The organism is Syntrophales bacterium (genome assembly GCA_023228425.1).
Classification (GTDB): domain Bacteria; phylum Desulfobacterota; class Syntrophia; order Syntrophales; family UBA2210; genus MLS-D.
Map to the genome: position 1 here is coordinate 1 of JALOBE010000006.1, position 57,671 is coordinate 57,671.

A 57,671-nucleotide genomic window follows, 5' to 3' on the forward strand; every position below is an offset into this window, starting at 1 on the left:
GAAGGAAACGAGCCTGGTTTTGCGGATTGTGGACCAATGCCTCAGGCTTGCCACGTGGAGCAACGTAAACCGACAAATTGGCTAATGGAAAATCTGGGTTTATTACAATTGGCATGAAGCTGTCCGATGTGGTATCACATCACCATGGTATTGCTGAAAGAAGCGTGCGCGGATCCTCTTTTTTCCGTGTAAATCACGACCGGGGATGTCAATGAAGTGAAGTATGTGTGTGCTCTGCTTTTCATTCCAATAGTACTTCTGTTTCCGCGGATGCCGGCCATGGGTGAGTCCCTCAGAGTCGAAGATATGTACCCTGCACAATACGAATGCCCCGGTCCCGTTGAGGACAGCGAAGATGCCGCGCGCTGTTTTACTGACTATTTTAAATCGAGACTGGAGCTTCTCCGGGCGCAACGGGGGACCATGCCTTCCGGTATTGAGGAACTCTACCAGCCCGTGACGCGAGAAGATGTATATACCGGTCGGGGAAGCTATTACATCGACCGTGACGGTTGTGGCTCACCGTACTTCATCAACGGAGGAGTCATCTATATCGACCTTGACTGACGCCGTGCCCCGATTCTTGGGGGATAAGCGGCTTTCTGAAGGAGGGGGTATACATCATGGGTGACCATTCGACGGCGGATAATCGAACGGCCGAGGTCTTTGGAATCAGAGAATTGGTTCACTATCAGGAAGGAGCTGTCGTAAGCCGGGAGATCGTAAAAAAACCGACCGGGACGGTGACGTTTTTTGCCTTTGCCGAGGGACAGGGGTTAAGCGAGCACACCGTTCCTTTTGACGCCCTGGTGCAGGTAACTGACGGTACCGCCGAGATATCCATCGACGGAATTCCCTATCAGGTGGAGGAGGGGGAGATGATCATCATGCCCGCCAATGTGCCCCACGCCGTGGCGGCCGTGACCGGGTTCAAGATGATATTGGTGATGATCAAATAGAACTGCGTATTTAACGAGACAAAGGAGGAGTCCAATGAAGATTCAGATTACACCGGCAGTACACTGGATTGGCAAGACTGACTGGGAACTGCGGAAATTTCACGGAGAGGAATACTCAACCCACCGGGGTTCATCCTATAACTCATACCTTGTTCAAGATGAAAAGACCGCTGTCATCGATACGGTATGGCTCCCTTTCGACAAGGAGTATGTACGGAATCTGGCGGCAGTGGTTGACCTGAAGTCAATTGACTATATTATCGCCAACCACGCGGAAATTGACCATTCAGGGGCGTTGCCGGAGTTGATGAGGCATATCCCTGAAACGCCTGTATACTGTACCGCCAACGGGGTGAAGTCCCTTCGGGGACATTACCGCCGGGACTGGAATTTTCAAGTTGTAAAAACCGGTGACACGCTCAGCCTGGGGACGAAGGAACTGGTTTTTATCGAAGCCCCCATGCTCCATTGGCCCGACACGATGATGTCCTATCTGACAGGAGACGCTGTCCTGTTTTCCAATGATGCCTTCGGGCAGCATATCGCCGACGAGCATCTCTTCAATGACCTTGTTGTCCAGTCAGAGCTCTATGACGAAGCAATAAAATATTATGCTAATATTCTAACGCCCTTCTCGCCGATGGTGACAAAGAAAATTGAGGAAATCCTCGCGCTGAAACTTCCCGTCAATGTCATCTGCCCCAGCCACGGTGTCGTATGGAGGGATAATCCACTGCAGATTGTCCAAAAATATCTCGAGTGGGCGGCGGACTACCAGGAAAACCAGATTACCATCATCTATGACACTATGTGGGACGGAACGCGAAAACTGGCGGAGGCCATCGCAGCGGGTATCAGGGAAAAGGATTCGGCGGTTACCGTCAAGCTCTACAATGCGGCCCGTCGTGATATCAACGACAATATGACAGAGGTGTTTAAATCAAAAGCGATCCTGCTGGGGTCACCGACCATCAACCGGGGGATTCTTGCAGCCATGGCGGCCCTGATCGAAATGATGAAGGGTCTCAAGTTCAAAAACAAGAAAGCCGCAGCCTTCGGCTGTTACGGTTGGAGCGGAGAGTCCGTCAAAATTCTTGAAGACAGGCTCGGCGAAGCGGGATTTACCGTCATAACCGGCGGTTTGAAAAGCTACTGGGAGCCCGGAGACAACGAACTGGAGCAGGCGCGGGAATTTGGCGGGATGTTCGCCTGACGGTTTGTTACATGAGCCCCGGCAGCCACAGAGCAATCCCCGGGAAGGGAATCAACAGCAGGACGGTTATGATCAGGGCCAGGAGGAACGGGAGTACTCCCCTGAATATTGTCTGAAGGGGCACGTCCCTGGCGACGCCGCTGACAACGTACACGTTGATTCCTACCGGGGGTGTGATGACGCCGATCTGCGTCATCAGCACGATGACGACGCCGAACCAGACAGGGTCGTACTGGAACAGGATTATGACGGGGTAAAAGATCGGCACGGTCAGCATGATCAGGGCGAGGGAATCGATAAAGCACCCGCCGACGAAAAAAACCACGAGTATAAGCATGATAATTGCCCAGGACGGCAGGTTGACCGAGGATATCCAGGTTGCTATATCGAAGGGAATCCGGGTGACTGCCAGGAAATGACCGAACACGGTAGCTCCCGCGACGATAAGGAGTATCATGCAGGATATTCTCGTGGTCTCCATGAGCGATTCAACGAAACTCTTCCAGGTCAGCCGCCGCCGTATCAGGGACAGCACGATTGTTCCCAGCGCCCCCACGGCCCCCGCTTCGGTGGGCGTGAAAATACCCGCAAAAAGCCCGCCCATGACCATGGCGAAAAGAATGATCGTTTCCACAATGCCCGGCAGGGCGGCACATTTTTCCCGGAATGAGGTTGCCGGTCCCGCCGGTCCGAGATCCGGCCTGAGGCGTGTCCATATGGCGATTGTGACGATAAACAGGCCCGTCAAAAGTACACCGGGTATGATGCCGGCCACGAAGAGTTTGCCGATGGACTGCTGGGTCATGACTCCGTAGACGATGAATATAACGCTGGGAGGGATGAGAATCCCCAGACTGCCCCCGGCGGCGACAACACCCGTGGCAAGTTCGGGCTTGTAATCAAACCGCTTCATCTCCGGAAGGGTAACCGCCCCCATGGTTGCCGCAGTGGCGTTCGTGGAACCGCAGATGGCCGAAAATCCCGCGCAGGCACCGATAGTGGCCATGGCGAGTCCCCCGGGCTGGTTGCCCAGGAACACGTAGGCGGCATCGAAAAGACGCTTGCTTATACCTGAATGAAAGGCAACCTGCCCCATGAGGACAAACAGCGGAACCACGGTAAGGCTCTGTGAACCGAAGACGGTATAGAAATCTTTGACCACGAGGTTCATGGAGGCGTTGAAGGTGATCACGTATCCGAAGCCCACAAAACCGATAATGGTCATGATGAAGGCCACAGGCATCCGCGAAAAGATAAGGACAAAAAGGGCGATGATGCCGATTATGCCGACAGTGGTGGGAGTCATAGCCGCGCGACCCTCCTGATTGACAGGTAGCATTGAAAGGCGAGGATCACACAAAGAAACCCGCATCCGGCGGTTATCCCGAACACAAAGGGATATACGGGCAGTTTGAGTGTCAACGACACCTCGCCCGTGGTTCTCATGTGCAGGCCGTAGAGGGCTGTCTGCCAGGTTATCATCGCGAAGAGCGTGAAGGACAGCAGGGCATTGATCGCGTCGATACCGTGCCTGACTTTCCTGGGCAGTTTTTCTACAAGTAGTTCAACGGCGATGTGGCTTTTTGTAATCGTCGTGTAAGACAGGGAAAGAGAGACGGCCAGCATGGCCAGGAATCCCACGAGATCGTAGGCGCCGGGGATGGGTGACCGGAAAAAAAACCGCATCGTCACATCGGCGCATACAAGGAGCATCATGGCTGTCACTGCCGCCGCCGCCGCCCAGTTGACTGCCTCGGCGGCCTTGAACAGTGTTTGTCCCCGGCTCGTCACAGATCGATCCTCACGGGGGGAGTCGGCATACCGATTCCCCCCATCTCGTTTATTTACTGTTCCCGGCGATGTTGCTCAATGAGCTTTTTCAGCTCCGCGAGCGCCGCTTCCCCGTCTATTCCCTGGCTCCGGACAGTATCGGCATACTCGTCAAGGACGGGCCTGACCGCTTCAGTCCATTGGCCGCTTTCCTCCTGTGAGAGAGGAATGATCTCGTTTCCCAGTCCCAGTGTGTAGGATCGTCCTTCCTCATCCTCCCTGTCCCAGACGGCTCCATGCCGCTCTATCCATTCGGCGCTCACATCATCGAATATCTGCCGGATGTCCGGTGAGAGAGCGTTCCATTTTTTCAGGTTCATGACCACGAACATGGCCGTCGTGTATCCGATGGCCGTTGTTTCCGTCGTGTACTTGATAACCTCGGCCTGTTTCCAGCCCTTCAGCGTTTCAATGGGAGCGAATGTCCCTTCCACCACTCCTTTCTGGAGGGCTTCGTAGGTTTCTCCTTGCGGCATTCCCACGGGCACGGCTCCCAGGGCCCGCGTTACTTTTTCACTGAGGCCCGTCGACCGGATTTTCAGTCCCTTGAGTTCATTGAGGGTTCGCACGGGTTTCTTCGTGTGAAGAAGTCCCGGCCCATGGGCATGAATCAGCAGCACCTTGACATCGGCAAGTTCCCGCGGGTTCATGGAGCGGAAAAATTCATTGGCCACACGGGTTGCCGTCATGCCGTCAGGGTAACCCATGGGGAGATCAAGGGCCTCCATAACGGGGAACCTGCCCGGTGTGTATGCAAAACAGGACATTCCAAGATCTGAAATTCCCTGGACGACACCGTCATAGGTCTGCCCGGCCGGTGTCAGAGTTCCTCCGGGAAACAGGTTTATCCTGATTGCTCCTTCTGAACGTTTTTCGATTTCCTTTGCCCAGTCCGCGGCGGCGAGCGCCTGTCCGTGGGTGGGCGGGAAAAAAACACTGTAGTTCAGGGTCTGTGTCCTGGCTTCCCCTGTTCCGGTGAAGGCCAGGAACAGCAGTACCGCCCCGAAGACGGCAATGAGTCTGCCTGCAGGTCTGTCTTGTTTCATGGGTTGTCCCTCCTTGGTGCCGGGTAGTATGTTATTGCCCTGGCCTTCAAAGACGGAGCCCGCCTCTGAAGGATCGCTGCCTGTTGATATAAATAGGAATTAAAGGGGAGAGCCTGCTTCCCCGCATCAGCCGCACGAGGAGCAGGCATCAATACATGTACTGTACGATGTGACGTGGTGAGATACACTCTAAAAAGAAAGGATGTGGGGTGTTCATTTCTGTTTCTTTCACTTTTTTCGTTGTGCGGAAAACACATCAGGTGCTACCGGGGAGAAAGAAAGGGTGTTTTCGCGGCACACCGGAGGGGATCGGGGCACGCCCTGTTTCCGCCGGAATGCCGGGACATTCTTTCTGTCCCTTTCGGTTTTACCCGCACGATCGGAGCCGGTTGATGAATTATTTTTTCTCCGCCCCGGCGGCCGGGCCTTTTGTTTTTGCCTTTTCCAGTTCTTCCTTGTATTTTTCCGCGGCAGCCCTCGCTTTTTCCAGTTCCTGCTTCGCTTTTTCCAGCTCTTCTGACTGGGCCCTCGCTTTTTCCAGTTCCTGCTTTGTCTTTTCCAGTTCGTCGGACTGAACTTTTGCTTCCTTTTTCTCTCTCATCTGGTCGCGCACTTCATCGTAACCGACGTAAATGGCAAGGGCTCCACCAAGAAGGAGGGCGATCGGTATTCCACCCGCGAGTATAGTCAAAAATGGTTTCCACCAGATAATGATTCCCAAGAACCCAACTACCGCCGCTATGACGCCACCGATCAACACCTGCATTATCCTTCATCCTCCTTTTATGAGATTGCTGACATGACGCGGCAGAACAATGACGCATCCGTGCCGAGCCTCCTCGACTAGCACAAAAATAATGACTGGGCAAGACGAAAAATAAAAAATGACTTGCCAAACGGCAAAGTTTCCTTTAGCTTTACACATTCTCACTGTAAAATGCTTTTAAAATCGGTGAATTTAAACCGCATAAACCGGTGAAAAAGGAGAGCGGGAATGACAGCACCTGATTTTGAAAAGGCGGGTGGACTAGTGCCCGTCATTGTTCAGGACGTCGCGACACAGGAAGTGCTGATGCTTGCCTACATGAATCGCGATGCCTGGGAAAAAACGGTGGAAACCGGAAAGGCCACCTACTGGAGCCGGTCCCGAAAGCAGTTATGGGTCAAGGGAGAAACATCGGGAAATGTCCAGCAGGTGAGAGAAATACGCATTGACTGTGATTCCGACGCCGTCCTGCTGCTTGTTGATCAGCAGGGAGCAGCCTGTCACAAGGGGTACCGGACCTGTTTTTTCAGCCGGCTCGCGGAAGGACGGATTGATATTATCGGAGAACGTCTCTTTGATCCGGAGGTTGTGTACAAGAAATGAATATTCTGAAGCTGGGCATTCCGAAAGGAAGCCTCGAGGCAAACACGGTTGAACTTTTCAAGAGGGCGGGCTGGAAGATATCCTACAGCGAACGGAGCTATTTCCCCTCCGTCGATGATGACGAGATCGCCTGCTTTCTTGTGCGGGCCCAAGAAATGGCGCGATACGTGGAGGACGGAACACTCGATCTCGGCCTTACCGGCAGAGACTGGATCATGGAAAACAATGCCGACGTGACGGTTGTTCAGGATCTGGTCTATTCCAAAGCGTCCCGAAGGCAGGCGCGATGGGTGCTCGCCGTCAGGGAAGACTCCACCATCACCAAGCCTGAGGATCTCGAGGGCAAACGGATATCGACGGAACTGGTGAATTTTACCACCCGTTACTTCCGGGAACAGGGCATTTCCGTTGACGTCGAGTTTTCCTGGGGGGCCACAGAAGCTAAGGTGGTTGAAGGACTCGTCGACGCCATTGTGGAGGTTACCGAAACGGGCAGTACTCTGAAGGCCAACAAGCTCAAGATAATTCATGAGCTGATGAATACCAATACACAGCTCATCGCGAACAACAATTCCTGGAACGATCCATGGAAGCGAAGAAAGATAGATCAGATAAGTCTTCTGCTTAAGGGATCATTCATGGCCATGACCAAGGTGGGATTGAAGATGAACGTGTCAAAGGAAAATCTCGGCAGAACCGTTCTCCTCCTGCCGTCGATAACGGCGCCCACCATATCGGAACTCTTCAAGGATGAATGGTGCGCCGTTGAGACCATCGTCGACAAAGACTCCGTGCGGGAATTGATCCCCCTGTTGCGGGAAGCGGGCGCCGAGGGGATTATCGAGTATCCCCTGCACAAGGTTCTGTAGGGAGGTGTCTTCATGGAGAGAATCGCTGTCGTAGCGAGGAATACCACTGAAACGGATGTGTCCGTCGAAATCAATCTCGACGGGGAGGGAGCGGCGGTCATTGATACTACCCTGCCCTTTTTGGACCACATGCTTGTTCTTCTGGCACGGCACAGTCTCATCGATATTTCCGTGACAGGCCGGGGAGACACCCCCGTCGATGATCACCACCTCGTTGAGGACATAGGCCTGTGCCTGGGAGAGGCTCTCAAAACGGCCCTGGGTGACAAAACGGGGATCGGGCGATACGGAACCGCTTTCATACCCATGGACGAGAGCCTCGGCCATGTTTCCATCGATCTCTCCGGGAGACCGTGCCTGGTCTACAACGTCGAGTTTGAACATGAAAAGATCAAAGATTTCGATCTGTTGCATGTAAGAGAGTTTTTTAAGGCACTGGCCGACGAGGGGGGAATAACCTTGCATATTAATGCCATATATGGTAGGAATCCCCACCACATAGCGGAGGCGCTGTTCAAATCGTTCGCCCGCGCGTTGGGTGTGGCGGTATCGATTGACAGTCGAATCAAGGGGGTCCTTTCCACCAAAGGGAGCCTTTGACGGCGTCTTCCCCCGAAAATCCGGACACAATCCGGCACCTGTCGGGGGATTGCCGGGGCGAGGAGGTAGTTTTCCATTAACGCTCTTTTTTTCAGAACATTGAGGCCGTCGGCCCTCTATTTCCTTTTCCTCGCGGCCTGCTTTTGTATGTATGGCTGCGCCGGTGTGAGCGGCGTAAAGACAACCTCCGCCTACCAGGAGGGCACGATGGAATTGGAAAAGATCGCCCTCCTGCCTGTCCAGAGAATTCTGCCCGAATCTCCCGAGCAGACCTTTGCCCGCTGTCCGCTGTCAGGGGCGTTCCTCCGGACCTGTGGTGTTCCCGGTGACGGGGCGGAAGTGGAGGTGGAATCTCTCTTTGTCAATGCACTCCGGTCCTCCAGGAAGTATGTGCTGATTCCGTCCGGCAGAACAGAGGGCCTCTATAAAAGGATCCGGACAGGCTCGTTCAAGGAGCCGGTGGGAGAGGAGCTGAAAAAAGTCGGTGAAGAACTGGGTGCCGACGCTGTCATCGCCGGGTATGTTTTCTGCTACCGGGAGCGAATGGGCTATACCTATGCCGTCGAGCAACCGGCTTCGGCCGTATTCATTTTTCACCTGGTCAGAGTGAGTGACGGTGACGTTGTATGGAGCGGGACGTTTGACAAAACGCAGGGTTCGCTGATGACCAATATTCTGGATATACGAACCTTTTTCAAGGGTGGCGGTAAGTGGATTACTGTTCGTGAACTCTCGGAACAGGGTGTCGGAGAGCTTTTAAAATCGTTCCCGGAACGTGAATAGTGCCGTGTCCCATCCGGATGTTTGCCCGGACAGCGTGACCCGGCGCGCCACGCGGCAGGTCCTGCTCCGAAGAATCAGTTGTTGCGCGGCACCGGAGTACAGTTCCTGATCACCCATCTCCCTTCCCGTTTTTTGTTGTGCCGGCGGGCGACGCGATCACGTCGCCGCTATCGGCCCATACTTCGGCAGGACCACAGCCCCATTGAAAGGACATGAAGAGCGGCATGATTGTAATTCCGGCAATCGATATCAGGGGTGGGAAGTGCGTACGACTTCTCCAGGGCGACTTTACCCGCGTGACCGTCTACGGGGATGATCCCGTCGCAGTGGCTGATAAATGGCGGAGCGAGGGAGCAACGAGGATTCATGTTGTCGACCTGGACGGGTCGAAGGATGGAAAGCCCGTCAACAGGCACATCATTGAGGCTGTCGTCCGGGCCGTCGATGTTCCTGTCCAGGTGGGGGGAGGCATTCGCCACATGGAAACCGTTGAAGAGTATATCGCGGCCGGCGTCGCGAGCGTAGTCCTGGGGACGGCGGCGCTCAAGGATCGAAACTTTGTTCTTTCCGCCTGCCTCCGATTTCCGGGAAGAATCATTCTTGGCATCGATGCCCGAGGCGACCGCGTCGCCGCTGAAGGCTGGCTGGAAGAGACGGGATACAGCCCCCTGGAAATAGCTCGCTCCTACGAAGGTTGTGGTCTCGAAGCTTTGGTGTACACAGATATAGGGCGCGACGGAATGCAGACCGGGGTCAACCGGGAGTCCACGGAACTTCTTGCCAGGTCCGTCGGCATTCCCGTCATCGCCTCGGGTGGTGTTTCAGGAATCGCCGACATTGAGAACCTTCTTTCGATCCGGGGCGCCGGTATAACGGGTGTTATCGTAGGGAAGGCGCTCTATGAGGGAAAGATCGATCTGACGGAAGCGATAGCCCTGTGTCGCCGGACCGGGCCTGCCTGATGAAAATCCGAGGAGGACAAGCGTACTATGACCGAGTGTGTTTTTTGTAAAATTGTGGCGGGAGAGATTCCCAGTTCGAAAGTCTATGAGGATGACGGAGTTTTTGCCTTTGACGACATTCAGCCCCTTGCGCCTGTCCATGTCGTTCTGGTTCCGAAACGGCATGTGCCGACCATCGTGGATATGGACGTGGAGGGGCCTGATCGGAACCTGCCGGCGGAGCTCTTCAATGCCGTTCGGGAGGTCGCCCGGATCAAGGGGATCGATGAAACGGGATTCAGGACGGTCATAAACAGCAATTACGATGGCGGTCAAGTCATATTTCATCTCCATGTTCATGTCCTGGGAGGGCGCAGGCTTTCAGACGACCTCGGCTAACCCTGGGCCAACCCTGATTGACAGGTGCGAAAAAATCATTAATTTATGTGAATATCGAGCTTTTCTCGAACAGACAGGCGCTCCTGCGCAATAGAGGAGGTAGCGGTTCATGACTATTGAAGAACGCGTCGATAAGGAAATGAAAGAGGCGGCAAAAGCACGGGATGCAGTGACACTGTCGACGCTGCGGTTGGTGAGGGCGGCCTTCCACAACAAGGAAATCGAGTTGAGGCGTAAGCTTAAGGACCAGGAGATACTCCAGGTCCTGTCATCCATGGCTAAACAGAGAAGTGATTCCATAGAACAGTTTGCCCGGGGAGGGCGGGACGATCTTGTCCAAAAGGAGACCCGGGAACTCGCGATCATCAAGACCTTCATGCCTGAAGAGATGACGGAGGAGGAAATGCGGGCCGCCATCGCGAAGGCCATCGCGGATACGGAGGCCTCCGGCATAAAAGACATGGGAGCGGTCATGAAGGTTCTCATGCCGATAATCACAGGCAAGGCGGATGGAAAAGTGGTGAGCGGGATGGTGCGTGAGTTCCTGAATGGCTGACGGTGCCGGGTGTTTGAGACGGCGGCAGGAGATCTTCGGATTGTGTCATTTCGGGGGGCATCGCGACGGGAAATTCGTTTTTTAGTACCGTCATTGTGAGAGATTTCTTTCTTCGGTTCAATCGAAATGACAAAACCGATCGTCATCGCGAACGTTTTTTCCTTCGGTCGAAATGACGGAGAAAAGCGATCGAAACGACACAACAGATGACGGCGTCGTAAAAGGGCACCGGAGGCATGCTCCGGTATTGCAGCCGGATACGTGATTGCGCTCCGGCCTTCGTCACTGCGGCGTACCTCATAGTACGCCTCTTTCCTCAGGATGTGCGTTCCTTGCCTCAAGGAGGTTTTACAAAGCCGTCCTCTCTATCGGACGTTTTTCGAGTTTGTGCGAGTTCATCAACAGATAGTTTTTCAAAGGTCCCGGCTGATGTTTCCGGAACGCCCGGCCGCAGTGGATCGGGGCAGGAGTTGCCGCATCTCCCGGTTATGCCCGGACCGACTGAAAAGAAAGTCGTTCGCATTGAATTGAAGGGTCATATTCCTCAAGGCACCATTGAAGAACTCCGAAGCCGGTCGAATATCGTCGAACTTGTTTCAGAATTTGTCGCCCTGAAAAAGACGGGCAGGAATTACGTGGGACTCTGCCCCTTTCACGCGGAGAGGACGCCATCCTTTTCAGTCAATCCTGACAAGCAGATATGCTATTGCTTTGGTTGCGGTGAAGGGGGCAACGAAATTTCCTTCCTCATGAAGGTTCAGGATATTTCCTTTCCCGAGGCGGTCAGGAGACTTGCATCCCGCAGGGGGATCGTCATTCCGGAACCAGTGATGACGGAGTCCCGGAAAAAAACTGCCGCCGAGAGGGCGGGACTCATCAGGCTCAATCGCCTGGCGGCGGATTTTTTTGCCCGGAACCTTTTTTCCGGACGGGGAAAATCAACACGGGAATATGTGGCGGAGAGGGGTCTGGCAACCACGGCAGTTGAAACCTTTTCTCTCGGTTACGCCCCTCCCGGATGGCGGAATCTCAAAAATTACCTGGACGCTTCCAGGGTGCCCGAGGAACTGCTTCGAAAATCGGGCCTTGTCGTCTTCAAGGACAATGGCCGGAGCTATGACCGCTTCCGGGGCCGGCTCATGTTTCCCATAGAAAATCTGCAGGGAGACGTTATTGCCTTTGGTGGACGCGAGCTTGGCGACGGAGAGCCGAAGTACCTCAATTCGCCGGAGTCGCCGATCTACAGCAAGGGAGACAACCTCTACGGTCTTTCCCGGACAAGGGACGACATCCGTTCTCGTGACAGCGTCATAATTGTGGAGGGATATTTCGATTTCCTCGCTCTTTGGAGCGCCGGCATCCGCAACGTGGCGGCCACCCTCGGTACGGCATTGACGAAACGACAGGTATCGCTCATCGGAAGGCTCACCCGTAACGTGATTGTTCTCTTCGATGGTGACGAGGGCGGACGGAGTGCCGTGGAACGCAGCCTTCAACTGTTTCTCGAGCAGGGTGTATCGTCGGCCGTGGTGGTGCTTCCCGATGGGGCCGATCCCGATGACTACATCAGGAAAAGGGGACGTGAGGCTCTTGAAAGGCTCATTGCCGGTGCCGCCTCCATGGTGGATTATTATATCGAATCGGTGATGAAAGACCGGGACAGCCTTGAAGGGCAGGCGCTCCTGGCCCGTGAGACGATTTCTTTTATCAAAAGTATTCCTGATGTGATACAAAGAAACCTTTTTGTCAAGCGATGCGCCGAAAAGCTGGGCGTGGACCAGCACCTGATAAAAGATGAAGTGAACAGGGGGCTTGGGCGGACAAAGGCACCGATGCCATCCCCGGAGAAAGGCGGGGAGATCGATCCTGTGGAACTCTACCTGGTCTACCTGATGATAGAATTCCCCGACAGGATACCCCTCGTCACGGCTTCGGGAGTCCTGGACCTGTGTTCCCGCTCCCCGATTCGCGATCTCGGGGAGCGGATCGCCGGGTTAATTGAAACGGGGGCTCTCATCACCATGTCGGACGTTATCGGCGAAACCCGTAACGGTGACGTGAAAGACAGCCTTCTTCGCCTTGCCATGGACAAGCGGCCCGACGATTCCATCGTGGATACAATGTTACGGGATACCATAGGGAGAATACGGGACCGATGGTACAGGGAGCAGAGCAGGGAATTGAGTCGACGTCTGGTGGAAGCTCGCGAACGGGATGACCGGGAGCTCTGTGACAGGCTTCTTTTGGAAAAAAAACAACTGCTCACCCGGAAAGTCCGCGGGCCTTCCGGGTTAAGAAAAGGCGGTCCCAAGGGGTGATTATGTCTGTGCGGTACGTCAGGGTCCCGACGGGGCGTCACGGTCAATGTCCCGTTGCACCGGCTGTGCATATCTCTCGCAAGGAGAACAATTGATGAAACGATTTATGAATTCAGACGAAGTGAAGAAACTGATATCCCTCGGCGAGGAGAAGGGCTTCCTTACCTATGATGATGTCAATGACATGCTTCCGTCCGATGTGACATCGTCGGACCAGCTCGATGACATCATTGTTTTTTTCGGTGAGAAGAACATCGACATCATTGACGCGATGAAGGATGAAAAACCCCAGGGAAAGAAGGCTGCCGACGAGCCGGATGATATCAAGGATGCCGACAAGGAGTCCCCCCTCCTCACGTCTCCCCTGGGGAAGACAGGCGATCCCGTCAAATTGTATCTGCGGGAAATGGGGCTTGTGTCCCTTCTGAACCGTGAGGAAGAAGTCGCGATCGCGAAGCGTATTGAGAAGGGGGAACAGAAGGTAATGGATTCGCTCTTCAGGGTGCCCTATTTTGTCAAGGATGTTGTACGCATCGGAGAGCGGCTGAAAAGCGGCGATATACGGATCAAGAGCATCGTAGACAGCATCGAGGACGAAGAAGGCTTCATGAAAGAGGAGCTGCATATCGAACGGGTTCTGACACTCATCGAGGGGATCGAGGCACACTTCAGTCAGTGTCTGGCCCTGGAAGAAAAACTCAAAGACACGAGCCTTACGGAAAAACGGCGAACGGCCCTGAAAAGGCAGCTTGAAAAGGAAGTCGTCGCCATTACCGCGCTGTGCCGGGACATTCGTTTCAGCAAGAGGCGGGTCAACAGCATGGTGTCGAAACTGAAAAAGGATGCGGAACGCATCAGGAATCTTGAAAAGCAACTCCAGTCCTGTCGTGAGCAGACGGGAAGACCCCTCAAGGAGCTTGATAGACTGTTCTCCCGCCTGAGGAGGGACCCGTCCCTGGAAAAAGCCATCGCCCGGGAACTGAAGGTTCCTCAGGCCCGTGTCAGAGAATGCGAGCGCATCCTTTTCCAGGGCAGACGTGAGCGGAAGGTCATAGCGGATAAGCTCGGAGCGTCATCGGAATCGCTGAAAAAAGTTTACAGCGCCATAATCCAGGGAGAAAGCGAAGCCAACGAGGCAAAACAGAAACTGATCCAGGCGAACCTCAGGCTGGTGGTGAGCATCGCGAAAAAATATACCAACCGGGGACTCCAGTTCCTGGACCTCATCCAGGAGGGAAACATAGGCCTCATGAAGGCGGTGGAAAAATTTGAATACCAGCGGGGCTACAAGTTTTCCACCTACGCCACCTGGTGGATCAGGCAGGCCATCACGAGAGCGATCGCGGACCAGGCCCGGACGATACGGATTCCCGTGCACATGATCGAGACCATAAACAAGCTCATCCGGACCTCCCGTTACCTGGTTCAGGAACTGGGACGGGACCCCAACCCTGAAGAAATTGCCGAAAAGATGGAATTTCCCCTGGAGAAGGTCAGGAAAGTTCTCAAGATAGCCAAGGAGCCGATTTCGCTGGAAACACCCATCGGCGAGGAAGAAGACAGCTCTCTGGGCGATTTCATCGAAGACAAAAAGATTATGTCTCCTTCCGATGCCACCATGAGTATGGATCTCGCGAAGCAGACCCGCAGCATTCTTTCAACGCTGACCCCCCGGGAGGAAAAGGTATTGAGGATGAGATTCGGCATCAGCGAAAAGTCCGAATACACCCCGGAGGAAGGTGAAATGGAAAACATGCCGGAAATGATGGAGCGGGCCAAAAAGATGGAATCGCAGGTCCTGAAGAAAATGAGGGGAGCCTCGAGAAGGAGGGAAATCAAGGGAAACGTCAAGTAGCAGCCGGTCCCCGGCGGCAGCGGCCGGGTGTACTCGCCCGGGGCCGTCGTCGCCTGGGTACGAGTCCGGCCAGGACGGAAGAGGATGAACCGGATCTTTACTGTTTCAGAATTGACGGCCGGCATAAAAGCCCTCGTGGAGACGGGTTTCGGCGTCCTGTGGGTAGCCGGCGAGGTGTCAAACCTCAGGCGTCCCGGCTCAGGCCATGTGTACTTCACGCTCAAGGACGAGTCCAGCCAGATCCGTGCCGTCATGTTCCGGCAGAACGCCGCGGCCTTGAATTTCACCCTCGAGGAGGGAAGTGCCCTGGTCTGTCGCGGCCGCCTGAGCGTGTATGCCGCCAGAGGCGACTACCAACTGGTGGTTGAAACGGCGGAACCGCGCGGTGTGGGAGCCCTGCAGATCGCCTTTGAACAGCTCAAGCGCCGTCTTGAGGAAGAAGGTCTGTTTGATCAGGGGCGAAAAAGAAGCCTTCCTCGATTCCCCGCGCGGGTGGGCATCGTAACTTCTCCTGCCGGAGCTGTCATCAGGGACATACTGACGGTCATGAAACGGCGATGGCCGTCCTGCGACGTTCTGCTGGCACCGGTGCGGGTCCAGGGAGCGGAAGCGGTGCCGGAGATATGCGAAGCCCTTGAAATCATGAATGGCCCCGGGATCGGTGAAACACTCGACCTGATCATTGTGGCCCGCGGCGGCGGGTCCATTGAAGACCTGCAAGCCTTCAACGATGAACGCGTGGCGAGAGCCATCCACGGGTCCCGGCTTCCTGTCGTTTCCGCCGTAGGTCACGAGATCGATTACACCATCGCCGATTTTACGGCCGATCTGAGGGCCCCCACGCCGTCGGCCGCGGCGGAACTGGTCGTTCCCGACCGGCGTGAACTCGCGGGAGTTGTAACAAAGATGACGTCAGGCCTTGTTTCTTACCATCGGTCCCGCCGGCAGGACCTGTGGCGGCGTCTCAACTCCGTCCGGGAACGTCTCGCCGATCCCGGACGGAGAATTACCGATTACAGGATTTTGCTCGATGATCGCCTTGCCACCCTGGAAGGGGCCTTCAGACGAACCCTTGAGAAGGGGGAGTACCGGACAGAAATGCTGGCCCGTTCTCTCAGGAACCTCAGTCCATCGAGCCGGATAGATGAGAACAGACGCATGGTCGGCTATCTCATGAACAAGATTCTGCTTACCATGGAGTACAGGCGCGGCCGCATCCGCGGCAGGGTCGATCGTTCCCTTGCCGTGCTTGACAGCATGAGCCCCCCGGCCGTGTTAAAACGGGGCTACAGCATCACCAGGCGCCGTTCCGACGGGGCACTCCTTGACGACGTGTCAGTCCTGCGGATTGGTGAGGATGTGACGGTGCGGGTCGCGCGAGGCAGCTTTCACGCGCGGGTTACAGAGATCATGGAGGAGGTGCCCGATGGCGGAAAAGAAATTTGAAAAAGCCCTGGAGCGGCTTGAAGAGATCGTCAGGAAGATGGAAGCCGGCGACATGACTCTTGATGAATCACTGAAGGCTTTTGAGGAGGGGGTGGAGCTGTCACGGTTCTGCATGAAAAAGCTTGACGAAGCGGAACGGAAAGTTGAAATGCTGCTCAAGGAAGGTGAGGGGGTTGTGACAACCCCCTTCGCGGCGGAGATCGAAGGTGACTGAAACGGAACAAGAACGGCTACAGGGGTATCTCGAAGACAGGAAAACCATGGTTGACCGGGCGCTGGACCGGTATCTTCCCGCCGCCGGATCCTATCCGCCCGTGATTTTTGAAGCGTCCCGGTACAGCCTGTTCGCCGGCGGGAAGCGGATACGGCCGATCCTGTGCATTGCCGCGGCCGAGGCTCTCGGGGGACGGATCGACGCGGTTCTTCCCGCCGCCTGCGCCCTTGAAATGATCCATACCTATTCGCTTATTCATGATGACCTTCCCGCCATGGACGACGACGCGCTCAGGCGAGGGAAACCGACCAACCACATGGTCTATGGTGAGGGGATCGCCGTTCTGGCGGGAGACGCCCTGCTGACGGACGCCTTCAGACTTATTGCCGACGAGGGGGCCGTCTCTGGAGCCGATCCCGGGGACCTGCTGTCGGTCATCAACGAGATTGCCCGCGCTGCGGGGTATTTCGGAATGATCGGAGGACAGGCCGTTGACCTGGACTCGGAAGGCAAGGGTGTTGATTATGAAACACTGCAGTATATTCACCGGCACAAGACGGCCGCCCTGATAACGGTGTCCTTGAGGGCGGGAGGCATCCTTGCCGGGGGCACGCCGCGGAAGCTGTCGGCATTGACGGCCTACGGTGAGAACATCGGCCTGCTGTTCCAGATAGTCGACGATATTCTCAACGTGGAGGGCGATGCCGTCCTCATGGGGAAGGAGACCGGTTCAGACAGGAAGCGGGGAAAAGCGACCTACCCATCGATCGTGGGTATGGAGCCCGCCCGCCGAAAAGCGGCTGAACTCGTGGTGAGCGCCCTGGCAAGCCTCACATCCTTTGACGATCGTGCTGAACCGCTGCGCCTGATCGCGCGGCACATGATGGAACGAAAAACATAAAGGCGGAGTGGCGGCTAGCGGAAACACTCCGCCCCGGAAGGATCTGTTCGGTGACCGAAAAAACCTTCTCGATTCTCGAAAAAATTGAGACACCTGAAGATATCAGAAAACTCAAGATCGAAGATATCGCCTTTCTGGCGGAAGACATCAGGCGCCTCATAATAGGCACGGTTGCCTCCAACGGAGGTCACCTGGCCCCGTCGCTGGGAGCTGTGGAACTGACGCTGGCCCTGCACTATGTCTTTGATACGCCGAAGGACAGGATAATCTGGGATGTGGGACACCAATCGTATGCCCACAAGATCATAACGGGACGAAAAAATGAATTTTCCACACTCAGGAAACTGGGAGGGATCGCTCCATTCCCGAAGCGGGACGAAAGCCCCTACGATGTCTTCGGAGTGGGTCACAGCAGCACGTCGATCTCGGCCGGATCGGGCATCGTCGAGGCACGCGGTCTCACGGGAAAGGATTTCAAGGTGGTGTGCGTCATCGGTGACGGCTCCATGACGGCAGGGCTTGCCTTTGAAGGACTGAACTGGGCCGGTGACCGCGAACAGGATCTGATCATAGTACTTAACGACAACGAGATGTCAATTTCCCCGAACGTGGGCGCCCTTTCATCCTATCTCAACAGGATAATGACAGGCCAGCACGTGGTGAAACTGAGGGCGGGCATCCTGAGTTTCCTGAAAACAATCCCCGGCATCGGAGAGCAGATGGTCAGGATAACGAAGCAGGCCGAGGAATCTCTGAAAGCTTTCATCGTTCCGGGCGTGCTCTTTGAAGAAATGGGATTCCAGTACGTAGGTCCCCTGGAGGGACATCGGGTGGATCACCTGATAAAAAATTTCGTCAACATCAAGACCCTGAAAGGTCCCGTGTTGGTTCACGTTGTCACCAGAAAAGGCAAGGGATATGCCCCCGCCGAGGCTGAACCGTCCCGTTTTCATGGAGTGGGACCCTTCGATGTTGCCACCGGAGAGCCGTTGCCCGGCCCCTCCGGTCCACCGGCATATACGGATATCTTCGGCCGGACCATGGTCAGACTTGCCCGTGAGAATCCGAAGATCGTGGCCATTACGGCGGCAATGAGTCAGGGGACGGGACTTGAAGCCTTTGCCGGAGCATTGCCGGAACGTTTCTTTGACGTGGGAATTGCCGAACCTCACGGCGTCACCTTCGCCGCGGGCCTGGCCGTGGAGGGTATTATCCCCGTGGTGGCCATCTATTCCACCTTTCTGCAGCGCGCCTACGACCAGGTTCTTCATGACGTCTGCCTTCAGAAGCTTCCCGTTGTCTTTGCCCTCGATCGGGGCGGTATTGTCGGAGACGACGGCGCGACACATCAGGGAGTTTTTGATCTGTCCAGTCTACGTTCCATCCCCAACATCGTCGTCATGGCTCCCAAGGACGAAAACGAACTGCAGCACATGATGAAAACCGCCATCGAATTAGGGGGACCCGTTTCAATCCGTTATCCCCGCGGCAAAGGGGAGGGAGTTCCTCTGGACGAGGACCTGAAAACCCTCGAGATAGGCCGCGGTGAGCTTCTTCGGCGGGGAAAGGACGCCGCTATCGTCGCCATCGGCTCCACCGTTTACCCGTCGCTGGAAGCGGCGTGGCTGCTCGCGGAGCGGGGCATCGACGTGAGTGTCGTCAACAGCCGCTTTGTGAAACCCCTCGATGAGAAGCTTGTCTGCGAGGTTGCCGCCGATACGGGAAGGGTGGTCACTGTTGAAGAGAATGTTCTCATGGGCGGATTCGGCAGTGCCGTCCTGGAACTTTACCAGGAACGGGGCTGTATGCCCGCGGTCATGAAGCGGCTTGGCATACCTGATCGATTCATCGAGCATGGTACACAGAAGGAGTTGAGAGAACGGTGCGGTATCGATGCCGGGGGAATCGCCGCTGCCGTTGAAGCCATGATGGATCGGACGGTTACGTGACAGCCGCGAAGGACAATGACAAGGTCGCGGGACGCTCCAGACTTGACAAGGCAATGGTCGACCGGGGGCTGGCCTCGTCGCGTGAACGGGCGAGGGCGCTGATATTGTCCGGGTCGGTCATCGTTGATGACACGGTTATGGACAAGGCGGGAGACCTGGTCCGTCCCGATGCGGCTATTCGCATACGGGGACATGACAATCCCTACGTGAGCCGGGGAGGGTTGAAGCTCAAGCACGCCCTGGACGCCTTCGGCATTGATGTCCATGACAAGGTGGCCCTTGACGTCGGGGCCTCGACGGGAGGATTTACCGATTGCCTTCTCCAGGAAGGCGCCCGCCGCGTCTATGCCCTCGATGTGGGATATGGCCAGGTCGCGTGGAAGCTGAGGGTCGACAACCGGGTCGTTCTGTTCGAGAGGACCAACATCCGCACCTTCGACGTGACCCGTATCCCCGATACCATTGACATCACCACTGTCGATGTCTCGTTCATTTCCCTGAAGCTGGTTCTCCCCGTTCTCTTTCCGGGTCTGCCACGGGGTGCCCTGGTTCTCGCCCTCATAAAACCACAGTTCGAGGCGGGACGGCCTGATGTCGGAAAGGGCGGTGTGATCAGAAACCCTGAAGTTCAGATGAGAGTGGTCCGTGAAATACGTGAGTATGCCGGTAATGTCGGGTTTCTGGTCAAAGGTTCATGCGAATCCCCCCTGCGGGGACCGGCGGGAAACCGGGAATTTTTTCTTTGTGCCGGCCGACCGTGAAACAGGCATGCGAGTAATCCCCCTGCCATGACAGTAAAACTTGCAAAAACAGCGGGCTTTTGCATGGGCGTGAGACGCGCCGTGGATATCGTTCTTGATATTGCCGGTCGGAAGGGCACCGGTCCAGTTTACACTTATGGAGAAATCATTCACAACCCTCAAACAGTTGATCTGCTGAGGAAGAGGGGAATCATTCCGGTCAGGACCATTGATGAAATCGACGGCGGAACGGTGGTTATACGGGCGCATGGCATATCGCCCCAGGAGCGGAGGCGGCTCAAGGAACGGGATATCACGGTTATCGATGCCACCTGCCCCCGGGTGGGCCGTGTCCAGTCAATCATCAAGAAACACACCTCCCTAGGCTACGACATTATCATTGTCGGCGACAGCGAACACCCTGAAGTGACCGGTCTTATGGGCTATGCCGAGCCCGGAGGGATCGTCATAAGCAGCAGCGAAGAGGTGGACGGTCTTCCGCCGCTGGGAAGGGTCTGCGTGGTCGCCCAGACGACGCAGAACGCGGCACACTATGAGAGGGTCGTTAAAAAGATTAAAGAAACCTATTCGGACGTCCTTGTTTTCAACACCATCTGTGACTCAACGGAGCGGCGCCAGGCGGAAATAGTGCGCATGACTGCTGAAATGGACACCATGATCATCGTGGGTGGAAAAAACAGCGCTAATACGAAACAGCTTCTGGTACTGTCCCAAAAATCCGGGATTCCTTCATTCCAGGTGGAAACAGCGGAAGACCTGCAGGATATAGACCTCGGCCAGGCCGGTACGATAGGTGTGTCAGCCGGGGCGTCGACGCCCAACTGGATAACCGACGGGGTGGTTGACTACCTGACGATGTACCGTAAGGATCGGGGCAAAAGATACCTGGGCAGTCTCTACCGGATTTGGCTTTTCTGCATCAGGACCGATATCTGGTCAGCCGTGGGAGCGGGTTCGCTGACGGCGGTCGGCATGGCACTTCAAGGACTTGCCCTGAGCTGGGTCAACGTACTTGTGGCGGCTTTCTACGTGTTTTCCATGCACACGCTCAACAGGCTTCAGGATCGTTACCTGGCAAACATACAGGGGAGCTTCAGGGATGAAACCTACCTGCGCCACCGGACCTCATACTCGGCCGCGTCCTTTATTTCCCTCGCTCTTGCCATAATCCTCTCTTTTTTCGCAGGGACAGCTCCCTTTGTCTCCCTGGTCCTGATTTCCATTTTCGGCTATTTCTACGGCGTTCGTATTTTTCCCGCCGGGTGGCCCTTCAAGAGTCTGAAAAACATTCCCGGATCGAAAAACATTTTTATCGCTCTTGCCTGGGCCGTCGTTGCGGCTCTGGTTTCTTCCCTGGGAGCGGCGGATGTTTCCCCCGGTGCCGCGCTAATGGCCTTTGCCTTTGTTTTTTTACTGGTTTTTATGAAGTCGGTTATCACAGACCTGGTGGATGTTCAGAGCGACCGCCTGGTGGGAAGGGAGACCTTTCCTGTCGTAATGGGCGAATATTTTTCTCGAAGGCTCGTAAAGAGCATATCGCTGGCAACGGCAGTGATGCTTGTGGCCGCGACATGGGCGGGGCCGGCGCCCCCCTTGGCGCTGTCACTTTTGGCGGCAGTTTTTTATGTGTGGATTTGTTTGGAACTTTGTGATAGAAAAGCGCACTTTTCCAGAACCGCCCTTGAAGGATTTTTCGGGACCATATATATTATCGCCGGCATGGGTGTTTTGATATGGAGGACGGTGGAGCGACTGCTGTTCTGATGATACTGGAGTGAAGACAGGTTTGATGTGAAACTGCAACCAATGTTCAAAGCCGTCGTCATCGTTGCGGCGATACTTGCCCTCGTCAGTTGCGGCGGTTCCCTGCGGTATTCGAAAATCGAGCCGGAAGCGTCCGGCTTCAGTCCGCGAAATATTGCCGTTGTGTCCGTCGACGCCGGTCCCCATAGCGATGCGGCCGGGAAAGCGGACGAGGTAATAGCCGACGTGCTTGTCCGGACAGGAAGGTATGCCGTGGTTCTCACTACTGAACGGGTCCGGGAAGCGGCGACAGATGAACCCCTGAAGTCAAATCTCGCCGATTACCTGGAAAAACTCGAGGTAGTCAATTTCTCGGATCCCGACCTGAGTACCGTTATCGGCGAAGCCCTGGGAGTCGAGGCTTTCCTTGTGGCGGCGGTATCTTTCTGGAGTCACACCCTGAACCCGAAAGGAAAAGAAATCGCGAGGGTGGGTCTGGAAATGAAGATGATAGACGTGTCCACGGGACGTATTGTCTGGACGGCGCATCATTTCGATGAGCAGCGGTATCGTCTTTTCAAGCCCGACCTGGCGGATGTGGGGCGCAGGGTCGCCCGGAAAATGATTGAGGGATTGCCCCGTTGAGGAAGTAGTGAAAAAGTCTGTTTTCCCGGAGGTCCTCAGGGAAACAGCAATGGATAAGTTAAACTATTCTTATTTGTGGGGAGGATATAAGCGTGGCCTACGTGATTACTGATGAATGCATTGCCTGTGGAAGTTGTGAAGACGAATGTCCCCTCGGGGCCATCAGTGAAGGTGAAGATAAGTACGTAATTGATCCTGAAGTATGCAACGATTGCGGCGCCTGCGCGGAATCGTGCCCCGTCGAAGCCATCGTGCCGGGAGAAGAAAACGAATAATGCGAGCCGCTGGAGATGGCGGCCGGAGACGCTGTCCCGTTCCTTCGCGTTCCTTGTATGGTATGATATAGCCTTGTTCAGGAAACGGTATGGGTTTATTTATTACATTTGAGGGAATCGAAGGTTCCGGGAAAAGCACCCAGATGGCTCTCCTTGCCGCGGATCTGGAGAAGCGGGGCATACACTGCCGTGCTACCAGTGAACCCGGGGGAAGTGAACTGGGCAGGGAGCTTCGCAGACTCCTCCTCCAGGGAATCGCGCTTGATATCACGGCGCGTTCGGAGCTGCTGCTCTTTGCCGCTGACCGTGCCCAGCATGTCGAACGAGTGATACTGCCCGCTCTTCAAGATGGTGCCATTGTGTTGTGTGACCGTTTTTCCGATGCCACAATGGCTTATCAGGGATGCGGGCGAGGATTGGCGCGGGACGATGTAGCCATGATCAATGATTTCGCCGCCGGCTCATTGAAACCTCACTACACGCTGCTCTTTGACATGCCGCCGGAGCAGGGACTTGCCCGGGTTCGCCGGCGGGCTGTGGATGCCGGAATCCGGGGGGACTCCCATGACCGGTTTGAAGAGGAACATTTGGAGTTTCACCGGCGGGTGCGAGAGGGATATCTTGCTCTTGCCGCAAAGGAGCCGGATCGGTTCCGGATTATCGATGCCGGCGGTAATGTGGACACGGTCTTCAGGAATGTAAAAGATGCGGTGTCAGTCATGCTTGAATAGTACCATCATGCCCTTTTCAAATATCTACGGTCATGAACGGCAGATCGCCCTTCTGAACAATTCCCTGGCCATGAACCGGGTTGCCCAGAGCTACCTTTTTTACGGGATGGCCGGCCTGGGGAAAAAAACGGTCGCTGCGTCCTTCGCCCGGGCCCTGAACTGCCGGGGCACGGAACGGGACTCCGGTGAACAGTGCTCCTCGTGCCGCACGATTGTCTCGGGGAATCATCCCGATGTCCTTCGTGTCGTTCCCCGGGGCGCCTTCATAAGAATCGAAGATATTCGAGACGTGGCAAAGGGGATGCGCTTTCGCCCCATGGAGGGGAGACGGCGGGTCGTGATCATCGAGGATGCCGACAGAATGAACAATGCCGCGGCCAACGCTTTCCTGAAAACCCTGGAAGAGCCGTCTCCGGACAATGTTCTGATAGTGATCACCTCACGCTGTGAGAGTCTTCCCAAAACGATTCTTTCTCGGTGCCAGAAGGTGCGCTTCAATCCTCTTCCCCCAAACGCCGTGGAAGCGTACCTGCGGGAACGGCTCGGTCTTGATGAGGACGAAGCGAAACTCCTTGCCGCCGCTTCGGGAGGAAGTATCGGGCGCATTCTGGACAGGGACAAGCAGACCTGGCGTCATGTCAGAGATGAGATAATTGCCTGTATGGTTCCCGGGGATGCGACGGCGGAGGACGGGAATCCCCTGGCAGTGATTGTGGCGGCACAGCGCTTTGGCGAGGACAGGAACGAAATCGCCCTCAAGCTCGATCTTCTGAAAGAGTGGTTCCGCGATGCCCTGGTGCTTCGCGAGAACGGACGGGACGGGCTCCTTATTCACGGCGATACGGCGGATGCCGCAGCGATCTGTGCGAATACCCGTTCCACCCGAGACATACTCATGGCGCTCGAGGCCATCGATCATGCCCGGAAGGGTATTGAACGCAATGGCAACCGGCAGTTGATACTGGAGGCGATGCTTTTCAGGATCGGCGCATCGGGCGCGGTAAGCCGGGTTTATGAATCTATACAGTGACGATATCGTAAAAAATCGAAAATCGTCTGAAACGGATGAACACAATGATTGACAATCAGGAAAGCCGCTCCCTGGTAGGCGTCAGGTTCCGGGCGAAGGGAAAGGTATATACTTTCGACGGAGGCGGTGTTCCAGTCGAAAAAAATGATACGGTTATTGTGGACACGGAAAATGGAGAAGCCATCGGAACTGTTGTTACGGTGACAAAAGTGGCCGTCGGGACAAGGACTCATGACAATATGAAGTTCCTGTTGAGGAAAGCCGGGGAAGCGGACCTGACGAGGGCCGCCGAGAACAGCAGCATTGAAAAAGAGGCCTTTCAATTCTGCCGAAAACGGATAGCCCATCGAAACCTTGCCATGAAACTGGTGGAGGTCTCCTATCTCTTTAACCGCAGCAAGCTTGTTTTTTATTTCGCTGCTGAAAGCAGAGTGGATTTCAGGGGACTCGTCAAGGATCTCGTCGCGGCTTACAGAACCCGTATTGAATTGCGGCAGATATGGGTGCGGAGCGAGGCCCGGTTTTTCGGCGGTATCGGAATGTGCGGGCGTGAACTCTGCTGTGTCGGGTTCCTCGAGTCCTTCGGCACGGTGTCCATAAAAATGGCAAAAGAACAGAACATGCTCCTCAATCCGGAAAAAATTTCCGGTCTCTGCGGGCGACTGATGTGCTGCCTCGCCTTTGAGTACGACAGTTACCGGGAATCTCGAAAAAACATGCCCAGGTGCGGAAGAACGGTAGTGCTTTCTCAGGGACGCGGAAAGGTGGTCAGGCAAAACGTACTTGAGGAAAAAATATTCGTCGATTTCGGAGAGGGCAGGGAGGCGGAGGTTTCCGTCAAAGACGTTATCAGTGTTGAACCGGCACGATCATGACGAACCGGGAGAAATGACAATGAAAGACGCTTTCTATATCACAACTCCTATCTACTACGTGAATGCACCTCCCCATATCGGCCATGCCTTCACGACCATCGTGGCCGATGTGATGGCGCGCTTCCACCGCATGATGGGAAAGCCCACTTTTTTTCTCACCGGGACTGACGAGCACGGTGATAAAATCGCCGAAGCCGCCGCTGCCGCGGGCATTTCACCCCGGGAGTATGCCGACATGATAAGTTCCAAGTTTCGAGAACTCTGGCCCAGGCTGAACATTACCAATGATTACTTTATCCGCACCACCGATGAAAACCATCAGGCGGTGGTCCGGTCGATCCTTCAAAAGGTATATGACGCAGGGGACATCTATTTCGGCGAATACGAAGGAAACTATTGTGTCGGCTGCGAACGCTTCTACCGTGAATCCGAGCTGGTGGACGGACGGTGCCCTGATCACCGGAGCGTTCCCGAGGTGAGGAAGGAAAGTAATTACTTTTTCACCATGAGCAAGTATCAGGACTGGCTGATTCGCTACATAACGGATAACCCCGATTTTATCAGGCCCGAACGCTATAGAAATGAAGCACTTGCTTTTTTGAGGGAACCGCTGGAGGACCTCTGTATATCGCGGCCGAAATCGCGGCTGACCTGGGGAATCACACTGCCTTTTGACGACAACTATGTCACCTACGTCTGGTTCGACGCGCTCATCAACTATATCACCGGCCTGGGCTATCCGGACCATGAAAACTTCCGGACATTCTGGCCGTCGTCCCAGCATCTGATCGCCAAGGATATCCTCAAGCCCCATGGAATATACTGGCCCACCATGCTCAAGGCGGCGGGAATTGAACCCTATCGTCACCTGAACGTTCACGGGTACTGGAACATCGATGCCGGAAAGATGTCGAAAAGCCGGGGCACTGTGGTCAAGCCCCTTGACCTGAAAGACAAGTACGGCCTTGACGCGTTCAGATACTATCTGATGCGGGAGATGGTCTTCGGCCTGGACGCCGGTTTCAGCGAAGAAGGTCTCGTGGGGCGCCTTAACTCGGATCTTGCCAACGACCTGGGTAACCTGGTGAGCAGGAGCCTTTCGATGGCCGTGAAGTATTGCGCCGGGGCCGTGCCCCTCCGGGGGGACGGGTCCGATGAACTCGACGGCGGACTCATCAGGCAGGGAGAATCCCTGGCAGAGACGCTCGAGCGGTCTTTCGAAAGTCTCCAGTTTCACAGGGCCCTCATGACGATTTGGGAATTCATCAATGCCGCCAACAAGTACATTGTCACAACCGAGCCATGGGTTCTGGCCAGGACTGACGCTTTGAAGAACCGTCTTCAGGAGGTCATGTATAATGTCCTCGAGGCTCTTCGCGTCATCGCGGTGGCCCTTTCCCCGTTCATGCCCGATACGTCGACGGAGATTCTCAGACGGCTGGGCCTGGACGAACCCCCCGTCCTTGATGCCGTCAGGGTATGGGGCGGTCTCAGGTCGGGGAGCGTCCTTGACAGGGGAGAGGCGCTGTTCCCCCGCGTCAGCCTGGAAAAAGAGTCCGCCGAGGTTGCAGAAATTGACATGAAAGACATCGTTGATATACAGGCCTTTCAGCAGCTGGACATTCGGGTGGCCCGCGTTCTTGAAGCGCAAGCCGTTCCCAAATCATCAAAGCTGATCCAACTGACAATAGACGTGGGCGAGGAGCGGACCATCGTGGCCGGAATCGGACAGGATTACAATCCCGGCGATCTGGAGGGGAAGCTCATCGCCGTTGTAGTGAACCTGAAGCCCGTGACAATCATGGGAGTGGAGTCCCGGGGAATGCTTCTGGCCGCTGAAGACAAAGGCGGTTTGAGCCTTGTGACCTTTGACGGCGAGACGACGGCGGGAGCCAGGATCGGGTAGGGAAAGACCGGCTTGTGAACCGGGACAGCGGGTGCCGGTCACTTTCCTTTCCGACACCCGCCGGTGTTCTGTTGCCTTTTCTGTTAAGCGGTCACTGCACCTTCGCCATGTAGTCTGTCAGGTCGATCATGCGACAGCTGTAGCCCCATTCGTTGTCATACCAGCCGCAGACTTTCACCAGAGTACCCTCCACGATGTAGGTGAGGGCGGCATCGTAAATACAGGAATGGGGATCCTTGACGAAGTCTCTCGATACGAGCGGTTCATCGGAGTACCGGAGGACACCCTTCATGGGGCCCTCGGCGGCCTTTTTGAACGCCCTGTTGACAGAGTCGATATCGGCGGCCCTTTCAAGATCAACCACCAGATCGACCATGGAAACCGTCGGCGTGGGTATTCGCATGGCAAAGCCGTTCATTTTCCCGATGAGGCCGGGGATAACCTTGCCGATAGCCTTGGCCGCACCGGTCGTAGTGGGTATCATGGACAGAGCCGCCGCCCTGGCCCGCCGCAGATCACTGTGAGGGAAGTCCAGGATTCTCTGGTCGTTCGTGTAGGCGTGAATGGTTGTCATCAGGCCTGATTTGACACCGAAGGTGTCATCGAGAACTTTTGCCAGAGGGGCGATGCAGTTCGTGGTGCAGGATGCGTTGGAGACAATGGTGTGGCGGTCCGGGTCGTAGCTGTCTTCGTTGACACCCATGACAATGGTCACGTCTTCGTTGGTTGCCGGCGCGGAAATAAGAACCTTTTTCGCTCCGGCTTCGATATGGACAGCCGCCTTGGTGCCGTCGGTGAAGAATCCCGTCGATTCGATGACCAGGTCAACGCCCAGTTCTTTCCAGGGAATCCTGGCGGGATCACGCTCCGAAAAAAACTTGTATTCCTTTCCGTCTACCATGATTGCACCTTCCCGGGCCGTCACCTCGGCGGGATACACTCCGTAATTGGAATCATATTTGAAAAGGTGGGCCAGGGTTTTTGCGTCCGCCAAGTCGTTGAAGGCAACGATGTCCACATCCGGAAGCTTCTTTTCAAGAGCCGCCCGGAACACCAGCCTCCCGATTCTGCCAAATCCATTTACTCCGACCTTGATCATGACTCCTCTCCTTGGCACGTTAGAGGTGAAGCGCCGCCGGCGCCTGAATGGGAACATCGATGGTCTCTATCAGTTCTTCCACCGAGGCCCTGGTGCCCGAGATCGCGAGCTTGTCGAAGAGAAGGCTGAAGCGATCCTCCAGTTCCGATCCTATGGCTTCAAGTATGGACGCGTCGAGGTGCCACAGTTCCTTCTTGAAGGGGCCGAAGCCTTTCTTGCGTGTTTTGTAAATGAATTGCTCCTCCGTGTCCTGTTCCTTCTTCTCGTTGCGCAACTCTGTATTTATGTAATCATACACACTCTTTTTGAGGGCACCGGGAAAGTTGTCGCTGTCGTATATGATGTTCTGAAATCCCGTGGCAAGATGGATTTCGGCGGTTCCCGTCCGGGGGAAATGGTCAAAGGCGTCTTCGGGAAGAGTGGAGGCGCCGTGCTGGACAGCACCGGCAAGGCCGTACCGGGTGCGGGCGATTTCCGAAATACTCCGGAGAGTGTCGAAATCGATCTTTACCGAAGCGATAGAGCCGTCGGGGAGGGGAACGCCTCCGTGGGTGGTACCCGTCTGAATACTTATTTTGCTGATCCCCTTCATCACCCCCGCGTGCTCGTCTTCAAGGGCCTCGTTGTATCCTTCCATAAACGCGATGAATTCTTCAACGGTGGTATTCTTGCTTCCCACTTCTCCGATCTCGCCTCCCACGGATATTGTAATGCCGGCCGGCTCAATGCTTCTGATCAGTTTCGTCAGGTCCGCCGTGATACGGTAATTGTCTTCCTGTTGTTCTCCGAGAGTCGGTCTGGAAAGATCAACCAGGGTGGACGCGTCGATGTCGATATTGTAAAAGCCTCCCTCCACGGCTTCAATAATCAGGTCCTCGACGGCGCCTGTTTCGGCTGAAGGATCGGCGGCGTATTTCTTTGCGTTCATCTGGAAATGGTCCCCCTGCAAGAAAAGGGCCCCCCGATATCCCGTTTTTATGGCCGCGGCAGTGACGGCGGTCGTGTATTCAGCGGGCCTCTGACTTGTGTAGCCGATTTCAGAGCGGGCGATTTCAAAAATGAAGGCCCCGGCGTCGATGGCCATGGCTGATCGCAGGACCGCCCGGGCGCTGTGGTAGGTGATCCCTCTGAGATTGATGGCCGGGACAGTGAAGTCGGAAATCGTTCCCCTTCCCATGGCGTCATAGAGGGATTGAATGGACGACGGGAGAATGTCGAGGGAGGCACCGGCCCTCCGTATGATCCAGGCGGCTGCTTCCCGGACGTCTTCCCGGGGACTGAAAACGGCCGTGTAGATGAGATCGTCCACCAGATCTTTTCTCAGGCGTTGTTCATCGAGAACATCCACCCGGTCCGGTTCAAGGCGGAGTATCCCCTCGGTGATCTTTTTCAAATCATCAATAGTGGAAACTATCATGGTCGCCTCCTTTTTATTCCTGTTGAGCAGCCAGATACTCCCGGGCCTTTTCTACCTCAAAGGCACTCCCGATATAGATAGGGTCTCTCTGGTCAAGGCTCTCGGCAGCAATGTCGAGAATAGAGCGGATTCCGTCAGTCGCCTGTCCTCCTGCCTGTTCAATGAGGAATGCCATGGGCTGAAGCTCGAAGACAAGCCGGAGTTTCCCCCGGGGAGATGTCTTCAGCGCCGGGTAGGTAAATATTCCCCCCCGCTTGATCATGATCTGGTTGATGTCCGGAACGAACCCTCCGCTGTATCGAAGCTTGTATCCCTCGTCGTCCAGATAGCTTATGTAGCGGGCGTGAGGCTCCGTCCAGTCCCGTTTCAGTCCGCCAAGGCTGTAAATGGATCCCCGTTGCTCCAAGGCTATGTTTTCTTCCGACAGGACATATTCTCCCTCGCGGTTCAGGACAAATTCATGGGTGCCCTTCCCGGCGGAATACACCATGGTGATCAAGGGCCCGTAGGTGATGTACAGGGCCGCCACCATAGTCTTTCTTCCCTGGGATGGAACGGGTTGATTGTGTATGCCGATGATGGTGCCGATGGCAAGATTGGTGTCCACAAGGGACGAGCCGTCGAGAGGGTCCGCCGTTATGTAGTATTTTTCGTCACCCTTGCCTATCGTGACGATTTGGTCGAGTTCTTCTGAGGCGTATTCTCTGACGAATCCGGAATATTCCAGTTGGTTCCTGAGGATTTTGTCGCTGCTCCTGTCCAGGGCAAGCTGCTCCTCATCATAGATGTTCTTGACTCCCGCGAGTTTGCGGTTCGATTCGTGGATCTTGGCTGAAATGTATTTTCCTGTCACGGCGATCTGCCAGATAAGCCGTCGCAAATCAAGTTCAATTCCGTCCTTCCACATATGACGTCGCAGATCGACAAAATACTTGGTTGCATCGGAGATATTTTCAGTCGCCATGGCCCGTGACTCTCCTTTCTTTCCGGGCTTATCCGGCCCGCTGATCCTCGATTCCGGGATAGAAAAACTCTACAGGAACGATCTGGGACTGTCAAGGACGTACCGCCACCCCTCCTCTGCCAGAGATGTTGACAGTCATTATCGATCATGGTATCGTAATACATAAATTGATCGATGGAGATATGGCCATGCACTTAGTAACGGTTTCACCCAAATATCAAATCGTCATACCAAAACCAATTAGAGAGGCATTAAATCTTCGACCGGGTCAAAAAATGCAGGTCATTGGATATGCAGGGCGTGTTGAACTCATACCGGAACTTGACATTAAAGAACTTCGAGGATTCCTCAAAGGTATCAATACGGAATTTAATCGAGAGGAAGACAGGGTATGAACATCATAGATTCTTCCGCCTGGCTTGCATACTTCGCTGATGAACCCAATGCCGGACATTTCCTTGCCCCGTTAACTGATACTGCTTCACTTGTTGTTCCATCGATTACGATTTATGAGGTATTCAATGTAATTCTCCGGGAATCCAACGAAAATAATGCACTGAAGGCTGTCATGGCCATGCAAAAGGGTACTGTCGTTGATTTGACTGCATCATTGGCAATGGCAGCATCAAAACTGAGTATAGAATATAACCTTCCCATGGCAGATAGTATAATTCTCGCAACTGCCCAAGAATTCAATGCTGTTATCTGGACTCAGGATTTAGATTTTAAAAATATAAGTAATGTAAAGTTCTTCTCCAAAAAAACAGGGAGGGCCGACAAGAAAAACTCCCTCCCTTGAGTCATGTCTTATCTGCCTGAAATTTCCTGAAAAGGAATGGCTCTGTTTGCGTACGGCCAATGTTGTCGAACGGGTCAACAAAGAGTGTAAACGACGGACCAAACCGATGGAGATCCCGGCAGGAGAGCGTTCCTGCCATCATTGAAAAAACCGGCAGAAAAAAATTTCACACAAAATAGTTGACAGTACCAAATTTTCTGACCCGGTGGTGTGAACATCTCCGGGGTGAGTCGAGCCGGGACAGTCAACCGGTACCTGCTCGAACCCACCTATCCCACAATCACAGGGGGGCTGTGACGGGAACCATTCCCCGTCACAGCCCCTTTGCGTTGTTGTTTACTGTGCTATCCCTGCACCACGTTGTGTCCCTACACAATGAAGGCCTCTTCCGGGATGCGCATGGCGCTGGTTTCGTCCTGCCTGATGGTTTCGCATCTGGCCGGAACAAGGGCGGTCCGGCGGTTGACAAAGAATCGGGCCGATTCGATCTTGCCCGTGTAGAAGTTCCTGTCCCTGTCGCCGGCGGCGGTTTCCAGTGCCGCCATGGCCACGACGGCCATCTTGAGGTGCAGCGCGCCTGTGATGACGTCGCTGAGGCAATGCATGTAATCATAGGCACCAAGGAGGGGGACGAAGGGGTTGGTTTTTAACATTCCGCTGTACTCCATGGCGTTGGTGACACAGGCGTTGAGGGCCGTTTCAACGATGGTCGCCTCGGCGCCGAGGCCTTCTACGGCCTTCGCTTCGGCAATGTAGCCCTGGAGAAAGCCCAGCAGGTTCATGAACACCATGCCCTTTTTCATGGGCAGCTTGCGTCCCAGGAGGTCCAGGGCCTGGATTCCGTTGGTACCCTCATAGATGGTGTTTATTTTCTGGTCCCGCATCATCTGCTCCACGGGATACTCGCGGCAGTAGCCGTACCCGCCGAAGGTCTGTACGGCCAGGTCATTGACCACCATGCCCAGGTCGGTACAGTAGGCCTTGACCAAGGGGATAAGGATGTCACCCATATCGGCCCATTTGGTTTTTTCTTCTTCCGTCTCGGCTACCATCTTCTTGTCCATGGTGTAGTAACAGAGCATGGCCAGGGCCCGTATGCCTTCCACGATGGATTTCTGCTTGAGGAGCATTCTCCGAACGTCCGGATGCCGTATGATCGGCACCTGGGGCGCGTCGGGATCCTTGCCGGCCATGATGTCCGTTCCCTGGAACCTCTCCCGGGCATATTCAACGGCATGACGGTAGGCCGCCGTCGCCATGGCGACGCCCATCATACCCACGCCCTGGCGCTCTTCATTCATCATGTGGAACATGATTCTCATGCCCTGGCGTTCTTCACCCATGAGGTATCCCACACACGTACCGTTGTCACCGAAGTTCAGGGTGCAGGTGGGGTTGCCGTGAATTCCCATCTTGCTTTCGATGTTGCCGCAGGTGACGTCGTTGGGTGCTCCCAGCGAACCGTCATCGTTGATGCGAATCTTCGGGACCACAAAAATTGAAATGCCGCGTGTTCCGCCCGGGTCGCCCTCGATCCGCGCCAGGACGGGATGGATGATATTTTCGGTCAGGTTATGATCGCCCGCTGAAATGAACGACTTGCTGCCGATAATGGAAAAGGTTCCGTCGGGATTGCGCTTGGCAACCGTCGTGAGGGCGCCCACATCGGAACCGGCGCCCGGCTCGGTCAGACACATCGTCCCGGCCCATTGTCCGGTGAACATTTTCTCGATGATGATTTTTTTGAGAGGGTGTTCGAAGAAATCGATCAGTAATCTGGCCGCTCCGTGAGTCAGGCCCGGAAACATGACGAAGGCCTGGTTGCAGGACAGGAACATGTGCGCGGCGGCGGCACTCACCACGGCGGGCAGCTGCTGGCCGCCGTATTCGTACTCGTCGGAGGTACACATCCATCCGCCCTCTGAATAGAGCTGCCAGAGCCTGTGGTAGGCCTCGGGAACAAACACTGTACCGTCCCTGAACTCTGCCTCGACGGTTTTTTTGTGGACTTCGTCCGGATAGGTGGGGGCTATCTCGTTTTCTGCCAGTTTGGCAGCTTCGTTGAGAACCATATTGACCATGTCGACGTCATGGTCACTGAAGGGTCCCCTGCCGAGGAGCTCAGTTCCGATCTGGAAGACCTCGTGCAACAGAAAAGCAAAGTCTCGTTCGTCAATCCATTTGCTCGCCATAGCTATCTCCTTTGCTCATTGCGGGTAGGTTGATCATAGAATCGATGCCCCGAGAAGACACCATCCTCTTTTTTGCTTTCGTGCATCCGATATCAGCACATTCAGCATCGCCTGTCAACACAGAAAGCAGTCCTTCCATCCTTCAATGGTTTGAAACTTCACTGTTTTTTGGTCATTGACCATCCTTCCTCCCCTGTGTTAATGAGGAACTGCACGTGAACGTTTCAACGTGAACCGGTCAAAAACAGTTCCGTGAGGTGTGGCCTGTGTCCGAAAAAAGATGTCTCATTCCGGTCCTGATCCTCGCGGTGGTGCTGTTCGTATTCTCCTGCGCGAGTCTGACGCTGAAACCGCCATCAGTGACGATCGTGGGCATTGACGTGATCGAGGCGACCCTCTTCGAGCAGCGATTTTCCTTCACACTGCGGGTCCGGAATCCGAACAGCAGGGATATTCCGCTGACGGGCCTGAGTTTCGAGGTGGAGCTGAACGATCTCCCCTTTGCGCGGGGCGTAAGCGACAGGGCGGTTACGGTGCCGCGTTTCGGTGAAGGAATTCTCACGGTGACGGCCGTAAGCGACCTGGCGGACATTTTTCGCCAGATCCGTGAATGGACCCGGAAAGACCAGCCCGGAACTTTCTCCTATCGTATCAAGGGAACACTTTCCACGGGCTTCTTCGGAGCTCTGACCTTTGACGAGAAGGGCGTGGTTGAACTGCCGCGTCCCCGTCAGGACTCTTGAGGAGGAGCCCGCATTGCCGCGGCAGCCTCACATCCGAGCGGGCTATTTCTTTGCCGTACTGGCGGCCGTTCTCTGGGCCTCCTCGGGAATAGCGTCCAAGTTTCTCTTCAACAACGGCATTACGGCCCATGGGCTTGTCCAGATGCGCTGCACGCTGGCCTCGTCCTTCCTGTTCTTCTGGCTGTTTACGAGTAATCGCTCGCTGCTGCTGATTGACCGGCGGGACCTTCCCTACTTTATTTCTCTCGGCCTGGAACTCGGGGCGGTCCAGTACACCTATCTTTTTGCCATCAGCAAGATCAATGTGGCCATGGCGGTTCTCATCCAATACCAGGCCCCTGTTTTCGTCGTGCTGTACACGATGCTGATTCTGCGGGCACGGCTCCCGGCCGTCGTGTTCATCGCCCTGATGGGTTTGATCCCGGGGTGCTACCTGGTCGTTGGGGCATACAACCTTGACTTGCTGAACATGAACCGTGCGGGCGTCCTCGCGGCGCTGTGCTCGGCCGTCCTCTTCGCCTGCTACACGGTGCTTTCCGCCCGGGGCATGCGGCGCTACGATCCCCGGACGGTGGTATTCTTCGGCCTGCTCTTTTCGGCTGTTATCTGGAACATCCTGCATCCGCCCCTGGCGGCCTTTCTGAGCCTCTCGGGAATCGCGCAATGGGGGTGTGTCCTGTTCGTCGGAATCGTCGGAACGGTCATTGCCTTTACCTGCTACAATCAAGCCATTTTCCGCATCGGAGCAGTGCGGACCAGTATCACGGCCACCCTGGAACCGATCACGGCGGGTTTCATGGCCTGGATACTCCTGTCGGAAACCATGGAATCACGGCAGATTCTGGGGGCCCTGCTGGTGATCGCCTCGGTGATAGTGCTGCAGGCGAAGGGGAGCCGGCGGTAGGATGCGGGCTGGGGTGCTTTGTACGAGGCCGTGAGGACTGCCTACAGTACAGTCTCCGCGTCGGGTTTCCGCGGAAAAGGGACCGGCCCGGGAGCGTCGGGCCCCGGGTCGGCTTGCGTCCCGTCGTCGGGTTCTTCCAACATTCTGCCCGCCTGGTCCATGACGGCGGGGGCGACATACATGGCCGCCCCTGCCTTGATTGCCAGGGCAATGGAATCGCTGGGACGGGCGTCGATGAGTGTCTCGGACCCGTCTTCTAGGCCCACCCTGATGAAGGCCTTGAAGGTTCCCTGGTCGAAAGAATCGACGGTTATACTGACAATCTGTCCGCCCAGCCTGCTTACGGTATCGAGGAGGAGTTCGTGAGTCATGGGCCGCGGAGGTGTCACGGACTGCATGAAACGGGTGATGGCCAGCGCCTCGAACTGGCCGATTGTGATGGGCAGGCAGCGCTCCCGGTCGTCTGTGACGAGGAACACCACGGCGGCGCCCGACTCGGGAATCATGACCAGGTCACCCACGAAGACGGCGAGGCCCGTTCCCGTACCCCGCCGGTGTTCGGCGTCGCCACTGATTGCAGACGATGTTCCGACGTTCCCGCCGGAAACCGGAGAGCCGTCGGCCGCGAAGCCGGCACCCCTGTGGGGCACGACACAATAGAGCAGGGCCGCCGCCATGACGGCCGTGGCGGTGACAAGGACGGTGACGCCGATGCGGCGTTTGACAGGTATCATGATTGTTCCTCCTCAGTTCCCGCCGCCGGAGCATCGCGGGAGGTCAACGTCCGTAAGGCGCCGTGCTTCATCGACGAGCATGATCGGTATATCATTGCGTATCTCGTAGAGCAGCATACAGGCATAACAGACAAGTCCATCCCCCTGCTCCGTGAGGACAAGATCGCCTTTGCAGGCCGGGCACGCAAGAATGGAAAGCAGTTCCCTGTTTATTGCCATGGTTGTGTCTCCTTTCGTGACAATTGCTGTTTCACCGCCTCGAATACCTCTTCAACGTCGATATCCATCATGCAGTCCCGGCCGGTACAGTGTTTCAGGAAACAGGGACTGCAGGAAATATTCGAGCGGATGATAACGTGACCCGTCCCGAAGGGCCCCGTTCTGGCAGGGTCCGTGGGCCCGAAAAGCGCCACTGTCGGTGTTCCCACCGCCGCCGCGATGTGCATGGGTCCGGAATCGGTGGTCACCACCAGGGCGGCCCGGCTGTAGAGGCAGGCAAGTTCCCTGAGGGAGGTCTGCCCTTCAAGAGTAATGGAATCGGCATTCATGGCGCCCCTGATTCGGCAAATGAGGCCACTCCCGGGAGCGCCCGTGAAGACAACGGGGAGCTTCAGCTCCTCAACGATCCGGTCACCGAGTCGGGCAAAACGATCATTGTCCCAGAGCTTGGTTTCCCAGAAAGCAACGGGGCTCAAGGCAATGAACGGGGCTCCGTTTCCGATCCCGTGCTGCTCGAGAAGACCGGCAATCCAGTTGTGCCCGGGCTCGTCCAGGGCCAGGGAAAACCGGGGCTCACGGGGCTTGGCGCCAATATGCTCAATAAAATCAAGATACCTGAGAACGGCGTGTTTTTCCATATCCTCGGGGATCGTTTCATTGTAAAAAAACCTGCTCAACTCCTGCATGCTCCGGTAGCCGAGTTTGCGATCGGCCCGGGACCATCCGATGATGACGGCGCTCTTGAAAAGCCCGTGGAAATCGATGGCGAGATCGTAGTGTCGGTCCCGCAGGACCGAAAGAAACGAGCGGATCTCGCCGATCGTTTCCCGCCTGTTCCGCCCGCGGATGAGGCTGTTCACCCAGCGTTTCCGGAAAGAAACAAGGACCCGGTCACAGTCGGGGTGGTTGTGCAGCAGGTCGGCTGCGCCCTCTTCGACAACCCAGGTGATGTGGGCGGCCGGGTAGGCCTCTCGCAGTGCCGATAGCGACGGCAGGGTGTGAACGACGTCTCCGACGGCGCTCAATTTAACGATAAGAATGTTCACGACTCCGATCCTTCAAGATCCATGAGACCGCATCGAGTATGTCCCGGGCGTTGTAGGCAGGCTCCGGGCCGTCACCCCGCAGATCCTCCGAATCAGACTGCCGCGCCCCGTATCCCGTTCGCACGAGGATTCCCGTGACTCCCGCCCTGCGTGCCGCCGACACGTCCCGAAACGTGTCGCCGATCATGTAGGACCGGCCCAGGTCGATGTGAAGTTCCCGGGCGGCCCTGAGGATCATTCCGGGATTGGGTTTGCGGCAGTCACAGTCCAGGACGTAGGGAACCCGCCCCTCCGCCGGATGGTGGGGACAGTAATAGAACCGGTCGATCCGGGCGCCCGAGTCGGCGAGCATCTGTTGCAGGCGCCGGTGGACCTTCTCAAGGAAGGCTTCGTCGAAGATCCCCCGGGCGACACCCGACTGGTTGGTGACGACAACAGCCATCATGCCGGCCTCATTGACCATCCTGATGGCCCGTGCTGCGGTGGGATACAGGACGAGCTGGTCAAGCCTCGAAAGATAGCCTACTTCCTCGTTTATGGTTCCATCGCGGTCAAAAAATACGGCCTCTTTGTTCACCGGGTTTTCACTCCTTCCGCTCTTCCAGAAGCCGCGCCGCCAAGGTGTAAACGTCATCAACGGTTATACCGTCCATGCAGGCGAAATCGCCGGGGCATGTTTTTTTGAGGCAGGGGCTGCAGTGCGCCTTCCGGTAGAGGACATGGCTGCGGGCTCCCAGAGGAGATGTGGCCCGGGGATTTGTGGACCCGAAAATGGCGATGAGGGGCACACCCAGCCCGCCGGCCAGGTGCATGAGGCCGGAATCGTTCGCAACAACGAGATCGCACCGGCTCATGAGGGCCGCCGCTTCCGCGAGGGTCGTACTCCCCGCCAGGTCAAGGGGGGTATGTTTCATGTGCGTCGCCACGGCGCCCGTGTGGACGGTATCGTCGCTGCCGCCGAAAAGCAGGACCCGCGCCGAATGATGATCTGCGAGCCGGTCCGCGACCTCGGCAAATCGCTCGGCATACCATATCTTGGCGGGACCGTAGGATGCCCCCGGCGCAATGCCCACCACGGGGTGATTCCGGCCGATACCTTCGTTTCTGAACAGTTCATCGGCACGCCGAAGACTGTCCCCGTCGGGCCGAATCGCCATCTCGTCGGGATCGGAGCGGAACCCCAGTGACCGCACCATCTCGAGGTAATAGTGCGTCTGGTGGAGGGTATCGATATACTTCTTTTTTCTAACCGGGTGTGTCAGAAGAAGCCCGCGCCCGTCGGTGGTGTATCCCGCCCGCAGGGGTATGCGGGCCAGGGCGGCGATAATGGCCGCTTCGATGGCGTTCTGAAAGAGCAGCGCGGCGTCGAAATGACGGACCCGGAGCTCCCGGGCGAGACGGAACTTTCCCGCGATTCCGTCGTGAACGCCCGGACTGCGGAACAGGATCACCTCGTTTACCCCGGGGAAAAGTCGATACAGGTCCGCCACCCATGGTTTTGCCAGTACCGCGATCCGTGTTTCGGGACAGCTGTTTCTCACCGCCGACAGAGCGGGCAGACTCATGATGACATCGCCGATCCAGTTGGTTCCCCGAATCAGGAGATGTTCGACTTTCGGAAGGTTCCTGCTCTGAAACACCTGCTGTTATCCACCTTTCTTCTCCATCTTCAGGCTGTCCCGGCCGGTGAGAGAACCTCCACCGTCGAGCGCCGGGAATGTGTCAGGATTCGATCTTCCGGCGCAGCAGGCTCATCAGTTCGTCAGGCGACGGGTCCAGGCGCATCTCGATGCGAAGAAGTTTCAGTTGTCTGTAGAAGCCTGGATGGCGCCGCAGCCTCACTCCGTCTTTTTCGGTGGTGACGATGCTTCGGCCGGATGAGGCGGCCATGATGGTTTCCACATCTTTTTCATTGTATGCGTGATGGTCCGGAAAGGCAAGAAAAGGCTCTACACGACCACACCAGGGGGCCAGGGTGGCGCGAAACCGTTCCGGTTCGGCTATTCCCGCGAAAGCGGCCACCGATTCCCCCCGCAGGGAATGGAGGGGCAGGCTGATTCCGTCGGCACAGTCGAGCAGGTCCTTCGCATGGCGTCCGGCCCGGAAGAGCGGGGTATAGGGGCCCGCCCGCTCCCCGATTTCCTCAGGGATCCCCCGGGGCGGCCCGTCCACCACGACCACCATATGAGCCCGTCGGATCGACGACAGGGGCTCACGAAGGAGGCCTCCGGGGAAGACGCGCCCGTTGCCGAAGGGTCGGATGCCGTCGACGAGAACGATATCCACGTCCCGGTACAGCGAACGGTGTTGAAATGCGTCATCCAGGATGAGGATGTCGCTGTCGAAACGCTCGAGGACGGCCCGACCGGCGATGAAACGGCGCCGGCCGGTAGCAACCGGCACGCCCTCCAGCGACCGGGCGATGAGGACGGGCTCGTCGCCCGCCTCTCCGGCGGTCGAGAGTAGGTTCACGCCGTCGGACACGATCGTGGCCGAAGCTCTGCTTGTACCCCCGTACCCCCGGCTGATGACGGCCGGACGGTATCCCCTCTCTTTTAAAAGGCCCGCCAGCATGATCACGGTCGGTGTTTTCCCCGTGCCGCCCAGGGTGAGATTGCCCACGCTCACCACGCTCACCGGGAGCCGGTCGATTCGGGCATACCCGCTGTCATAGAGGCGGTTCCGGGCCCTGATCAGGGATTCATACCCGATGGACAGGGGGAAGGAAACGAACGGCAACGCCCTGTTTCCCGCCTGCAGTCTTTTTCTCCCGTAGTCGGTTATCCGCCGCGCCATAGTGTCGGTGTCTCCGATCCGTCAGCCCGTTGCCCGCTGGGTGCCGTTGTTTTCGAACTGCATCGTAAACAGCCGGTGGTACTCTCCCCGCTTCGCTATGAGACCGTCATGAGTACCTTGCTCCACGATGGCTCCATCATAGAGGACGACGATACGGTCGGCGTTTCGAATCGTCGACAGCCGGTGGGCGATGATCAAGGTCGTTCGCCCCTTCATAAGCGTTTCCAGGGCTTCCTGGACCTCCTTTTCCGAATCTGTGTCGAGGGAGGACGTGGCTTCGTCAAGTATGAGGATGGGGGCATTTTTCAGCAACGAGCGGGCTATGGAGATTCTCTGCCGTTCCCCGCCTGACAGCCTGACTCCCTGCTCGCCGATGACCGTATCATAGCCCCGGGGCAGTTTCATGATAAACTCGTGGGCCTTGGCCGCCTGCGCCGCCCTGATGACATCATCATCGCTCCTGTCTATGTCGCCGTAGGCGATATTGTCGCGGACCGTATCATTAAAGAGGATGACCTGCTGGGTAACGATGGCGATCTGGTCCCGGAGAGAGCGGATCGTACTATCCCGGATATCGACTCCGTCGATGAGAATCGCCCCTTCCGTGACGTCGTAGAACCGGGGAATCAAGTTGACCAGGGTTGTTTTCCCCACGCCGCTCATGCCCACGAAGGCGACAACCTCACCGGCCCTGATGGTGAGGTCGATCCGCTTGAGTACCGGATCATCGCCGTAGCTGAAGGTTACATCGCGCAGTTCGATGGACCGCTTCATGGGCGCGAGCATCTGCGCCCCCTCGCGGTCCTGAATCTCGGGAGCGCTGTCCATGAGGCCGAAAACCCTCTGGGCGGCAGCGATTCCCTGCTGGATGGTATTATTGACGTTGGTGAGACGCTTGATGGGCTCGTAGAGGAGTATGAGGGCCGTCATGAAGGAAAAGAAGGTTCCCGGAGTTGAACGGCCCTGGATGACCTCGTAGCCCCCGTAGAGAACGATGGCAGCCACGCCGAGATGGCCGAGAAACTCCATAAGCGGGCTGGAGAGGGCACGGATGGAAACCGATTTCATGAACAGCCGGAAAAGGTTTTCATTTTCCCGGGCGAACCGCCGGCCTTCGTAGTCTTCCATGCCGAAGGCCTTGACGATGCGGGTCCCGGCGATGGTTTCCTGCAGGAGACTGGACAGAGTTCCCATGGTCACCTGGCTGTCGGTCGCCACGCGCCGCATTTTCTCGCCGAACATGACGATGGGATAGACGGCCAGGGGAAAGACAAAAATCGCTATCAGGGCCAGTTTCCAGTTCATGTAAAAGATGACGAAGGTGAGGGCCACCAGCATCAGGGAGTCCTTGAGAAGACTGGTTACCGCCTCGGATACGGCCATCTGGATGAAGGTTACATCGTTGGTGATCCGGGACATGAGAGTCCCCGTGGGGTTCCGGTAAAAGAACGACAGGGACTGGCACTGTATGTGGTTGTAAAGATCGCTCCGCAGATCCGTCACAACCCGCTGCCCGATAAAGCTCATGAGGACGATCTGCCCGTAATTGCAGGCACCTTTGACGAAAGCGACAACGAGAATGGCCAGTGCTATGACGGCCAGCTTCGAGGCGTCCCTGTTGACGAAAATATCGTCGATCACGGGTTTCACCAGGTAGGCCAGGGCGGCCGTAGCGGCGCTGAGGCCGGCCATGCAGAGCAGGGCAATGACGAACTTGCCCAGGTGGGGACGGACCAGCCTGAGAAGACGGGTATAGAGTATCACGGGGCGCTCCTGTTCCGGAACGGGAGGATCTCCGGGCCCGCCGCTTGTGCCCCGCCGGGGCTTCTGATCCCCCGCTCCATAAGGTCAAGTGCCAGGGCGGCGGTCTTTACCGCGGCCCCGGGTTCGCCCAGCATGGATTTTAACGCTTCCAGGTCACGGGAAACCTGTTCTCTCCGTCCCTCGCCGGTGAGAATGTCCAGGAGCCCCCGGGCTATCTTCCCGGGTTCGGCGTCCGCCTGGATGTATTCGGGGACTACCTCCCGGCCGGCGATGATGTTGACCAGTCCGATATGATCCACGGCGATGAACATTTTACCCAGGAGGTAGGACAGCGGGGACACCCTGTAGACGATAACCATGGGAACCCCGAGAAGAGCCGCCTCCAGGGTGGATGTGCCCGATGTGACGATGGCCGCGTTGGACACTCCCAAGGCTTCGTAGAAACGTCCCTTTACAACCGTTACATCCAGGGGAATGTCCCGGCGGATCGCGTCGATTGTCTCCAGGGGAATTCCCTCGGCCAGGGGAAGCACGAACTGTGCGTCGGGTATGCTGCTGTCGAGAATCTGTGCCGCCTCGAGAATGCAGGGGAGCAGGGACGTGACTTCCCGTTCGCGGCTGCCCGGAAGCAGCCCGATGATGGTTCCCTCCGGCCGGAGTCCCAGGCGATCCAGTGCTTCGTTGCGGGAACAGGTCATGAGAACACGATCCATGAGGGGGTGCCCCACAAAACGGGCATCCAGGCTGGTGGAGCGATAGATTTCTTCCTCGAAGGGCAGAATAACGGCCATGCGGTCCACGTATTGTTCCAGGAAGTGAATTCTTTTTTTCCGCCAGGCCCACACCTGGGGGCTGATGTAGTAAAAGACGGGAATGCCCAGGTTGTGCGCGAACCTGGCAAGGGGCATGTTGAAATCGGGGAAATCAATGAGGATGAGAAGAGAGGGGCGTTTTGTCCGCAGAAGACGTTTTATCTTCCGGCGGGCCCCGAGAATGACTCCCAGCTTCGGGAATACTTCCGTCAATCCCACCACGGCAAGTTCATTGGCGTGGTGTACCAGGGTCACGCCCTCCTTTTCCATCCTGTCGCCGCCTATTCCACAAACTCGCAGTGCCGGATCGACGGCCTTCATCTCCCGGACGAGCATCGATCCGTGGAGGTCCCCCGAGGCCTCGCCGGCAATAATGACAACGTCCTTGTTCGGTGCGGCAAAAGAATTGTTATAAGCTTCCATCGGTGATCACTGCCGTCCTGTACAGGGAGGTTCCATGATGTTCATGCCGGCACCCCGCTTCCGTCTTCCATTACTTCAGCCACCCGAAGCGCCAGTTCGAGGGAGTTTCTTCCTTCCCTCCCCGACACCCGGGGAGGAGTCCGGGCAATGACGGACTGAACGAAATGCCGTATTTCAGCCTCCAGGGGATCGTGTTGCCCGATCTCTACGTCCCGCATGCTGATTTCCACGCCCCCCTGACCGTCGGGGTGTTTCTTGAGTGAAACGAGTTCGCGCTTGGCGTAATCCACTGAATGATACCCTTCAAACCCGAAAAACCGTATTTTCTGCAATTTTTTCCCCGTTACCCTGCTCGCGGTAATATTCGCCACACAGCCATTTTCAAAGGACAGCCTCACGTTCGCTATATCCACTTTATCGGACAGAACCGACACCCCGACGGCATCGACGGACCGTATCGGAGACGCGACAAAAGCGAGCACCAGATCGAGATCATGAATCATGAGGTCCAGTATGACATCTACATCGGTACCCCGGCTGTAAAAGGGATGCAGCCGATGGGCCTCGATAAAGACCGGTCGTTCTATGATCTTCTCGAGAGCGATGACAGCCGGGTTGAATCGTTCTATGAACCCCACCTGCAGGATGCGGTCTCCCTGTTCGGCCGCCTCGAGCAGGTCGTCGGCCTCTTCGAGGGTCAGGGTCATGGGTTTTTCCAGAAGTACATCGACGCCGGCGGCCAGAAAATCCCGGGCGATGGCGTGGTGTGTCACCGTCGGGGTCGCAATGCTGACGGCGTCCACCTTTCCGATGAGGCGGCGATAGTCCGTGAAGCCTTCGCACCGGTAACGCCCGGCCGCCTGTTCCGTCCGGTCTTGCTGTATGTCGGAGACCCCCGCGATGACGCAGTCTTCAATCATCTCGTATTTCTGGAGATGGTAGGTCCCCAGGTGTCCGATTCCAACGACACCTACCTTAAGCATACCCATGGCGCATGTCACCTTTCACAGCCATCATCGACAGAGAGCCTTGAAAACTATAGCGGCAGGAAAGCCTGAACGATAACCACAGTAAAGAACGATTTCCCGTCGTGATGCTCCTCGAAACGGCACAATGCAGTGGTCTCAGGCACTGTCTAACGGCATACTCCCCGTTGAGACTTTTCAAGAAACTCGATGAGGTGGTTCACTTCAGGAATCGCCTCCAGCTCATTTCTCACCCTCCCGATGGCGTCTTTCAACAGAAGCGAGGAACGGAAGAGTATCCGGTAGGCTTCTTTCAGAGTTTTTACCGTTTCCGGAGCAAAGCCCTTCCGCTCCAGACCGATCAGGTTGAGGCCGTAAAGCCTGGCCCGGTTTCCTGAAACGATCACATAGGGAGGAACATCGCCGGCAACAGCCGAAGCGCCTCCGACCATGGCGTAGCTCCCGATGGAACAGAACTGGTGTATACCGGTCATGCCGCCGATGGTGACATGATCTCCGATGGTGACATGGCCGGCCAGGTTGGCCGCGTTGGCCATGACGACATTGTTCCCCAGGCTGCAGTTGTGGGCCACGTGGCAGTACGCCATGATCAGGTTGTTGTCGCCCATGATGGTCATACCGATGTCGGCGGCCGTGCCCCGGTGAATCGTAACACACTCCCGTATGGTATTGTTGTTGCCGATGATCACCTTGCACCGTTCTCCCCTGAATTTGAGGTCTTGCGGGTCCGCCCCCACGGAGGCGAACTGGAAGATGGAACAGCCGCTGCCGATCTCCGTGGGTCCCTCAATAACAACGTGGGGAGCGATTCGGGTATTCTCCCCGATCGACACGTCGGGTCCCACGACGCTGTAGGGACCTATTTCAACCCCCTCGGCGATGGCCGCCCGGGGGGAAATGATTGCGGAAGGGTGAATTTTCATTGAGTACCTGCCTCATTGTCGTTCATGCTCTGCAGAACCTGTTCGATCTGCTCAATTCTTGCGGCCAGATCCAGGAGCCGCTTTCTCATCTCCGGCAGCTGCGGAAGGGTGGCCTGCGTCCTCAACCATAGCCGGTGAGGCATCTGGCTGAACCCGGACATAACCGTTCCGGGGGGAACATTCTTGTGAATGCCGGTTTTGGCGGCCACCATGGCCCCGTCTCCCACCGTGATATGGCCCACAAGGCCGGCCTGTCCTCCCAGGAGGACTCCTCTCCCTATCCTGGTGCTGCCCGATATACCCACCTGGGCAACGACCACTGAACGCTCGCCGATCACAACGTTGTGGGCAATCTGCACCAGGTTGTCTATTTTGACACCCTCCTTGATCCAGGTGACCCCCAGGGTTCCACGATCGATGGTCGTGTTGGCGCCGATCTCGCAATCGTCGTCAATCCTGACGATCCCCACCTGGGGAACCTTGACGTTCCCGGTCCCGGGGCCGGCAAAACCGAATCCGTCGCTTCCCACCACGACACCGGCGTGCAGCACTACCCGCTTCCCTATGATACATCTGCGGTAGATGGTGACGTTGGGATACAGAACCGAGTCCTCACCGATGACCGCGCCGTCCCCCACGACAACACCCGGGTAGAGTGTCACACCACGATCCAGGCGGGCTGAGGATCCCACGCAGGACCCGGGGCAGATGGTCACGTTCTCGGCAATGGAAGCGTCCGGGGCGATGAAGGCACCTTCGCTGATCCCGGCGGGGGGGGCTTCATCCGGGTAGAGCAGGGTCAGGACCCGGGCCAGAGAAACGTAAGGGTCATCGACAACCACCAGGGGCTTCGGGGCAGCGGTGATATCCCGCGGAACCAGAATGGCCGACGCGCCGGTTGTTGCGATGTCAGCCCGGTACCTGGGGTTTGCCACGAAGGTGAGATCCCCTTCCGATGCCTCTTCGATGCCCGAAACGGCCCGGATCTCAACGTCTCCGTCACCGATGACGAATCCTCCGAGAAATGATGCTATGTCACTGAGTTTCTTGTGCATACAATGATTCTTTTCCGAACGGGCCCGTCCATAAGGGATGTCCGCGTATCAAAGATTTGTAGATGATGGGGAAGCAGTAACACAACGAGGCGTCCCCGTCTCAACAAGACGGTGGCGCCCCTGGTGTGACGGGTTCAGGATCCGAACCCCCGTCATCGATAGCCTGTCGTCCCGTTCAGCGGGCAACCTTGTTGAGGGCTTCAATAACCTTGCCGGTAATATCCTTTGCCTCGGAGGTAAAGAGCAGGCCCCCGGTTCCCACGTCAAATATCGCGGTATAATTCTCTTTTTTGCCGATTTCATTTATGATCTTCTGGATTCCGGGAATCAGGAGCTGCGTCATCTGCTGCTCTCGCATCCTCATTTCTTCATTGGCGTCATCCACGAAACGCTTGTAATCGCGGAGCCGCTTCTGGAAATCAAGGTCCTTTTCCCGATAGGCTGATTCCGTCAGCACAGACCGCTGCTGTTCGAGTTCTTCCTGGGTTTTCTGCAATTCCCTCTCCTGCGCCTGGATCTGACCCTGCTTTTTCTCCACGAGTTTTCTGAATTCCAGGGCAGAACTCTTACCCGCTTCCGATTCCATGAAAATTCTCTGGATATCAACAAAAGCGATCTTTTCGGCCGCCACTGCGGTTGCGCCGGTCAGAACGAAGGCCGCCGCTATGCACATACAGACTACCAGGTTTCTCATCGTTGTATTCCTCTCCTTGAAGCGAAATAGTTATTTTCCAGCCATTGTCAGCCCCCGGCCCTGCGCCGCCGGGGGTTCCCCGTACCCTGTAAGTTTTCCGGCTTGGTGCGAGTTCGTCAAACCTGCCGCATCAGGCGTTTGGAACACTCTTCGAGATACCAAAAAAGCGTGACACGGTACTAGAACATCATCCCGATGGTAAATTCCCACCTGCTGGGTGACTCCCCCTCCTTCCGGTCGAGGACATACCCCCACTCGAGACGGAAGGGTCCGATGGGTGAATTCCAGCGGACACCGGCCCCTGCGGTCTGCCGCATGTCGTCGAAGTGAAAGCCGCTCTCCCAGGAATTGCCCGTGTCGTAGAAGATGACACCCCGTATGCCGGCGTCTCTGAGGAGAGGGAAAAGGAACTCGGCGGTATAGACCATCATCGTTTTGCCCCCGATCACGTCCAGATTGTCCGGACTGCGGGGACCCACATCACGAAGCCCTCGAAGGCTTCCGATGCCGCCCAGATAGAAGCGCTCGTAAATGGGAACTTCCTTCCCCTCATTCCCGTGTATCAGCCCGAATTGAGCCGCCACGCTGAAGACATAATCACTGACGACCGGAAAGAACCAGCGGGTTTCACCGCTGTATCGGGTGAAACTCGCGTCACCCTGCAGGGGACCGCCCGTGAATTCGACGGCAACACTGTTTCTCGAACCACGCGACGGCATCATCCAGGGATGCCTGGTGTCCCGAACCAGTGTGATCGTCAAACCGCTCGACATGATTTTTCCCTCCTGGTCCCGCACAAAGCGAGAGGCATAGGGCGATATGTTTTTAACGATATTTTCAGACAGTCGGTAGCGGATGTAGCCGTCCACCCGTTCGAAAAGACGGTACCCCAGTGTTCCCGCCAGGCCTTTTGTATAGACGTCGTAGGTGTCGCGCTCCCGTTCCATTTTCCACAGCTCGGCCTTGCTCCAGAGAGGTATGTCGAAGAGCCAGGGCTCGATAAAGGAGATTTCGTAATTGGTGGTTGCCGATCCCACGTATCCCTTGGCGCTGATGGTCTGGCCCCGGCCGAACAGGTTGCGTTCCGCCACTTCGGCCATGAAAATGACCTTGTCGATCGTACTGTAGCCCGCTCCGACGCTGAAAAGTCCCGTTGCCTTTTCGCTGACGTGGACATTGACGTCCATGAGAGATTCGTCGGCGCCCGGTTCGGTTTGAAAGTTGACTTCCTCGAAGTACTGAAGGCGGTTCAGACCTTCGTAACTGCCGGTAAGATTGTCCCGGCTGTACAATTGTCCTTCTATGACGGCCAGTTCCCTGCGGATCACCTTGTCCCTGGTGCGGGTATTCCCGGTTATGGAAATTCTGTCGATGTGAACGATCCTGCCCTTTTCGATATGGTAGGTTATGTCGATCTTCTGCCTCTCGGGGCTCGGCACCGTTCGGGGAATCACGTTCGCGTAGGCGTATCCTTCGTTGTTGCAGGCTGTCGTCAGATACTCCATGTCCCTGATGATCGCTTCCCTGTCAAAAAAATCTTTCTTCCTGATCTCGAGACCGGTCATCAGGGTATCCCTGGAAACATCCAGTTCGTCCCCGGTGATGCCCACGTCTCCTACCTGATACTGGCGGCCTTCCTGAACAGGGATAGTTACGTATATCCATCGATCGTCAATGCTGATCTCGGGATCTCCGATCTGTGCGTCGATGAAGCCGTTGTTATGATAGAAAACGGTCAGATTTTCTATGTCGGCCTGCAATTCAGTCCGGTTGTACAAGCCGGCATCGGTGAGAAAGCTGAAAATACCCCACTCGGATGCCTTCATCATCTTTTTCAGATCTTTATCGGTGTAAACCATGTTTCCTTCAAAGGATATGGTCCTGATGGATGGTTTTCTATGCTCCACAATGGTGAAGGTAACATAGACATCCTGCCCTTCCGCGTCGGCCTCGGCCGTATAGGCTACCTCCACGTTCAGGTATCCCCGTTCCTTGTAGAGCAGTTCTATGTTCTCTGCATCGGTGTTGACTCTCTCGGGATTGAACATCTGGCGGGTTTTGGCGGAAATGACATCCCGTATGTCGTTTTCTTTTATCTTCCTGTTGCCTTCTATGAGTATCTGGGCAATACGGGGACGCTCGGTAACGGTAAAGGTAATGACCCGTCCCTCGGTTGAATCTTCCACGGAGGCGGCCACATCACTGAAAAAACCCATTCCGTAAATGGACCTGATGTCTTCCGAAAGAAGGCGCTGCGAAAAGAGTGTCCCCTTCACGCTCTGTATGACATTGAGGATGGCTCCCTCCTCAATTCGCCGGTTTCCCTCGAAGCGAACCTCCGCCACCCGTTGGGCGGCAAAAAGGCGAAACAGCACCTCCTCGACCAGATTCCGTGATATGGAGCCGACGCTTTCCAGCCCCCGGCCCTGGAAGTAGAGGTCGCGAATGGTCGACTCCCGTTCCACGTCAACCACCTGGACATCGGTGCTGATCAGGTTCCCCAGCCGGGTCAGGCTTCCCATGATCACATAATCGACCTCCAGGTCCTTCCCCACGGAGAGCGCGAGGGCTTCCGTAACGGTGCGACCACCTATACGGTCAGTGACCGCTTCCTCTTCCGCCACTCTCACATAGGGTTGTCTTAAAAGCTCCGTCGTGATGTCGTCGGAAAGGCGCTCCTTGAGATAGGACGCGTCGGTATCGCTGTATATGTGGAATGGAAATACCGCTATTTTTTTTGTTTCTTCCGCACCGGCAACGGAAAAACAGAGAAACGCCGACAGGAGAAGGAATACCACCAGGGATTTGAGGTGATTACAGGACATGCAATGTACCATCCTTCAGAGTTACGGTGCGCGACATGCGACCGGCCATGGAAGTATTGTGGGTCACGACGACCAGCGTGGTTCCCCGCTCCCGATTCAATTGAAGCAGTAACTCGATGATCTTCCGCCCCGTTGCCGCGTCCAGGTTGCCCGTGGGCTCATCGGCAAGAAGTATGGCGGGCTCCATGATCATCGCGCGCGCCACGGCCACTCGCTGTTGTTCCCCCCCTGACAGTTCTCCCGGTTTGTGCGATAACCTATCACCAAGTCCCACCTCAGTCAAGGCAATCTCCGCTTTGAGCAGAGCTTCCCCGCGGGGCATACCGGCGATGCAGGCGGGCATCATGGCGTTCTCGGCGGCGGTAAATTCGGGAAGCAGGTGATGGAATTGAAAGACGAAGCCTATCCTGCGGTTTCTGAACCGTGCCCGTGTCCGTTCGTCCCCGGCAAAAGCGTCGATACCGTCGTAGAAGACCGAACCGCTCGAGGGATGATCAAGGAGGCCGAGTATCTGCAGGAGAGTGGTTTTTCCCGACCCCGACACGCCCAGGACGGCCAGGGTTTCGCCGGAGGCGATGTCAAGATCGATGCCTCTGAGAACCTTGACGGTCATGCTGTCCTTGACGAATGTCCTGGTTATTGCTTTCATCGATACCATTACCACGGGCTCCTATTCGTACCGAAGGGCTTCCGCCGGATCGAGCCGGGACGCGGTCCACGCGGGATATAGGGATGCCGCGAAGCACAGCACCAGGGTAATCAGAACGATGAGGGCCACATCGGGATAATTCACCTGTGAGGGAAGCGTAGGGAAGTAATAGACGTCCTTGGGGAGAACGGTAATGCCGAACACCCTCTCGACAAAGGCCGCGACGGATTCGATGTTCCGGGCGATCAGGACTCCGGCGACACATCCCAGGAACGTACCCACGGAGCCGATGATGAGGCCCTGTATCATGAATATTTTCATGATACTGCCCCTGGTGGCTCCCATGGATTTCAGGATCGCGATGTCACCGGTCTTTTCCATGACCGACATGATAAGTGTAATAATGATGTTAAAGGCGGCCACCAGCACGATAAGGCTCAAAATGATGAACATGACGGTCCGTTCCAGCTTGAGCGCCGAAAAAAGATTCCTGTTCATCTCCATCCAGGTCCGCGCCCGGTAGGGATAGCCGAGCCGCTCTTCGATCTTGCCGGCCACTTCCCCGGCGCGGTATATGGAGTCTATTTTGATTTCCACTCCGGTTACAGCGTCTCCCGTGTTGAGAAACCGCTTGCTGTCTGAAAGGGACAGAAAGGTCAGCGTCGAGTCATATTCATAGAATCCGGACTCGAAGATGCCCGCCACGGTGAACTTCTGGATGCGGGGCATGGTGCCCATGGGCGTGGGAATCCCCATGGGAAGGAGCACCTCGACCTCGTCTCCGTACCGGGCTCCCAGGATGCCTGCAAGCTCCCTGCCGATGACGACGGGAGGAAGATCACCACCCTCGATGGCGGTCGCGTCATCGGCAAGGGCGGACATGTCGCCCGCCGTCATCGATCCAACGGTAATTACCGAAAGAGCGCTCTCCGGCGCGATACCCCGAAGCACTGTACCGGTAACGCGGTTTCCCTTCTTCACCATGGCCTGTCCGTACACGAAGGGTGTTGACGCCACGACCCGGTCCAGGTGCTTCACCTCGTCCATCACCTGCCGGTACTCCTCCATGGAACCGTCAAGACGCATGAGAAGAATGTGCGAGTTGATACCCAGTATCTTGTTGCGAAGCTCGGTCTCAAAACCGCTCATGACGGACAGGACAATGATCAGCGCCGCCACTCCGAGAAAGATGCCCAGGGTGGAAATGAGCGTGTTGACGGAGATGATGGTCTGCTTGCGTTTTGCCCTGAGATACCTGATGCTGACGAACAGTTCATAACCCATGGGGGTATTGTACCTTTTCCCGATCAGGCCCTTTTGGTCTTTGACCGCATATGAGGAAAGAGGATGACATCCCTGATCGAAGGCGAATCCGTGAAAAGCATGACGAGCCTGTCGATTCCGATTCCTTCCCCGGCCGTGGGAGGCATTCCGTACTCCAGGGCCGTGATATAATCGTCATCCATGTCGTGGGCTTCCTCGTCACCGGACTCCTTTTCCGCAAGCTGATTCATGAACCGTTCTCTCTGGTCATCGGGATCGTTCAATTCTGAAAAGGCGTTGGCTATCTCGCGCCCCTGGATAAACAGCTCAAAACGGTCGACGTGGTCACTGTCATCGGAGCTTCTCCTGGACAAGGGGGAAACCTCGACGGGGTAGCGGGTGATGAAGGTCGGCTGGACAAGCTGTTCTTCCACAGTCTGCTCGAAAATAGCCACGATAATTTTCCCCGCGGGATCGGCATCGTTGACGGGTACATTCAGACGTCGCGCTTCCGCGAGCAGCGTTTCTTTCGAATCCAGGCGTTCCTGCGGAACATCGGCAAAGGTGGTGATAGCCTCCCGCAGGGTAAACCGCCGCCAGGGCGGCGTAAAGTCGATATCCACCCCCTGGGAGGTAAACGTTAAAGACCCGAAGATACTGCGGGCGATGAAGGTCAGCAGTTCTTCCGTCAGGGTCATCAGGTCCTCATAGGTCGCGTAGGCTTGGTAGAATTCCATCATGGTAAATTCAGGATTGTGCAGAACGGAGATCCCCTCGTTTCTGAAACTGCGGTTGATTTCGAATACCCGTTCCATGCCTCCCACGACCAGGCGTTTCAGATACAGTTCCGGGGCAATGCGCAGAAAGAGGTCCATGTCCAGGGTGTTGTGATAGGTCTTGAAGGGGCGAGCCGTCGCTCCCCCCGCTATGGGATGCATCATGGGGGTTTCCACCTCGAGAAAGTCCCGTTCCAGCATGAATTGCCGTATGAGATGTATGATCCTGCTCCGTATGATAAAGGTTTCTTTTACGGCCGGGTTCATGATGAGATCCAGGTAGCGCCGGCGGTAGCGCATCTCGACGTCCGTCAGGCCGTGCCATTTTTCAGGCAGGGGCCGCATTGCCTTCGAGAGGAGCCTGAGCACATCGGCGTCAATGGTCAACTCCCCCGTTTTTGTCCTGAACAACCGTCCCGCGACGAACAGTATGTCGCCCACGTCGAACTTCCTGAACAAGCCGTAAAAATCGTCGCCGACCTTCTCTTTCCTCACGTAAACCTGGATGCGCCCCGTCCTGTCCTGAATACTTATGAACGAGGCCTTCCCGAAGACCCTTCTGGCCATGATCCTGCCCGCGATCCGGAAGGTCTCCTTCACCCGGGACAGGGCGTCCTCATCGGCATCGCCATAGTATTCAAGAATTTCGGCGGCACTGTGCTCGACCTTTACGTCATTGGGGTACAGCTCGATGCCTGCGGCCCTGAGTTCCTCCGCTTTTTCCCGTTTTATTCTCAACAGATCGCTGGTGTCTTCCATGGTGCTTCGTTCCTGTTCGCGGGAATGTTTCCCTCTCAATTTCAGTGCCCGGAAAGCGCCCGTCGTTCCGGGTTCCGTAAGGAGGTTTACCTATCTGTTTTAACGGGAGCAGTCAAGGTATTTGACGACTTCATGAAAGCCGCCGGGGGGCGTCCCGCGGGCTCCCACCCGGAGCACACAAAAAGGATGGGGGATTATCATGAGAAAATGATTGACAAAAGTTCCCAGCGATACTAGCATGCCCTGTTGTTTCAGGGGTCTCCGGTCTTCCCGGAACGACCCCTGTTCGTTTTCCATTTGATGTACTGACACTTCCCGGACGAACTGTATGAAAAAAATGCTTTCAAAAAAACGGGCCCTCGAAATACTCGATCGATTTCCCCTGTCCCGGGTACTTGTCATCGGCGATATCATGGCGGACCACTTCATCTGGGGCAAGGTTACCCGCATTTCGCCGGAGGCTCCGGTACCGGTGGTCAGCGTCACCTCGGAAAGTCTTCTCCTCGGAGGCGCGGCAAACGTACTGAACAATGTGTTTTCCCTGGGGGGCAGGGCCTTCATCGCCGGCATCGCGGGCAGGGATGAGATGGGCTCCTGGATCAGGGAGCGACTCAGGGAAATGAAGGTCGATACGGATGGGATCATCATAACACCGGACCGTCCGACAAGTGTGAAAACAAGGGTCATCGCCCACAGCCAGCAGGTGGTCCGCTTCGACAGGGAGGACAGGAACCCCGTCGGCGCGGGGGCACGAAAAAAGATCGCGGGGTATCTGGAGTCGATGCTTGATGATATCGAGGCTGTTGTCATATCGGATTACAACAAGGGCCTGGTCTCGGAGGAGCTTCTCCACAGGATACGGAACCTCTGTTCCGGGGCGGGGATACCGCTCTTCATCGACCCGAAAAAGAACGGATTCTCCCTCTATCGTGACTGCGGCCTGATGACGCCGAACCAGGCTGAGGCCGCCATGGCCCTGGGTATGGACATCAACACCCGTGACGATCTGGTCCGGGCCGGGCGCCGGCTGCTTGAAGAGTACCACCTCAAGGGGGTCCTTATCACGCGGGGGGAGGAGGGAATGGCTCTCTTCGAGGACAACGGCGCCATCACCCATATCCCCGCCGTGGCGAAGGAAGTCTTCGATGTGACCGGAGCGGGAGATACGGTCATAGGAACCTTCGCCCTGGCGACCACCGCGGGCGCCACCGCCAGGGAGGCGGCTGTGCTGGCGAACCACGCGGCCGGAATCGCGGTCGGCAAGGTTGGAACTGCAACGGTTACACGGGAGGAACTGCTCCGGGTTCTCTGAAATGGAACCCCCTCCCGGCGGACAGCCCGCATTCACAGACTATCCAGGTGACCATGTCATGAGCCTTTTGAGCCGGCCCGATCCGGTTAAGCTGGTAGCAAGCATGATCTTTAGGGAAAGTGACTGGGTCACGCGGGCAATCGACGGCATGTCGGACGTTTATGGTAAACCGGACTACATCAGCACCGTCATGCCCTTTGACTATACTGATTATTACACGGCGGAAATGGGCGCGGGGCTGAAGCGGCGTGTAGTTTCCTTTGAATCCCTTATTTCGCCCGACGGGCTTCCGGCTGTCAAGAAATCGACCAATGGCGTGGAGGCGGCCCTGTCGCGCAAGGACAGGAGACGTGTGAACATCGATCCGGGCTGCCTATCGACGGGACACCTGCTCCTCGCCACGGGAAAACCCTATGCCCACAGACCCTACCTGGGCGACGGCGTGTACGGTGACCTGACACTGATCTACCGCGGCGGGTTTTTTCAGGAGTTGCCGTGGACCTATCCCGATTACCGGGAACCGTCGATGATCAGCATGCTCGCAAGAATACGGGAAAAATATCTGAAGCAGCTGGCGGCCGTGAAACGAAACCCGGAGGAGACAGCATGATACGGAGCATGACCGGTTACGGCAGATCCGAAACGACCTGCGGCACTGCCGCGGTGATCATCGAGATCAAGTCCTTTAACCACCGCAACCTGGAGATCACCACCAGAGTTCCGGGCAGTCTCGGCGCCCTCGAACTGCTGATCAGGAAAAAAATTGCCCAGTGCCTGTCCCGGGGCAGGATCGAACTGGTGATGCGCCTCGAGACGGACCGGGAGGGTACCGACGTCAGCGTGCTGAAGGCCGATCTTCCCCTTATCAGGGATTACTTCGACACTCTGTCACGGGTCAGGGACGAACTGGCACTGCCCGATCCCATAACGCTGGAGATGGTTACGTCAATAAAAAACGGCATCTACGCTTCTGAACAGGAATACGACGACCCCGACATCCGGTCCTCCATTGAAAAAGGCGTCGATGAGGCTTTGGCGGCTCTCATGGAGATGAAGGAGCAGGAAGGGTCGATCCTCTACAGGGATTTCACAGACAGGATCGACCGTATACAGCAATGGCTGGATGCCGTCACCGCCCGGGTTCCCCGGGTCGTGGCGGAATATCGGCAGCGTCTGGTGGAGCGCCTGAAAACGCTGGCGTCGGAAATAGAAATCGATGAGGCGAGACTGGCCCAGGAAATAGTATTCATGGCCGAGAAGAGCGACATAACTGAGGAGCTTGTCCGCCTGGACAGCCACATCAGCCAGTTCAGGGACCTACTGGACGCGTCGGAACCTTCCGGACGCAGACTGGACTTTATCTTCCAGGAAATGCATAGGGAAATCAATACGATAGGATCGAAGAGCGGTGATCTCGAGATTGCGCGAACCGTCATCGACGTTAAGACCGAACTTGCCAAATTACGGGAACAGGTTCAAAATATCGAATAGCAGGAACGCTGCGGCAGCAACGGAATGCATCCAGGGGGGATCATGAAACAGGATACGACGGATACGCAGGGGTGTATCGGCCTGCTGCGGATGTTCGCCCGGTCTTTGCTGATAAGCGCCTCCTGGAATTATTCGCGGATGCAGAACCTGGGGTTTGCCTTCGTCCTGGCTCCCCTGGCCGAGTCACGGGGTTCGAAGAGGGCCGAATTTCTTGTCACCCACCTGGATTCATTCAGTTCCCACCCCGTCATGTCGTCGCTGATCGTCGGGTCGGTCCTGAAGCATGAAGAAGCACTCCGGAATGCCGACGCCGTCCGGCTGAAGCAATCACTCGCGGCCCCTTATGCCGGTCTCGGAGTCCCCTTTTTCTGGGGATCACTCAGGCCGCTGGCATCCATTCTGGGAGTCGCTGCGGCTCTGACGGGCTCTCTTCCGGCACCGGCGACGGTACTGATCGCCTACAATGCCGTCCACGGACATGTACGGATAACGGGATTCATCAGGGCATACCGGGACGGAGCGGGCGCCATGGATTTCCTCAGAAGGATCGACATGCCCGAATGGGGAAAGAAGATACGATGGCTATCTTGTGTGGTGCTGGCGTTTCTCGGAGCGGGCTTTCTTTCCGGCCCCCTCTTCCGGAGCCCGGAATACCTGCCCGGACCGGTCGGCGCCCTGATGGTGCTTGCCGCCATCATGCTCTTTCGCGGCCTCGTTGTATTGAGAATTCCCGTGCTGGCAATTCTCTATGGATTCTCGCTGATCACGATACTCGCTGCCGGCCTGCTATGAAACGTGTACAAGCTTTTACACTCAAGAACGAACTGGGCCTTCACGCCAGGGTTGCCGCGACGCTGGTCAATACGGCGAAACGATTCAAGGCCCGGATCACCTATGAACGGGATGGAATCATCGTGGACGGGAAAAGCATCCTGGGCATTCTGACCCTTGCCTGCCCGAAGGGCGGGCGAATCATCATCGTAGCCGACGGACCGGACTCGGCTGAGGCCATGAAGGCCTTCGAGACACTTATTGAAGATAAATTCGGAGAAGAATAGGTGACGATACAGGGATCGAAACGAACCATCGTGTTGAAGGGGCTCGGGGTGTCTCCGGGTATCGCGGACGGACGGGCGCACCTGTTGGACAATCACAGTACTATGCCCTTCGCGCATCGTGAGATATCCCATCCGGCCCTGATAGAGCGGGAGATCGGCCGTTTCAGGCAGGCCCTGGAGGATTCGGAACGGGAACTCGCCGCCATCAGGGAAAAACTCGAGACTATAGACGGTATCGGTCCGCTTATTCTGGAAGTTCACGCCATGATGCTCAAAGACGCGGGCCTGCGTGAACAGACAGCAGGTTTCATCAAAAAAAACGGGATCAACGCCGAATGGGCCCTGGAGATGACCCTGACCCGCTATCGCGGCATTTTCAACAGGATGGAAGATGAGTACCTGAAGGCACGCATTCGGGATATCGAAGACGTGGTACAGATGATTCTTCGTCATCTGTCGGGGGCCGGCAAGGAAACGATTGACGACATCGATGAGAAAACCATTATTGTAGCCCACGATCTCTCGCCGGCGGAGACAGTGCAGTTGAAGGTCAGAAAGATTCTTGCCTTTGCCACCGATGTGGGAGGCAAGACCTCTCATACGACCATCGTGGCACGCTCCCTCGGCATACCCGCCGTCGTGGGGCTTGAACACATAACCCGCGAAGTCCGCAACGACGATATTCTGGTTGTTGACGGCACGTCCGGCGTGGTGATTATCAATCCCGACCAGGAGACACTGAAGCGCTATGAAG

58 protein-coding genes (1 of these 58 running past the window's edge) are annotated in these 57,671 nt (G+C 56.3%); 34 read left to right on the plus strand and 24 right to left on the minus strand.

The features are described from left to right. Positions 1-216 precede the first annotated feature (216 nt). Genes M0Q23_03310 through M0Q23_03320 form a run of 3 tightly spaced genes read left to right on the plus strand, consistent with a single transcriptional unit; the run spans position 217 to position 2,172 of the window. Positions 217-567, plus strand: a complete 351-nt coding sequence (locus tag M0Q23_03310; protein MCK9527673.1) for a hypothetical protein — start codon at positions 217-219, stop codon at positions 565-567. Positions 568-623: 56 nt separating this feature from the next. Next, on the plus strand, positions 624-959 hold the full coding sequence (locus M0Q23_03315; protein MCK9527674.1) for a cupin domain-containing protein: 336 nt from the start codon (positions 624-626) through the stop codon (positions 957-959). Between the two features lie 34 nt (positions 960-993). Next, a complete protein-coding gene (locus tag M0Q23_03320) occupies positions 994-2,172 on the plus strand; it encodes an anaerobic nitric oxide reductase flavorubredoxin (protein ID MCK9527675.1) in 1,179 nt (392 codons plus the stop codon). 7 nt (positions 2,173-2,179) lie between these two features. On the opposite strand, the gene M0Q23_03325 is transcribed toward M0Q23_03320, so the two are convergent. The 4 genes from M0Q23_03325 to M0Q23_03340 form a co-directional block, all read right to left on the minus strand. Continuing rightward, on the minus strand, positions 2,180-3,478 hold the full coding sequence (locus tag M0Q23_03325; protein MCK9527676.1) for a TRAP transporter large permease: 1,299 nt from the start codon (positions 3,476-3,478) through the stop codon (positions 2,180-2,182). After that, positions 3,475-3,963 (minus strand): TRAP transporter small permease, encoded by a 489-nt coding sequence (locus M0Q23_03330; protein ID MCK9527677.1) that lies wholly within the window; start codon positions 3,961-3,963, stop codon positions 3,475-3,477. Before M0Q23_03330 ends, M0Q23_03325 begins: the two co-directional genes overlap by 4 nt. Before the next feature lie 53 nt (positions 3,964-4,016). Further along, complete coding sequence (locus M0Q23_03335) at positions 4,017-5,048, minus strand: TRAP transporter substrate-binding protein (protein MCK9527678.1); 1,032 nt, start codon at positions 5,046-5,048, stop codon at positions 4,017-4,019. Positions 5,049-5,445: 397 nt separating this feature from the next. Then, positions 5,446-5,814 (minus strand): hypothetical protein, encoded by a 369-nt coding sequence (locus M0Q23_03340; protein ID MCK9527679.1) that lies wholly within the window; start codon positions 5,812-5,814, stop codon positions 5,446-5,448. 228 nt (positions 5,815-6,042) lie between these two features. Between M0Q23_03340 and hisI the strand changes: the two genes are divergently transcribed. The 21 genes from hisI to metG all read left to right on the plus strand — a co-directional run bounded on the left by hisI (position 6,043) and on the right by metG (position 27,214). Continuing rightward, the gene (hisI, locus tag M0Q23_03345; GenBank protein ID MCK9527680.1) at positions 6,043-6,417 is read left to right on the plus strand and encodes a phosphoribosyl-AMP cyclohydrolase; all 375 of its coding nucleotides are present in this window, start codon (positions 6,043-6,045) and stop codon (positions 6,415-6,417) included. Beyond that, positions 6,414-7,286 (plus strand): ATP phosphoribosyltransferase, encoded by an 873-nt coding sequence (gene hisG / locus M0Q23_03350; protein MCK9527681.1) that lies wholly within the window; start codon positions 6,414-6,416, stop codon positions 7,284-7,286. The genes hisI and hisG overlap by 4 nt, the downstream gene beginning before the upstream one ends. 12 nt (positions 7,287-7,298) lie before the next feature. Further along, entirely contained in the window at positions 7,299-7,886 is a 588-nt protein-coding gene (gene hisB, locus M0Q23_03355) for an imidazoleglycerol-phosphate dehydratase HisB (protein ID MCK9527682.1), read from the plus strand. Positions 7,887-8,093: 207 nt separating this feature from the next. Continuing rightward, complete coding sequence (locus M0Q23_03360; GenBank protein ID MCK9527683.1) at positions 8,094-8,669, plus strand: hypothetical protein; 576 nt, start codon at positions 8,094-8,096, stop codon at positions 8,667-8,669. Positions 8,670-8,893: 224 nt separating this feature from the next. Next, entirely contained in the window at positions 8,894-9,631 is a 738-nt protein-coding gene (gene hisA, locus M0Q23_03365; GenBank protein MCK9527684.1) for a 1-(5-phosphoribosyl)-5-[(5-phosphoribosylamino)methylideneamino]imidazole-4-carboxamide isomerase, read from the plus strand. A 27-nt stretch (positions 9,632-9,658) separates the two neighbouring features. Further along, positions 9,659-10,009, plus strand: coding sequence for a histidine triad nucleotide-binding protein (locus M0Q23_03370; GenBank protein ID MCK9527685.1), 351 nt, complete (start codon positions 9,659-9,661; stop codon positions 10,007-10,009). Positions 10,010-10,118: 109 nt separating this feature from the next. Next, on the plus strand, positions 10,119-10,565 hold the full coding sequence (locus M0Q23_03375) for a GatB/YqeY domain-containing protein (GenBank protein ID MCK9527686.1): 447 nt from the start codon (positions 10,119-10,121) through the stop codon (positions 10,563-10,565). Between the two features lie 488 nt (positions 10,566-11,053). Beyond that, a complete protein-coding gene (gene dnaG / locus M0Q23_03380; GenBank protein ID MCK9527687.1) occupies positions 11,054-12,883 on the plus strand; it encodes a DNA primase in 1,830 nt (609 codons plus the stop codon). Positions 12,884-12,989: 106 nt separating this feature from the next. After that, positions 12,990-14,738: an RNA polymerase sigma factor RpoD gene (gene rpoD, locus M0Q23_03385; protein MCK9527688.1), complete on the plus strand. Its 1,749-nt coding sequence runs from the start codon at positions 12,990-12,992 to the stop codon at positions 14,736-14,738. Positions 14,739-14,822: 84 nt separating this feature from the next. Then, on the plus strand, positions 14,823-16,184 hold the full coding sequence (gene xseA / locus M0Q23_03390) for an exodeoxyribonuclease VII large subunit (protein MCK9527689.1): 1,362 nt from the start codon (positions 14,823-14,825) through the stop codon (positions 16,182-16,184). Beyond that, the gene (locus tag M0Q23_03395) at positions 16,165-16,398 is read left to right on the plus strand and encodes an exodeoxyribonuclease VII small subunit (protein ID MCK9527690.1); all 234 of its coding nucleotides are present in this window, start codon (positions 16,165-16,167) and stop codon (positions 16,396-16,398) included. The genes xseA and M0Q23_03395 overlap by 20 nt, the downstream gene beginning before the upstream one ends. Beyond that, the gene (locus M0Q23_03400; protein MCK9527691.1) at positions 16,391-17,299 is read left to right on the plus strand and encodes a polyprenyl synthetase family protein; all 909 of its coding nucleotides are present in this window, start codon (positions 16,391-16,393) and stop codon (positions 17,297-17,299) included. The genes M0Q23_03395 and M0Q23_03400 overlap by 8 nt, the downstream gene beginning before the upstream one ends. Before the next feature lie 50 nt (positions 17,300-17,349). Then, positions 17,350-19,248 carry a 1-deoxy-D-xylulose-5-phosphate synthase gene (gene dxs / locus M0Q23_03405; GenBank protein ID MCK9527692.1) on the plus strand — a complete coding sequence of 633 codons (1,899 nt, stop codon included), beginning with the start codon at positions 17,350-17,352 and terminating at the stop codon, positions 19,246-19,248. After that, complete coding sequence (locus tag M0Q23_03410; GenBank protein MCK9527693.1) at positions 19,245-20,009, plus strand: TlyA family RNA methyltransferase; 765 nt, start codon at positions 19,245-19,247, stop codon at positions 20,007-20,009. Before dxs ends, M0Q23_03410 begins: the two co-directional genes overlap by 4 nt. A gap of 27 nt (positions 20,010-20,036) precedes the next feature. After that, positions 20,037-21,773, plus strand: a complete 1,737-nt coding sequence (gene ispH, locus M0Q23_03415; GenBank protein MCK9527694.1) for a 4-hydroxy-3-methylbut-2-enyl diphosphate reductase — start codon at positions 20,037-20,039, stop codon at positions 21,771-21,773. Between the two features lie 27 nt (positions 21,774-21,800). Further along, the gene (locus tag M0Q23_03420; GenBank protein MCK9527695.1) at positions 21,801-22,397 is read left to right on the plus strand and encodes a hypothetical protein; all 597 of its coding nucleotides are present in this window, start codon (positions 21,801-21,803) and stop codon (positions 22,395-22,397) included. Between the two features lie 92 nt (positions 22,398-22,489). Continuing rightward, the gene (locus M0Q23_03425; GenBank protein MCK9527696.1) at positions 22,490-22,672 is read left to right on the plus strand and encodes a 4Fe-4S binding protein; all 183 of its coding nucleotides are present in this window, start codon (positions 22,490-22,492) and stop codon (positions 22,670-22,672) included. Positions 22,673-22,761: 89 nt separating this feature from the next. Continuing rightward, positions 22,762-23,403: a dTMP kinase gene (gene tmk / locus M0Q23_03430; GenBank protein ID MCK9527697.1), complete on the plus strand. Its 642-nt coding sequence runs from the start codon at positions 22,762-22,764 to the stop codon at positions 23,401-23,403. Beyond that, the gene (gene holB / locus M0Q23_03435; GenBank protein ID MCK9527698.1) at positions 23,396-24,433 is read left to right on the plus strand and encodes a DNA polymerase III subunit delta'; all 1,038 of its coding nucleotides are present in this window, start codon (positions 23,396-23,398) and stop codon (positions 24,431-24,433) included. Before tmk ends, holB begins: the two co-directional genes overlap by 8 nt. 44 nt (positions 24,434-24,477) lie before the next feature. Beyond that, positions 24,478-25,308 carry a stage 0 sporulation protein gene (locus tag M0Q23_03440; protein ID MCK9527699.1) on the plus strand — a complete coding sequence of 277 codons (831 nt, stop codon included), beginning with the start codon at positions 24,478-24,480 and terminating at the stop codon, positions 25,306-25,308. Positions 25,309-25,327: 19 nt separating this feature from the next. Continuing rightward, positions 25,328-27,214 carry a methionine--tRNA ligase gene (metG, locus tag M0Q23_03445; GenBank protein ID MCK9527700.1) on the plus strand — a complete coding sequence of 629 codons (1,887 nt, stop codon included), beginning with the start codon at positions 25,328-25,330 and terminating at the stop codon, positions 27,212-27,214. Between the two features lie 91 nt (positions 27,215-27,305). On the opposite strand, the gene gap is transcribed toward metG, so the two are convergent. Genes gap through M0Q23_03460 form a run of 3 tightly spaced genes read right to left on the minus strand, consistent with a single transcriptional unit; the run spans position 27,306 to position 30,694 of the window. Then, entirely contained in the window at positions 27,306-28,313 is a 1,008-nt protein-coding gene (gene gap / locus M0Q23_03450; GenBank protein ID MCK9527701.1) for a type I glyceraldehyde-3-phosphate dehydrogenase, read from the minus strand. Between the two features lie 19 nt (positions 28,314-28,332). Then, a complete protein-coding gene (locus M0Q23_03455; protein MCK9527702.1) occupies positions 28,333-29,730 on the minus strand; it encodes a class II fructose-bisphosphate aldolase in 1,398 nt (465 codons plus the stop codon). Between the two features lie 13 nt (positions 29,731-29,743). Next, positions 29,744-30,694 (minus strand): fructose-1,6-bisphosphatase, encoded by a 951-nt coding sequence (locus M0Q23_03460; GenBank protein MCK9527703.1) that lies wholly within the window; start codon positions 30,692-30,694, stop codon positions 29,744-29,746. A 188-nt stretch (positions 30,695-30,882) separates the two neighbouring features. Here M0Q23_03460 and M0Q23_03465 point away from each other — a divergent pair, with 188 nt between their 5' ends. Both M0Q23_03465 and M0Q23_03470 read left to right on the plus strand, forming a co-directional pair. Beyond that, entirely contained in the window at positions 30,883-31,089 is a 207-nt protein-coding gene (locus M0Q23_03465; GenBank protein MCK9527704.1) for an AbrB/MazE/SpoVT family DNA-binding domain-containing protein, read from the plus strand. Further along, positions 31,086-31,493 (plus strand): type II toxin-antitoxin system VapC family toxin, encoded by a 408-nt coding sequence (locus tag M0Q23_03470; protein ID MCK9527705.1) that lies wholly within the window; start codon positions 31,086-31,088, stop codon positions 31,491-31,493. Before M0Q23_03465 ends, M0Q23_03470 begins: the two co-directional genes overlap by 4 nt. Positions 31,494-31,861: 368 nt before the next feature. Here the strand turns inward: M0Q23_03470 and M0Q23_03475 are convergent, their stop codons facing one another. Beyond that, positions 31,862-33,685 carry an acyl-CoA dehydrogenase gene (locus M0Q23_03475; protein ID MCK9527706.1) on the minus strand — a complete coding sequence of 608 codons (1,824 nt, stop codon included), beginning with the start codon at positions 33,683-33,685 and terminating at the stop codon, positions 31,862-31,864. Between the two features lie 266 nt (positions 33,686-33,951). Between M0Q23_03475 and M0Q23_03480 the strand changes: the two genes are divergently transcribed. Both M0Q23_03480 and M0Q23_03485 read left to right on the plus strand, forming a co-directional pair. Continuing rightward, a complete protein-coding gene (locus M0Q23_03480) occupies positions 33,952-34,428 on the plus strand; it encodes an LEA type 2 family protein (GenBank protein MCK9527707.1) in 477 nt (158 codons plus the stop codon). 13 nt (positions 34,429-34,441) lie between these two features. Continuing rightward, on the plus strand, positions 34,442-35,332 hold the full coding sequence (locus M0Q23_03485) for a DMT family transporter (GenBank protein ID MCK9527708.1): 891 nt from the start codon (positions 34,442-34,444) through the stop codon (positions 35,330-35,332). A gap of 41 nt (positions 35,333-35,373) precedes the next feature. Here the strand turns inward: M0Q23_03485 and M0Q23_03490 are convergent, their stop codons facing one another. The 16 genes from M0Q23_03490 to lysS form a co-directional block, all read right to left on the minus strand. Further along, the gene (locus M0Q23_03490; protein ID MCK9527709.1) at positions 35,374-36,066 is read right to left on the minus strand and encodes a bifunctional nuclease family protein; all 693 of its coding nucleotides are present in this window, start codon (positions 36,064-36,066) and stop codon (positions 35,374-35,376) included. 12 nt (positions 36,067-36,078) lie between these two features. After that, positions 36,079-36,285, minus strand: a complete 207-nt coding sequence (locus M0Q23_03495; protein ID MCK9527710.1) for a Trm112 family protein — start codon at positions 36,283-36,285, stop codon at positions 36,079-36,081. After that, on the minus strand, positions 36,276-37,331 hold the full coding sequence (locus M0Q23_03500) for a glycosyltransferase family 9 protein (GenBank protein ID MCK9527711.1): 1,056 nt from the start codon (positions 37,329-37,331) through the stop codon (positions 36,276-36,278). Before M0Q23_03500 ends, M0Q23_03495 begins: the two co-directional genes overlap by 10 nt. After that, positions 37,312-37,908, minus strand: a complete 597-nt coding sequence (gene gmhB, locus M0Q23_03505) for a D-glycero-beta-D-manno-heptose 1,7-bisphosphate 7-phosphatase (GenBank protein ID MCK9527712.1) — start codon at positions 37,906-37,908, stop codon at positions 37,312-37,314. Before gmhB ends, M0Q23_03500 begins: the two co-directional genes overlap by 20 nt. Positions 37,909-37,915: 7 nt before the next feature. Next, positions 37,916-38,971 carry a lipopolysaccharide heptosyltransferase II gene (gene waaF / locus M0Q23_03510; GenBank protein MCK9527713.1) on the minus strand — a complete coding sequence of 352 codons (1,056 nt, stop codon included), beginning with the start codon at positions 38,969-38,971 and terminating at the stop codon, positions 37,916-37,918. Between the two features lie 82 nt (positions 38,972-39,053). After that, positions 39,054-40,127 (minus strand): tetraacyldisaccharide 4'-kinase, encoded by a 1,074-nt coding sequence (gene lpxK / locus M0Q23_03515; protein ID MCK9527714.1) that lies wholly within the window; start codon positions 40,125-40,127, stop codon positions 39,054-39,056. A gap of 21 nt (positions 40,128-40,148) precedes the next feature. Continuing rightward, the gene (gene msbA / locus M0Q23_03520; GenBank protein MCK9527715.1) at positions 40,149-41,891 is read right to left on the minus strand and encodes a lipid A export permease/ATP-binding protein MsbA; all 1,743 of its coding nucleotides are present in this window, start codon (positions 41,889-41,891) and stop codon (positions 40,149-40,151) included. Beyond that, positions 41,888-43,126: a lipid-A-disaccharide synthase gene (gene lpxB, locus M0Q23_03525; protein MCK9527716.1), complete on the minus strand. Its 1,239-nt coding sequence runs from the start codon at positions 43,124-43,126 to the stop codon at positions 41,888-41,890. Before lpxB ends, msbA begins: the two co-directional genes overlap by 4 nt. 41 nt (positions 43,127-43,167) lie before the next feature. Continuing rightward, positions 43,168-44,115: a Gfo/Idh/MocA family oxidoreductase gene (locus tag M0Q23_03530; GenBank protein ID MCK9527717.1), complete on the minus strand. Its 948-nt coding sequence runs from the start codon at positions 44,113-44,115 to the stop codon at positions 43,168-43,170. A 146-nt stretch (positions 44,116-44,261) separates the two neighbouring features. Further along, positions 44,262-45,035: an acyl-ACP--UDP-N-acetylglucosamine O-acyltransferase gene (gene lpxA, locus M0Q23_03535; protein MCK9527718.1), complete on the minus strand. Its 774-nt coding sequence runs from the start codon at positions 45,033-45,035 to the stop codon at positions 44,262-44,264. Next, complete coding sequence (gene lpxD / locus M0Q23_03540; protein ID MCK9527719.1) at positions 45,032-46,090, minus strand: UDP-3-O-(3-hydroxymyristoyl)glucosamine N-acyltransferase; 1,059 nt, start codon at positions 46,088-46,090, stop codon at positions 45,032-45,034. Before lpxD ends, lpxA begins: the two co-directional genes overlap by 4 nt. A 175-nt stretch (positions 46,091-46,265) precedes the next feature. Then, positions 46,266-46,784: an OmpH family outer membrane protein gene (locus M0Q23_03545; GenBank protein ID MCK9527720.1), complete on the minus strand. Its 519-nt coding sequence runs from the start codon at positions 46,782-46,784 to the stop codon at positions 46,266-46,268. A 179-nt stretch (positions 46,785-46,963) separates the two neighbouring features. Beyond that, a complete protein-coding gene (gene bamA / locus M0Q23_03550) occupies positions 46,964-49,609 on the minus strand; it encodes an outer membrane protein assembly factor BamA (GenBank protein ID MCK9527721.1) in 2,646 nt (881 codons plus the stop codon). Beyond that, positions 49,599-50,267: an ABC transporter ATP-binding protein gene (locus tag M0Q23_03555; protein ID MCK9527722.1), complete on the minus strand. Its 669-nt coding sequence runs from the start codon at positions 50,265-50,267 to the stop codon at positions 49,599-49,601. Before M0Q23_03555 ends, bamA begins: the two co-directional genes overlap by 11 nt. Before the next feature lie 12 nt (positions 50,268-50,279). Then, on the minus strand, positions 50,280-51,542 hold the full coding sequence (locus tag M0Q23_03560; protein MCK9527723.1) for a lipoprotein-releasing ABC transporter permease subunit: 1,263 nt from the start codon (positions 51,540-51,542) through the stop codon (positions 50,280-50,282). Between the two features lie 23 nt (positions 51,543-51,565). Beyond that, entirely contained in the window at positions 51,566-53,056 is a 1,491-nt protein-coding gene (gene lysS, locus M0Q23_03565) for a lysine--tRNA ligase (protein MCK9527724.1), read from the minus strand. Positions 53,057-53,384: 328 nt separating this feature from the next. On the opposite strand from lysS, the gene rfaE1 reads away from it, so the two are divergent. The 6 genes in view from rfaE1 to ptsP are tightly spaced (at most 58 nt apart) and all read left to right on the plus strand, a layout consistent with a single transcriptional unit that may run on beyond the window. Next, positions 53,385-54,368, plus strand: a complete 984-nt coding sequence (gene rfaE1, locus M0Q23_03570; GenBank protein MCK9527725.1) for a D-glycero-beta-D-manno-heptose-7-phosphate kinase — start codon at positions 53,385-53,387, stop codon at positions 54,366-54,368. Between the two features lie 58 nt (positions 54,369-54,426). Further along, positions 54,427-54,978, plus strand: a complete 552-nt coding sequence (locus M0Q23_03575; protein MCK9527726.1) for a DUF4416 family protein — start codon at positions 54,427-54,429, stop codon at positions 54,976-54,978. Further along, positions 54,975-55,859 (plus strand): YicC family protein, encoded by an 885-nt coding sequence (locus tag M0Q23_03580; protein MCK9527727.1) that lies wholly within the window; start codon positions 54,975-54,977, stop codon positions 55,857-55,859. The genes M0Q23_03575 and M0Q23_03580 overlap by 4 nt, the downstream gene beginning before the upstream one ends. 42 nt (positions 55,860-55,901) lie before the next feature. Continuing rightward, entirely contained in the window at positions 55,902-56,651 is a 750-nt protein-coding gene (locus tag M0Q23_03585) for a PTS system mannose/fructose/sorbose family transporter subunit IID (GenBank protein ID MCK9527728.1), read from the plus strand. Beyond that, on the plus strand, positions 56,648-56,917 hold the full coding sequence (locus M0Q23_03590; protein ID MCK9527729.1) for an HPr family phosphocarrier protein: 270 nt from the start codon (positions 56,648-56,650) through the stop codon (positions 56,915-56,917). Before M0Q23_03585 ends, M0Q23_03590 begins: the two co-directional genes overlap by 4 nt. Further along, positions 56,918-57,671: the 5' portion of a phosphoenolpyruvate--protein phosphotransferase gene (gene ptsP, locus M0Q23_03595; GenBank protein ID MCK9527730.1), read on the plus strand. It continues 1,031 nt past the right edge of the window; 754 of the gene's 1,785 nt are visible here — the first part of the coding sequence; its start codon is at positions 56,918-56,920; its stop codon lies off the right edge, out of view.

Excerpts from the sequence above, each read along its gene's own strand:
- hisI (MCK9527680.1), top strand. The coding sequence starts at position 6,043 with ATGACAGCACCTGATTTTGAAAAGGCGGGTGGACTAGTGCCCGTCATT.
- M0Q23_03545 (MCK9527720.1), bottom strand. The coding sequence starts at position 46,784 with ATGAGAAACCTGGTAGTCTGTATGTGCATAGCGGCGGCCTTCGTTCTG.
- bamA (MCK9527721.1), bottom strand. The coding sequence starts at position 49,609 with ATGTCCTGTAATCACCTCAAATCCCTGGTGGTATTCCTTCTCCTGTCG.
- M0Q23_03575 (MCK9527726.1), top strand. The coding sequence starts at position 54,427 with ATGAGCCTTTTGAGCCGGCCCGATCCGGTTAAGCTGGTAGCAAGCATG.
- M0Q23_03320 (MCK9527675.1), top strand. The coding sequence starts at position 994 with ATGAAGATTCAGATTACACCGGCAGTACACTGGATTGGCAAGACTGAC.
- M0Q23_03585 (MCK9527728.1), top strand. The coding sequence starts at position 55,902 with ATGAAACAGGATACGACGGATACGCAGGGGTGTATCGGCCTGCTGCGG.
- M0Q23_03440 (MCK9527699.1), top strand. The coding sequence starts at position 24,478 with ATGATTGACAATCAGGAAAGCCGCTCCCTGGTAGGCGTCAGGTTCCGG.
- M0Q23_03315 (MCK9527674.1), top strand. The coding sequence starts at position 624 with ATGGGTGACCATTCGACGGCGGATAATCGAACGGCCGAGGTCTTTGGA.
- rpoD (MCK9527688.1), top strand. The coding sequence starts at position 12,990 with ATGAATTCAGACGAAGTGAAGAAACTGATATCCCTCGGCGAGGAGAAG.
- M0Q23_03560 (MCK9527723.1), bottom strand. The coding sequence starts at position 51,542 with ATGGGTTATGAACTGTTCGTCAGCATCAGGTATCTCAGGGCAAAACGC.
- M0Q23_03490 (MCK9527709.1), bottom strand. The coding sequence starts at position 36,066 with ATGATACCTGTCAAACGCCGCATCGGCGTCACCGTCCTTGTCACCGCC.
- M0Q23_03395 (MCK9527690.1), top strand. The coding sequence starts at position 16,165 with ATGGCGGAAAAGAAATTTGAAAAAGCCCTGGAGCGGCTTGAAGAGATC.
- M0Q23_03460 (MCK9527703.1), bottom strand. The coding sequence starts at position 30,694 with ATGGCGACTGAAAATATCTCCGATGCAACCAAGTATTTTGTCGATCTG.
- M0Q23_03555 (MCK9527722.1), bottom strand. The coding sequence starts at position 50,267 with ATGGTATCGATGAAAGCAATAACCAGGACATTCGTCAAGGACAGCATG.
- tmk (MCK9527697.1), top strand. The coding sequence starts at position 22,762 with ATGGGTTTATTTATTACATTTGAGGGAATCGAAGGTTCCGGGAAAAGC.
- lpxK (MCK9527714.1), bottom strand. The coding sequence starts at position 40,127 with ATGGCGCGGCGGATAACCGACTACGGGAGAAAAAGACTGCAGGCGGGA.
- M0Q23_03335 (MCK9527678.1), bottom strand. The coding sequence starts at position 5,048 with ATGAAACAAGACAGACCTGCAGGCAGACTCATTGCCGTCTTCGGGGCG.
- hisB (MCK9527682.1), top strand. The coding sequence starts at position 7,299 with ATGGAGAGAATCGCTGTCGTAGCGAGGAATACCACTGAAACGGATGTG.
- rfaE1 (MCK9527725.1), top strand. The coding sequence starts at position 53,385 with ATGAAAAAAATGCTTTCAAAAAAACGGGCCCTCGAAATACTCGATCGA.
- M0Q23_03590 (MCK9527729.1), top strand. The coding sequence starts at position 56,648 with ATGAAACGTGTACAAGCTTTTACACTCAAGAACGAACTGGGCCTTCAC.
- M0Q23_03370 (MCK9527685.1), top strand. The coding sequence starts at position 9,659 with ATGACCGAGTGTGTTTTTTGTAAAATTGTGGCGGGAGAGATTCCCAGT.
- M0Q23_03475 (MCK9527706.1), bottom strand. The coding sequence starts at position 33,685 with ATGGCGAGCAAATGGATTGACGAACGAGACTTTGCTTTTCTGTTGCAC.
- M0Q23_03325 (MCK9527676.1), bottom strand. The coding sequence starts at position 3,478 with ATGACTCCCACCACTGTCGGCATAATCGGCATCATCGCCCTTTTTGTC.
- M0Q23_03340 (MCK9527679.1), bottom strand. The coding sequence starts at position 5,814 with ATGCAGGTGTTGATCGGTGGCGTCATAGCGGCGGTAGTTGGGTTCTTG.
- lpxA (MCK9527718.1), bottom strand. The coding sequence starts at position 45,035 with ATGAAAATTCACCCTTCCGCAATCATTTCCCCCCGGGCGGCCATCGCC.
- M0Q23_03455 (MCK9527702.1), bottom strand. The coding sequence starts at position 29,730 with ATGATAGTTTCCACTATTGATGATTTGAAAAAGATCACCGAGGGGATA.
- hisG (MCK9527681.1), top strand. The coding sequence starts at position 6,414 with ATGAATATTCTGAAGCTGGGCATTCCGAAAGGAAGCCTCGAGGCAAAC.
- gap (MCK9527701.1), bottom strand. The coding sequence starts at position 28,313 with ATGATCAAGGTCGGAGTAAATGGATTTGGCAGAATCGGGAGGCTGGTG.
- lpxD (MCK9527719.1), bottom strand. The coding sequence starts at position 46,090 with ATGCACAAGAAACTCAGTGACATAGCATCATTTCTCGGAGGATTCGTC.
- metG (MCK9527700.1), top strand. The coding sequence starts at position 25,328 with ATGAAAGACGCTTTCTATATCACAACTCCTATCTACTACGTGAATGCA.
- lysS (MCK9527724.1), bottom strand. The coding sequence starts at position 53,056 with ATGGAAGACACCAGCGATCTGTTGAGAATAAAACGGGAAAAAGCGGAG.
- M0Q23_03470 (MCK9527705.1), top strand. The coding sequence starts at position 31,086 with ATGAACATCATAGATTCTTCCGCCTGGCTTGCATACTTCGCTGATGAA.
- dnaG (MCK9527687.1), top strand. The coding sequence starts at position 11,054 with ATGCCCGGACCGACTGAAAAGAAAGTCGTTCGCATTGAATTGAAGGGT.
- M0Q23_03495 (MCK9527710.1), bottom strand. The coding sequence starts at position 36,285 with ATGGCAATAAACAGGGAACTGCTTTCCATTCTTGCGTGCCCGGCCTGC.
- M0Q23_03375 (MCK9527686.1), top strand. The coding sequence starts at position 10,119 with ATGACTATTGAAGAACGCGTCGATAAGGAAATGAAAGAGGCGGCAAAA.
- xseA (MCK9527689.1), top strand. The coding sequence starts at position 14,823 with ATGAACCGGATCTTTACTGTTTCAGAATTGACGGCCGGCATAAAAGCC.
- M0Q23_03465 (MCK9527704.1), top strand. The coding sequence starts at position 30,883 with ATGCACTTAGTAACGGTTTCACCCAAATATCAAATCGTCATACCAAAA.
- M0Q23_03580 (MCK9527727.1), top strand. The coding sequence starts at position 54,975 with ATGATACGGAGCATGACCGGTTACGGCAGATCCGAAACGACCTGCGGC.
- M0Q23_03530 (MCK9527717.1), bottom strand. The coding sequence starts at position 44,115 with ATGGGTATGCTTAAGGTAGGTGTCGTTGGAATCGGACACCTGGGGACC.
- M0Q23_03360 (MCK9527683.1), top strand. The coding sequence starts at position 8,094 with ATGGAATTGGAAAAGATCGCCCTCCTGCCTGTCCAGAGAATTCTGCCC.
- ispH (MCK9527694.1), top strand. The coding sequence starts at position 20,037 with ATGACAGTAAAACTTGCAAAAACAGCGGGCTTTTGCATGGGCGTGAGA.
- lpxB (MCK9527716.1), bottom strand. The coding sequence starts at position 43,126 with ATGGAAGCTTATAACAATTCTTTTGCCGCACCGAACAAGGACGTTGTC.
- hisA (MCK9527684.1), top strand. The coding sequence starts at position 8,894 with ATGATTGTAATTCCGGCAATCGATATCAGGGGTGGGAAGTGCGTACGA.